This is a genomic window from Nitrosomonas marina (assembly GCF_900110145.1).
Taxonomy (GTDB): Bacteria; Pseudomonadota; Gammaproteobacteria; order Burkholderiales; family Nitrosomonadaceae; genus Nitrosomonas; species Nitrosomonas marina.
Genome location: NZ_FOCP01000018.1, coordinates 1 through 52,069, shown reverse-complemented (window position 1 = coordinate 52,069; position 52,069 = coordinate 1). Strand labels below are relative to the sequence as shown.

General features: G+C 48.0%; 77 protein-coding genes and 2 tRNA genes (1 of these 79 cut by a window edge). 47 read left to right on the top strand and 32 right to left on the bottom strand.

From position 1 onward, the window contains the following. From secF to queA, 5 genes are all read right to left on the bottom strand, one after another. Nucleotides 1-849: the 5' portion of a protein translocase subunit SecF gene (gene secF / locus BMX44_RS12160; protein WP_090633437.1), read on the bottom strand. The gene continues 90 nt to the left of window position 1, outside the view; only the first 849 of its 939 coding nucleotides appear in the window; the start codon lies at nt 847-849; the stop codon falls past the left edge of the window. A 43-nt stretch (nt 850-892) separates the two neighbouring features. After that, nucleotides 893-3,034, bottom strand: coding sequence for a protein translocase subunit SecD (gene secD / locus BMX44_RS12155; RefSeq protein ID WP_342708041.1), 2,142 nt, complete (start codon nt 3,032-3,034; stop codon nt 893-895). 95 nt (nt 3,035-3,129) lie between these two features. Further along, nucleotides 3,130-3,612 carry a preprotein translocase subunit YajC gene (yajC, locus tag BMX44_RS12150; RefSeq protein ID WP_090633433.1) on the bottom strand — a complete coding sequence of 161 codons (483 nt, stop codon included), beginning with the start codon at nt 3,610-3,612 and terminating at the stop codon, nt 3,130-3,132. A 61-nt stretch (nt 3,613-3,673) separates the two neighbouring features. After that, entirely contained in the window at nt 3,674-4,768 is a 1,095-nt protein-coding gene (gene tgt / locus BMX44_RS12145; RefSeq protein WP_090633429.1) for a tRNA guanosine(34) transglycosylase Tgt, read from the bottom strand. Next, a complete protein-coding gene (gene queA / locus BMX44_RS12140) occupies nt 4,765-5,799 on the bottom strand; it encodes a tRNA preQ1(34) S-adenosylmethionine ribosyltransferase-isomerase QueA (RefSeq protein WP_090633427.1) in 1,035 nt (344 codons plus the stop codon). Before queA ends, tgt begins: the two co-directional genes overlap by 4 nt. Nucleotides 5,800-6,030: 231 nt before the next feature. Here queA and BMX44_RS12135 point away from each other — a divergent pair. Next, nucleotides 6,031-6,117, top strand: a tRNA-Leu gene (locus BMX44_RS12135). A 72-nt stretch (nt 6,118-6,189) separates the two neighbouring features. On the opposite strand, the gene BMX44_RS12130 is transcribed toward BMX44_RS12135, so the two are convergent. From BMX44_RS12130 to BMX44_RS12025, 24 genes are all read right to left on the bottom strand, one after another. Continuing rightward, nucleotides 6,190-7,215 (bottom strand): site-specific integrase, encoded by a 1,026-nt coding sequence (locus BMX44_RS12130; RefSeq protein ID WP_090633425.1) that lies wholly within the window; start codon nt 7,213-7,215, stop codon nt 6,190-6,192. 4 nt (nt 7,216-7,219) lie between these two features. Continuing rightward, nucleotides 7,220-7,420: a DUF4224 domain-containing protein gene (locus BMX44_RS12125; RefSeq protein WP_090633423.1), complete on the bottom strand. Its 201-nt coding sequence runs from the start codon at nt 7,418-7,420 to the stop codon at nt 7,220-7,222. 65 nt (nt 7,421-7,485) lie between these two features. Beyond that, nucleotides 7,486-7,758, bottom strand: a complete 273-nt coding sequence (locus BMX44_RS12120) for a hypothetical protein (RefSeq protein WP_090633421.1) — start codon at nt 7,756-7,758, stop codon at nt 7,486-7,488. 5 nt (nt 7,759-7,763) lie between these two features. Further along, nucleotides 7,764-8,123 (bottom strand): hypothetical protein, encoded by a 360-nt coding sequence (locus BMX44_RS12115; protein WP_090633419.1) that lies wholly within the window; start codon nt 8,121-8,123, stop codon nt 7,764-7,766. 52 nt (nt 8,124-8,175) lie between these two features. Continuing rightward, nucleotides 8,176-8,334: a hypothetical protein gene (locus BMX44_RS16870; protein ID WP_177167750.1), complete on the bottom strand. Its 159-nt coding sequence runs from the start codon at nt 8,332-8,334 to the stop codon at nt 8,176-8,178. Next, nucleotides 8,331-8,681: a hypothetical protein gene (locus tag BMX44_RS12110; protein ID WP_090633416.1), complete on the bottom strand. Its 351-nt coding sequence runs from the start codon at nt 8,679-8,681 to the stop codon at nt 8,331-8,333. The genes BMX44_RS16870 and BMX44_RS12110 overlap by 4 nt, the downstream gene beginning before the upstream one ends. Before the next feature lie 5 nt (nt 8,682-8,686). Beyond that, the gene (locus BMX44_RS12105; protein WP_090633414.1) at nt 8,687-8,938 is read right to left on the bottom strand and encodes a hypothetical protein; all 252 of its coding nucleotides are present in this window, start codon (nt 8,936-8,938) and stop codon (nt 8,687-8,689) included. Next, nucleotides 8,925-9,530, bottom strand: coding sequence for an HNH endonuclease signature motif containing protein (locus tag BMX44_RS12100; RefSeq protein ID WP_090633412.1), 606 nt, complete (start codon nt 9,528-9,530; stop codon nt 8,925-8,927). Before BMX44_RS12100 ends, BMX44_RS12105 begins: the two co-directional genes overlap by 14 nt. 2 nt (nt 9,531-9,532) lie before the next feature. Further along, nucleotides 9,533-9,760 (bottom strand): hypothetical protein, encoded by a 228-nt coding sequence (locus BMX44_RS12095; RefSeq protein WP_090633410.1) that lies wholly within the window; start codon nt 9,758-9,760, stop codon nt 9,533-9,535. After that, entirely contained in the window at nt 9,757-10,122 is a 366-nt protein-coding gene (locus tag BMX44_RS12090) for a MazG nucleotide pyrophosphohydrolase domain-containing protein (RefSeq protein ID WP_090633408.1), read from the bottom strand. The genes BMX44_RS12095 and BMX44_RS12090 overlap by 4 nt, the downstream gene beginning before the upstream one ends. A 13-nt stretch (nt 10,123-10,135) precedes the next feature. Further along, on the bottom strand, nt 10,136-10,651 hold the full coding sequence (locus BMX44_RS12085) for a D-Ala-D-Ala carboxypeptidase family metallohydrolase (RefSeq protein WP_090633406.1): 516 nt from the start codon (nt 10,649-10,651) through the stop codon (nt 10,136-10,138). A gap of 4 nt (nt 10,652-10,655) precedes the next feature. Next, on the bottom strand, nt 10,656-11,222 hold the full coding sequence (locus BMX44_RS12080) for a hypothetical protein (protein ID WP_090633403.1): 567 nt from the start codon (nt 11,220-11,222) through the stop codon (nt 10,656-10,658). Nucleotides 11,223-11,230: 8 nt separating this feature from the next. Continuing rightward, a complete protein-coding gene (locus BMX44_RS12075; RefSeq protein ID WP_090633401.1) occupies nt 11,231-11,659 on the bottom strand; it encodes a single-stranded DNA-binding protein in 429 nt (142 codons plus the stop codon). Between the two features lie 2 nt (nt 11,660-11,661). After that, entirely contained in the window at nt 11,662-11,877 is a 216-nt protein-coding gene (locus BMX44_RS12070; protein WP_143056942.1) for a hypothetical protein, read from the bottom strand. 18 nt (nt 11,878-11,895) lie between these two features. Beyond that, a tRNA-OTHER gene (locus tag BMX44_RS16865) sits at nt 11,896-12,030 on the bottom strand. Between the two features lie 52 nt (nt 12,031-12,082). After that, on the bottom strand, nt 12,083-12,535 hold the full coding sequence (locus BMX44_RS12065) for a hypothetical protein (RefSeq protein ID WP_090633397.1): 453 nt from the start codon (nt 12,533-12,535) through the stop codon (nt 12,083-12,085). Between the two features lie 39 nt (nt 12,536-12,574). Then, nucleotides 12,575-13,003 carry a nucleoside triphosphate pyrophosphohydrolase family protein gene (locus BMX44_RS12060; protein WP_218143963.1) on the bottom strand — a complete coding sequence of 143 codons (429 nt, stop codon included), beginning with the start codon at nt 13,001-13,003 and terminating at the stop codon, nt 12,575-12,577. Next, a complete protein-coding gene (locus tag BMX44_RS12055) occupies nt 12,964-13,401 on the bottom strand; it encodes a hypothetical protein (RefSeq protein ID WP_090633393.1) in 438 nt (145 codons plus the stop codon). The genes BMX44_RS12060 and BMX44_RS12055 overlap by 40 nt, the downstream gene beginning before the upstream one ends. After that, entirely contained in the window at nt 13,402-14,259 is an 858-nt protein-coding gene (locus BMX44_RS12050) for a DUF2303 family protein (protein WP_090633389.1), read from the bottom strand. Between the two features lie 2 nt (nt 14,260-14,261). Then, on the bottom strand, nt 14,262-14,603 hold the full coding sequence (locus BMX44_RS12045) for a hypothetical protein (RefSeq protein WP_090633387.1): 342 nt from the start codon (nt 14,601-14,603) through the stop codon (nt 14,262-14,264). After that, nucleotides 14,600-14,836, bottom strand: coding sequence for a hypothetical protein (locus tag BMX44_RS12040; RefSeq protein WP_090633385.1), 237 nt, complete (start codon nt 14,834-14,836; stop codon nt 14,600-14,602). Before BMX44_RS12040 ends, BMX44_RS12045 begins: the two co-directional genes overlap by 4 nt. Further along, nucleotides 14,833-15,384 (bottom strand): deoxynucleotide monophosphate kinase family protein, encoded by a 552-nt coding sequence (locus BMX44_RS12035; protein WP_090633383.1) that lies wholly within the window; start codon nt 15,382-15,384, stop codon nt 14,833-14,835. Before BMX44_RS12035 ends, BMX44_RS12040 begins: the two co-directional genes overlap by 4 nt. Before the next feature lie 2 nt (nt 15,385-15,386). Further along, a complete protein-coding gene (locus BMX44_RS12030) occupies nt 15,387-15,596 on the bottom strand; it encodes a hypothetical protein (protein ID WP_090633381.1) in 210 nt (69 codons plus the stop codon). Next, nucleotides 15,593-16,168: a hypothetical protein gene (locus BMX44_RS12025; protein ID WP_090633379.1), complete on the bottom strand. Its 576-nt coding sequence runs from the start codon at nt 16,166-16,168 to the stop codon at nt 15,593-15,595. The genes BMX44_RS12030 and BMX44_RS12025 overlap by 4 nt, the downstream gene beginning before the upstream one ends. Before the next feature lie 152 nt (nt 16,169-16,320). On the opposite strand from BMX44_RS12025, the gene BMX44_RS12020 reads away from it, so the two are divergent. After that, entirely contained in the window at nt 16,321-16,581 is a 261-nt protein-coding gene (locus BMX44_RS12020) for a hypothetical protein (protein ID WP_090633376.1), read from the top strand. 52 nt (nt 16,582-16,633) lie between these two features. Then, a complete protein-coding gene (locus BMX44_RS12015) occupies nt 16,634-17,137 on the top strand; it encodes a hypothetical protein (protein WP_090633375.1) in 504 nt (167 codons plus the stop codon). A gap of 77 nt (nt 17,138-17,214) precedes the next feature. On the opposite strand, the gene BMX44_RS12010 is transcribed toward BMX44_RS12015, so the two are convergent. Both BMX44_RS12010 and BMX44_RS12005 read right to left on the bottom strand, forming a co-directional pair. Further along, nucleotides 17,215-17,847, bottom strand: a complete 633-nt coding sequence (locus BMX44_RS12010) for an HIRAN domain-containing protein (RefSeq protein ID WP_090633372.1) — start codon at nt 17,845-17,847, stop codon at nt 17,215-17,217. 74 nt (nt 17,848-17,921) lie between these two features. Next, nucleotides 17,922-18,332, bottom strand: coding sequence for a helix-turn-helix domain-containing protein (locus tag BMX44_RS12005; RefSeq protein ID WP_090633368.1), 411 nt, complete (start codon nt 18,330-18,332; stop codon nt 17,922-17,924). Nucleotides 18,333-18,394: 62 nt separating this feature from the next. Between BMX44_RS12005 and BMX44_RS12000 the strand changes: the two genes are divergently transcribed. From BMX44_RS12000 to BMX44_RS11975, 8 genes are all read left to right on the top strand, one after another. Next, nucleotides 18,395-18,661, top strand: coding sequence for a Cro/CI family transcriptional regulator (locus BMX44_RS12000; RefSeq protein WP_090633366.1), 267 nt, complete (start codon nt 18,395-18,397; stop codon nt 18,659-18,661). A gap of 162 nt (nt 18,662-18,823) precedes the next feature. After that, the gene (locus BMX44_RS11995) at nt 18,824-19,303 is read left to right on the top strand and encodes a phage regulatory CII family protein (RefSeq protein WP_090633364.1); all 480 of its coding nucleotides are present in this window, start codon (nt 18,824-18,826) and stop codon (nt 19,301-19,303) included. Nucleotides 19,304-19,313: 10 nt separating this feature from the next. Continuing rightward, the gene (locus BMX44_RS17445; protein ID WP_281246252.1) at nt 19,314-19,442 is read left to right on the top strand and encodes a hypothetical protein; all 129 of its coding nucleotides are present in this window, start codon (nt 19,314-19,316) and stop codon (nt 19,440-19,442) included. Then, nucleotides 19,426-21,756, top strand: a complete 2,331-nt coding sequence (locus BMX44_RS11990) for a VapE domain-containing protein (protein WP_090633362.1) — start codon at nt 19,426-19,428, stop codon at nt 21,754-21,756. Before BMX44_RS17445 ends, BMX44_RS11990 begins: the two co-directional genes overlap by 17 nt. Before the next feature lies 1 nt (nt 21,757). Next, nucleotides 21,758-22,027 carry a hypothetical protein gene (locus BMX44_RS16610; RefSeq protein ID WP_177167749.1) on the top strand — a complete coding sequence of 90 codons (270 nt, stop codon included), beginning with the start codon at nt 21,758-21,760 and terminating at the stop codon, nt 22,025-22,027. Continuing rightward, the gene (locus BMX44_RS11985; protein ID WP_090633360.1) at nt 22,024-22,230 is read left to right on the top strand and encodes a hypothetical protein; all 207 of its coding nucleotides are present in this window, start codon (nt 22,024-22,026) and stop codon (nt 22,228-22,230) included. The genes BMX44_RS16610 and BMX44_RS11985 overlap by 4 nt, the downstream gene beginning before the upstream one ends. Continuing rightward, a complete protein-coding gene (locus BMX44_RS11980; protein WP_090633358.1) occupies nt 22,227-22,436 on the top strand; it encodes a hypothetical protein in 210 nt (69 codons plus the stop codon). The genes BMX44_RS11985 and BMX44_RS11980 overlap by 4 nt, the downstream gene beginning before the upstream one ends. Next, nucleotides 22,437-22,823 carry a hypothetical protein gene (locus BMX44_RS11975; RefSeq protein ID WP_090633356.1) on the top strand — a complete coding sequence of 129 codons (387 nt, stop codon included), beginning with the start codon at nt 22,437-22,439 and terminating at the stop codon, nt 22,821-22,823. Here the strand turns inward: BMX44_RS11975 and BMX44_RS16860 are convergent. Then, on the bottom strand, nt 22,820-22,972 hold the full coding sequence (locus BMX44_RS16860) for a hypothetical protein (RefSeq protein WP_177167748.1): 153 nt from the start codon (nt 22,970-22,972) through the stop codon (nt 22,820-22,822). The two genes, BMX44_RS11975 and BMX44_RS16860, sit on opposite strands and share 4 nt — an antisense overlap. Nucleotides 22,973-23,407: 435 nt before the next feature. On the opposite strand from BMX44_RS16860, the gene BMX44_RS11965 reads away from it, so the two are divergent. From BMX44_RS11965 to BMX44_RS16600, 36 genes are all read left to right on the top strand, one after another. After that, nucleotides 23,408-23,884 (top strand): phage terminase small subunit P27 family, encoded by a 477-nt coding sequence (locus BMX44_RS11965; RefSeq protein ID WP_090633352.1) that lies wholly within the window; start codon nt 23,408-23,410, stop codon nt 23,882-23,884. Next, on the top strand, nt 23,869-25,608 hold the full coding sequence (locus BMX44_RS11960) for a terminase large subunit (protein ID WP_090633350.1): 1,740 nt from the start codon (nt 23,869-23,871) through the stop codon (nt 25,606-25,608). Before BMX44_RS11965 ends, BMX44_RS11960 begins: the two co-directional genes overlap by 16 nt. After that, entirely contained in the window at nt 25,605-26,846 is a 1,242-nt protein-coding gene (locus BMX44_RS11955) for a phage portal protein (RefSeq protein ID WP_090633348.1), read from the top strand. The genes BMX44_RS11960 and BMX44_RS11955 overlap by 4 nt, the downstream gene beginning before the upstream one ends. Further along, nucleotides 26,818-27,516 carry an HK97 family phage prohead protease gene (locus tag BMX44_RS11950; protein WP_090633346.1) on the top strand — a complete coding sequence of 233 codons (699 nt, stop codon included), beginning with the start codon at nt 26,818-26,820 and terminating at the stop codon, nt 27,514-27,516. The genes BMX44_RS11955 and BMX44_RS11950 overlap by 29 nt, the downstream gene beginning before the upstream one ends. Nucleotides 27,517-27,518: 2 nt before the next feature. After that, a complete protein-coding gene (locus tag BMX44_RS11945) occupies nt 27,519-28,697 on the top strand; it encodes a phage major capsid protein (RefSeq protein ID WP_090633343.1) in 1,179 nt (392 codons plus the stop codon). A 63-nt stretch (nt 28,698-28,760) separates the two neighbouring features. Then, nucleotides 28,761-28,982, top strand: coding sequence for a hypothetical protein (locus BMX44_RS11940; protein WP_090633341.1), 222 nt, complete (start codon nt 28,761-28,763; stop codon nt 28,980-28,982). Then, on the top strand, nt 28,972-29,541 hold the full coding sequence (locus tag BMX44_RS11935) for a head-tail connector protein (protein ID WP_090633338.1): 570 nt from the start codon (nt 28,972-28,974) through the stop codon (nt 29,539-29,541). The genes BMX44_RS11940 and BMX44_RS11935 overlap by 11 nt, the downstream gene beginning before the upstream one ends. Continuing rightward, nucleotides 29,541-29,888, top strand: coding sequence for a phage head closure protein (locus tag BMX44_RS11930; RefSeq protein WP_090633336.1), 348 nt, complete (start codon nt 29,541-29,543; stop codon nt 29,886-29,888). The genes BMX44_RS11935 and BMX44_RS11930 overlap by 1 nt, the downstream gene beginning before the upstream one ends. A 13-nt stretch (nt 29,889-29,901) precedes the next feature. Next, nucleotides 29,902-30,342 (top strand): hypothetical protein, encoded by a 441-nt coding sequence (locus BMX44_RS11925; RefSeq protein ID WP_090633334.1) that lies wholly within the window; start codon nt 29,902-29,904, stop codon nt 30,340-30,342. A 49-nt stretch (nt 30,343-30,391) separates the two neighbouring features. Further along, nucleotides 30,392-30,754, top strand: a complete 363-nt coding sequence (locus BMX44_RS11920) for a hypothetical protein (protein ID WP_090633333.1) — start codon at nt 30,392-30,394, stop codon at nt 30,752-30,754. 12 nt (nt 30,755-30,766) lie between these two features. After that, a complete protein-coding gene (locus BMX44_RS11915; protein ID WP_090633331.1) occupies nt 30,767-31,201 on the top strand; it encodes a hypothetical protein in 435 nt (144 codons plus the stop codon). Beyond that, entirely contained in the window at nt 31,201-31,641 is a 441-nt protein-coding gene (locus tag BMX44_RS11910) for a hypothetical protein (protein ID WP_090633328.1), read from the top strand. Before BMX44_RS11915 ends, BMX44_RS11910 begins: the two co-directional genes overlap by 1 nt. Then, a complete protein-coding gene (locus tag BMX44_RS11905) occupies nt 31,641-33,413 on the top strand; it encodes a hypothetical protein (RefSeq protein WP_090633326.1) in 1,773 nt (590 codons plus the stop codon). The genes BMX44_RS11910 and BMX44_RS11905 overlap by 1 nt, the downstream gene beginning before the upstream one ends. Then, nucleotides 33,413-33,895, top strand: a complete 483-nt coding sequence (locus BMX44_RS11900) for an HK97-gp10 family putative phage morphogenesis protein (protein ID WP_090633324.1) — start codon at nt 33,413-33,415, stop codon at nt 33,893-33,895. The genes BMX44_RS11905 and BMX44_RS11900 overlap by 1 nt, the downstream gene beginning before the upstream one ends. A 9-nt stretch (nt 33,896-33,904) precedes the next feature. Continuing rightward, nucleotides 33,905-34,252, top strand: coding sequence for a hypothetical protein (locus BMX44_RS11895; protein WP_090633322.1), 348 nt, complete (start codon nt 33,905-33,907; stop codon nt 34,250-34,252). A gap of 12 nt (nt 34,253-34,264) precedes the next feature. After that, entirely contained in the window at nt 34,265-35,200 is a 936-nt protein-coding gene (locus BMX44_RS11890; RefSeq protein WP_090633319.1) for a phage tail tube protein, read from the top strand. A 71-nt stretch (nt 35,201-35,271) separates the two neighbouring features. Then, entirely contained in the window at nt 35,272-35,598 is a 327-nt protein-coding gene (locus tag BMX44_RS11885) for a hypothetical protein (RefSeq protein ID WP_090633317.1), read from the top strand. Nucleotides 35,599-35,618: 20 nt separating this feature from the next. Then, nucleotides 35,619-35,972 carry a DUF1799 domain-containing protein gene (locus BMX44_RS11880; protein ID WP_090633315.1) on the top strand — a complete coding sequence of 118 codons (354 nt, stop codon included), beginning with the start codon at nt 35,619-35,621 and terminating at the stop codon, nt 35,970-35,972. Beyond that, nucleotides 35,969-40,177 (top strand): phage tail tape measure protein, encoded by a 4,209-nt coding sequence (locus BMX44_RS11875; RefSeq protein ID WP_090633312.1) that lies wholly within the window; start codon nt 35,969-35,971, stop codon nt 40,175-40,177. The genes BMX44_RS11880 and BMX44_RS11875 overlap by 4 nt, the downstream gene beginning before the upstream one ends. Beyond that, complete coding sequence (locus BMX44_RS11870) at nt 40,178-41,101, top strand: hypothetical protein (RefSeq protein WP_090633309.1); 924 nt, start codon at nt 40,178-40,180, stop codon at nt 41,099-41,101. Nucleotides 41,102-41,104: 3 nt separating this feature from the next. Next, nucleotides 41,105-41,977, top strand: a complete 873-nt coding sequence (locus BMX44_RS11865) for a hypothetical protein (protein ID WP_143056940.1) — start codon at nt 41,105-41,107, stop codon at nt 41,975-41,977. Next, a complete protein-coding gene (locus BMX44_RS11860; protein ID WP_143056939.1) occupies nt 41,970-42,293 on the top strand; it encodes a hypothetical protein in 324 nt (107 codons plus the stop codon). The genes BMX44_RS11865 and BMX44_RS11860 overlap by 8 nt, the downstream gene beginning before the upstream one ends. A 109-nt stretch (nt 42,294-42,402) precedes the next feature. Further along, on the top strand, nt 42,403-42,696 hold the full coding sequence (locus tag BMX44_RS11855; protein WP_090633301.1) for a hypothetical protein: 294 nt from the start codon (nt 42,403-42,405) through the stop codon (nt 42,694-42,696). A gap of 3 nt (nt 42,697-42,699) precedes the next feature. After that, entirely contained in the window at nt 42,700-43,296 is a 597-nt protein-coding gene (locus BMX44_RS11850; RefSeq protein ID WP_090633299.1) for a sigma-70 family RNA polymerase sigma factor, read from the top strand. Beyond that, nucleotides 43,293-43,538 (top strand): hypothetical protein, encoded by a 246-nt coding sequence (locus tag BMX44_RS11845; protein WP_090633297.1) that lies wholly within the window; start codon nt 43,293-43,295, stop codon nt 43,536-43,538. Before BMX44_RS11850 ends, BMX44_RS11845 begins: the two co-directional genes overlap by 4 nt. Then, nucleotides 43,535-44,137 (top strand): lysis system i-spanin subunit Rz, encoded by a 603-nt coding sequence (locus BMX44_RS11840; RefSeq protein WP_090633294.1) that lies wholly within the window; start codon nt 43,535-43,537, stop codon nt 44,135-44,137. Before BMX44_RS11845 ends, BMX44_RS11840 begins: the two co-directional genes overlap by 4 nt. Before the next feature lie 369 nt (nt 44,138-44,506). Next, nucleotides 44,507-45,712 carry a tyrosine-type recombinase/integrase gene (locus tag BMX44_RS11835; protein ID WP_090633291.1) on the top strand — a complete coding sequence of 402 codons (1,206 nt, stop codon included), beginning with the start codon at nt 44,507-44,509 and terminating at the stop codon, nt 45,710-45,712. Nucleotides 45,713-45,806: 94 nt separating this feature from the next. Continuing rightward, nucleotides 45,807-46,529 (top strand): hypothetical protein, encoded by a 723-nt coding sequence (locus BMX44_RS11830; RefSeq protein WP_090633289.1) that lies wholly within the window; start codon nt 45,807-45,809, stop codon nt 46,527-46,529. 109 nt (nt 46,530-46,638) lie between these two features. Then, complete coding sequence (locus BMX44_RS11825; RefSeq protein ID WP_090633285.1) at nt 46,639-46,872, top strand: helix-turn-helix transcriptional regulator; 234 nt, start codon at nt 46,639-46,641, stop codon at nt 46,870-46,872. 1 nt (nt 46,873) lies between these two features. After that, nucleotides 46,874-47,173, top strand: a complete 300-nt coding sequence (locus BMX44_RS11820; RefSeq protein WP_090633282.1) for a helix-turn-helix domain-containing protein — start codon at nt 46,874-46,876, stop codon at nt 47,171-47,173. After that, the gene (locus BMX44_RS16855; RefSeq protein WP_177167747.1) at nt 47,163-47,306 is read left to right on the top strand and encodes a hypothetical protein; all 144 of its coding nucleotides are present in this window, start codon (nt 47,163-47,165) and stop codon (nt 47,304-47,306) included. The genes BMX44_RS11820 and BMX44_RS16855 overlap by 11 nt, the downstream gene beginning before the upstream one ends. A 3-nt stretch (nt 47,307-47,309) precedes the next feature. Beyond that, a complete protein-coding gene (locus BMX44_RS11815; RefSeq protein WP_090633280.1) occupies nt 47,310-48,080 on the top strand; it encodes a plasmid recombination protein in 771 nt (256 codons plus the stop codon). Between the two features lie 217 nt (nt 48,081-48,297). After that, the gene (locus BMX44_RS11810) at nt 48,298-49,518 is read left to right on the top strand and encodes a PDDEXK family nuclease (RefSeq protein ID WP_090633278.1); all 1,221 of its coding nucleotides are present in this window, start codon (nt 48,298-48,300) and stop codon (nt 49,516-49,518) included. A 305-nt stretch (nt 49,519-49,823) separates the two neighbouring features. Beyond that, nucleotides 49,824-50,183 carry a helix-turn-helix domain-containing protein gene (locus BMX44_RS11805; protein ID WP_090633276.1) on the top strand — a complete coding sequence of 120 codons (360 nt, stop codon included), beginning with the start codon at nt 49,824-49,826 and terminating at the stop codon, nt 50,181-50,183. Nucleotides 50,184-50,314: 131 nt separating this feature from the next. Next, entirely contained in the window at nt 50,315-51,109 is a 795-nt protein-coding gene (locus tag BMX44_RS11800) for a DUF3800 domain-containing protein (RefSeq protein WP_177167746.1), read from the top strand. Nucleotides 51,110-51,882: 773 nt separating this feature from the next. Further along, a complete protein-coding gene (locus BMX44_RS16600; protein WP_218143962.1) occupies nt 51,883-52,023 on the top strand; it encodes an Arm DNA-binding domain-containing protein in 141 nt (46 codons plus the stop codon). Nucleotides 52,024-52,069 lie beyond the last annotated feature (46 nt).

Genomic DNA, 52,069 nt, shown 5'->3' with positions numbered 1-52,069 from the left:
GGCAACCATGATAGAGGAATAGATGCCAAACCAAATACCTATGGTTAACGCCAGTGCGAAATAATACAAAACTTCGCCACCGAATAACAGCATGGAGATGATCACCATTTGCGTGCTGCCGTGCGTCATGATTGTGCGTGCCATGGTTCGCGTAATGGCATTGTTGATGACATCTTTGACTGGTACTTTCCGCAGTTTGCGGAAGTTTTCACGTATGCGGTCAAAAATGACTACGGATTCATTGACGGAATAACCCAGTACCGCGAGTACCGCTGCCAGTACGGTCAGTGAAAATTCCCACTGGAAGAATGCAAAGAAACCCAGAATGATGATGACATCGTGCAGGTTGGCGATAATTCCTGCAATACCGAATTTCCATTCAAAACGAACTGCGAGATAGGCCACGATGCCGAGCGAAACAAATAACAGGGCCAGCGCTCCATTCTCCAGCAGTTCCTGACCGACTTGCGGTCCGACAAATTCAACGCGGCGCATTTCAACCGTACTGTCAGCCTCGCGCAATGCATCCAGCACTGTTTCCGACAGTTGCGCACTGGAGTATTCTGGAATCACCGGTAGACGAATCATTACATCACGAGAAGTACCGAAATTCTGCACAGTCACGTCCGTCATATCCATGCCCGCAAGTATTTCTCTGATTCTATTCAAATCGGCTGTCTGTTCGTAACTGACTTCAAGTACCGTTCCACCTGTAAAATCAACGCCAAAATTTAATCCTCTGGTCGCGATAAAAAATACGGACAGAATGAATGTCGTGATAGAGATCACCGCCGCAACGCGCCGCCAGCTCATAAATGGGATGTCGCGGCTGAATCTGAAAAATTCCATTGATTATTCCTTTAAAAAACCTGTTTGAATCACGTTTTGCGGGTTATTTTTTCTTGCCTTTGCGGGTTGTCTGCTTTCGTTTTCCCCGTACCCGCGTCGATTTTTGGGGCTGGTTATCGGTTGCTTCCGGTTTGTTTTCACTTGCTGCAGACGATTGAGATTCCTCCGGTATCGCTTCGGTTTCAGATGAGGAGCCCGTTTCAGTGTCTTTTCCTGCCCTATTTCCTGTCACCGGTTCAGCTTTGGCAGCAGCTGATTTGTTGTTTTGTGCCTGTGGCGAGGCTGTGGATTCAGTTGCTGCAACAACAGATTCTTGCGGAAAAGCGTATTTGAACTGCTTCCTGGTGTTATCAGTTTTGGGAATCCAGATCTTGCCGATGGGGACAACTTCCAGTTTGCGGCGGCTGCCGTACATATAGTTGACCATGCCACGCGATACAAAGATTGCAGTAAACACGGATGTCAGGATGCCGAGACAAAGCACTACCGCGAATCCTTTTACCGGTCCGGAACCGAAAGCAAACAGTGCGATGCCGGCTATCAACGTTGTGATATTCGAGTCGAGAATCGTTCCGGTGGCACGTTCGTATCCGGCACTTATCGCAAGCTGCGGCGAGACACCGGCACGCAACTCATCGCGTATTCGTTCATTAATCAGTACATTGGCATCGATAGCCATACCAACGGTCAACGCCAGCGCGGCCATACCGGGAAGTGTCAGGGTGGCCTGCAGAATGGACAACAGGCCGACCAGTAACAGCAGATTAAGACTCAGCGCCAGTACAGAAATGACACCGAATGCCATGTAATACACCATAATGAAGATAGCAACTGCCACAAAGCCGTAAAGCGTTGAATTAAATCCTCTGGCAATATTGTCTGCTCCGAGGCTCGGACCGACGGTACGTTCCTCAATAATATCCATGGGAGCGGCCAATGCACCGGCGCGCAGCAGCAGCGAGACATCGCGCGCTTCCATCGTTGTCATACGGCCGCTGATCTGTACCCGTCCGCCACCGATTTCTTCGCGAATAACGGGAGCGGTGACGACTTCAGCCTGGTTGCGTTCGATTAACAGGATCGCCATACGTCTGCCGACATTTTCTCGCGTCAGTTTTTTGAAGATCTGCGCTCCGTTGTTATCCAGCCGAATATGGACGGCTGGCTGATTGTCCTCATTGAAGCCGGGCTGTGCATCGGTAATGCGGTCACCGGTCAGCAATACCTGTTTTTTGACCAATATGGGGCCACTGCCGCGCTCTTCGTAAAGTTCGGTACCAAATGGAATACGTCCCTGTAACGCTGCATCGAGATCGCGTTCCTCATCGACCATGCGTATTTCCAGTGTGGCTGTTCGACCCAGGATTTCTTTCGCCTTGGCGGTATCCTGAACACCCGGCAACTGCACAATGACGCGGTCAGCGCCTGCTTTCTGAATAATCGGTTCGGCAACACCCAGTTCATTGACACGATTTCGAAGCGTCGTAATATTCTGCTGTACAGTAGAGTCCTGCATCTGGATCATCGCTTCCGGCCTGATAGAGGCAGTCAGATTAAAACGATTGTTCGTCTGTTCCTCTTTAAATAGCAAGTCTTCGTAGGTCGTTCGCAATTCATCAAGTGCCTGTGATCGCGATTCGGCGTCGCGAAACTTGACTGTTAATGTGTCGCCCAGTCTTTCAACGCCGGCATAAGAAATTCTTTTTTCGCGTAAAGTCGAACGGATATCGTTGCTGTGCCGGTCAAGCGTTTTGCTGACAGCGCCTTCCATATCGACCTCGAGCATGAAATGAACGCCGCCGCGCAGGTCGAGACCGAGATACATTGGCAGTGCCCCCAGTTCGGTCAGCCACTGGGGTGAATTGGGCAGCAGATTGAGCGCGATCATATAGTCGTCACCCAGCGTCGATTGGAGTAGATCCTTGGCTTTGATTTGTGTGTCGGTATCTTCAAAGCGTACCTTGATACTGCCTTCTTCCAGAAAAAGTCCGTTGCTATCAATGCCGGCATTGGCCAGGGTGGTCTCAACCCGTTGCAGCAGACCAGTGTCTGCCTGGGTTGCCATTCTCAATGGTGAAATTTGTACAGCGGGAGATTCGCCAAAGAAATTTGGCAGGGTATAGAGCAGTCCGAGCAACAAGGAAACCGCAATAATCAGGTATTTCCAAAGCGGGTAGCGGTTCATGAGTATTCAGTTTGTGTGTGTTGTTATATATCGAAAGAGGCTGTTCAGCAGGCCATGACCTGTTGGTCAGATAGCCCGGTCAGATTGAAAAAAGGTTAATTTTTGTCGCCCGGCTTGGATGTATCCTCGTTACTGCCCTCAGGCGCGTTATCCGGTGAATCGGTGGCATCGTCCGTTTTTTTGGTTTCCGCATTTGTCGCTGCGGGTGAGGCCTTAACTGATTTTTTTGCTGGTTTGCCGCCTTTGGAGGGTTCGATACTCTTTAACGTACCTTTTGGCAATAGCGTCTGGATGGAGGATTTCAGCACAATGACTTCAAGACTGGGCGCTATTTCAACGACGACATAGCTTTCACTGACATTAAGTATTAAACCCAATATGCCGCCATTGGTGATAACTTCATCGCCTCTTTGCAGGTTTTCAACCATCTGCTTGTGTTCTTTGGCGCGTTTCGCCTGTGGACGAATAAGCAGCAGCCAGAAAATAACAAAAATACCTATCAACAAAATGAGGTTTGCCCAGCCTGCTTCTGTCTGTCCGGATTCGGCCGCCTGCGCGTATGCTTCACTAATCAGCATGATATTTCTCCAGGTTAACGGTTAATCAAAAAAGTGCACATATTAGCATGATGCAGGCTTATCACTGAAATTCCCGAGCAAATTTTTCTACAAATTCACCGAATTGCGCCTGCTCGATCGCGGTGCGTATTTCTGTCATGAGATGCTGATAATAAAACAGATTATGAACCGTGTTCAGGTGGGCGCCGAGCATTTCGTTGATACGCTGAAGATGGTGCAGATAGGCGCGGGTGAAATTACGGCAGGTATAACATGCGCACTGGTCGTCCGGAGGCGCGGTGTCCAGCCGGTAACGGCTGTTGCGCAGCTTGATAATGCCATTACGGGTATATAACCAGCCGTTACGCGCGTTGCGCGTGGGCAGCACGCAATCGAACATGTCGATGCCTTGCGCAACCGCATGCACGATATCGGCTGGTGTGCCAACGCCCATCAGGTAACGTGGTTTATCTGCAGGTAAGAGTGGCGCGGTATGTTCCAGAATACGCCGCATATCGGCTTTGGGCTCGCCAACCGATAAACCGCCAACGGCGTAGCCGTCGAAACCGATCGATACCAGACCCGCCAGTGAACGATCGCGCAGACTTTCGTACATGCCGCCCTGCACGATGCCGAATAAAGCATTGGTATTGCCTTCGTGCGCCCGTCTGGAACGTTCGGCCCAGCGCAGACTGAGTTCCATTGAATCTTTTGTGGCGGTTTCATCTGCCGGATACGGCGTACATTCATCGAATATCATCACAATATCCGAATTAAGAATACGTTGAATACGCATGGATTCCTCAGGTGTTAAAAAACAGCGGTCACCGTTTACCGGCGAGCTGAACTTTACGCCTTGCTCGGTGATTTTGCGCAAATCTCCAAGACTGTAGACCTGGAATCCACCGGAATCCGTCAGAATCGGCCCGTTCCAGTGCATAAAACCGTGCAATCCGCCATGTGCAGCAATGACTTCCAGTCCCGGACGCAGCCACAGATGAAATGTGTTACCCAGAATGATTTGGGCATGAATGTTTTGCAGCATTTCGGGAGATATGCCCTTGACCGCACCATAAGTGCCTACGGGCATAAATGCTGGCGTTTCAACCTGTCCATGCGCTAGTGTCAGCGTTCCCCGGCGTGCTGCCTGATCAGTTCCTTTCAGATTGAATTTCATGGTTTTCTCTCGATCAGCATTGCGTCGCCGTAACTGAAAAAACGATATTGTTGTTTAATCGCATGCTGGTAGGCGTTGCGTATGTTGCTCATACCGCCGAATGCGCTGACCAGCATAATCAGGGTGGATCGCGGCAAATGAAAATTGGTCAACAAACGATCTGCTACCTGAAAACGATAACCTGGTGTAATAAAAATATCGGTTTCGCCAGAGCCTGCAGTCACCTGACCGTGATATTGTGCAGCAGAAGCTTCGAGCGCCCGTAATGATGTCGTGCCGACTGCCAGAATACGACCGCCATTTTTTTTTGCATGACCGATTGCATCAGCCGTTTGTTGAGGAATATGAAACAGTTCGCTGTGCATGGTATGGTCGGTAATCGTTTCAACGCGCACCGGTTGAAACGTGCCAGCACCAACATGCAGGGTTACATACGTGATCATGACGCCTTTTGCCCGCAGCAGGTTCAGTATATTTTCGTCAAAATGCAGGCCGGCGGTCGGTGCTGCGACTGCACCTGCATTTTTGGCATATACTGTCTGATAACGTGATTCATCTGCAGAGGAAGCCGAACGGCTGATATAGGGTGGTAACGGTAGTTGGCCGAAGCGTTCCAGCAATTCATAAATGGATTGCGGGTGATCGAAACGTAACGTATAGAACGCATTTTCCCGATCTAAAACCGTGACAGGAATCTCGTCGGCCAGAAACAGCTGACTATTTGGTCTGGGTGCATGGCTGGCCCGTATTGCAGCTTGCACATGATGCTCGTCGAGCACACGTTCCACCAGAATCTCGATTTTACCGCCGCTACTTTTTCTTCCAAACAATCTGGCCTTGATGACACGTGTGTCGTTGAACACGGCGACATCTCCTGATCGCAGATATTCGGGCAGGCAGGAAAACTGTAAATCGCGTATTTGGCCGCTGGTGCTGTCCAGATGCAACAATCGGCTGCTGGCACGTTGTTGGGCTGGATGCTGAGCGATAAGTTCTGGCGGCAGATCGAAATCAAACTCCCGTATATTCATTTAATTGGCAGATCAGCGCCGATAAAAAATCGTCGGGGTATGTTGCTTATTGAACGTACTGAAAATGTGTGATTCTGCATTCTATACATTGAGGCGAAGACAGGGCTCGAATTTATCGGAAATGCGCAATTATATACTGAAGGTCGTATTTTTACCGGCGCGGCTTGCTGAAGCGGGTAATTTCAGTAATAATTGCCATCTTTTGCTGCTGCAAAAAAATAGCTGGCACATGCCGAGGTGGCGGAATTGGTAGACGCACTGGATTCAAAATCCAGCGATGGTGACATCATGGGGGTTCGATTCCCCCCTTCGGCACCAGTAAATATAAGGGTTTCATAATTTATTGGTTTTTCATTTGCTCCGCAAAAACTGATTTGATCCGCAAAAATATTATTTTGTTGGCTCGACGATATCACCTTTTCTGTTCCTGACGTAGTGCTCGGTCATGCTGATTGTCGTATGCCCAAGCAGCTTTTGCGCTTGTCTTATGTCACCGCTTTTTTCTGTTTTGTCGGTTCCGGCCTTGCTGCGCAGGTCTCTTAGTTGAAATTCGTTATTCTCTATTCCAGCGGCTTTTCTGGCGCGGTAAAAGTGTCCTTGTAGCGTTCTTAGCGTCATAGGCTGGCCGGTCTCGTCTATGATCAACGAGAAGCACCTGATTTTGTAGGTTGACTTGCGGGCCAGTATTCTCTGTATGAGCAGGTGCAGCTCGCCTTTAATTCTGATCCTGAGTTTTTTTCCTGTTTTGTTCTGTTTTATTTCAATACATCCGTCAGTAATATCTGTTTCTCTCATTTTTAAAACATCGGATGGTCGTTGTCCGGTTAAGTACGCGAGATCCATTGCATCTTTGAGCGGTATGCTTGCGGATTGATATACTGCTGAAAATGTTTTGTCATCTATATAGATGCTCTTGCGGCCAGTCTCTTTGAACCCCTTTATTCCTGCGCATGGGTTTTCCCTGTTGGTGTATCCCCATTCACGGGCCTTGTTCCAGATATGACTGAATAGAGCCTTTTCGCGATTCGCATGCAGAACGTTACGCCAATCAAGGTACTGCCTTATGTGTATCGGTTCTATTTTTTCAAGTGGAGCAGGGGGGTTGTCAAAGAATTTGAACAGGTGTGACAGTTCCAGCATGTTGCCTTTTTGTGTTGCTGGTGCTTTTGTGGGAATAACTTCTTTTATATAGCGCTCTGCTACATATCGGAATGTAATAATTTTCGGGTGCTGCGGGGTTACATTTACTTTTAACTCAGACCATTTCTTTACGGCCAGAGCATAGTCACTTCCAAGAGGTATTTCTTTGCGTGGCTTGCCGCCAGTGTCGAAATAGTAGTAAATCTTTCCGCTACTGCTTTTTCTGGCGCGAAGATGTGGCGGCAAATTAAAATTAACGCTTGGTTTCCTGCCCATGATTTTATTTTAAAGCGTTAGATTGCCACGGCTTTTCTATTTGATCAACTTTCCCGCCTTCTACCGCTTTTATCGCAACAATCGGTTCGCCTGATGGGTTGATGAAAAATGGTATTCCCATAGATCGCAACGCGGCAATCTGACAGGATTTTCTTTTCTTTTTCGTCAGTCTTGCAACGGCTTTGTAATCAAGGAAAATATCCATAATGTTGCAGATTTATTATCGGGGATCGATGAAGGATATGGCTAAGAAGCTGTGAGATTATCTGATCAACGGCGCGGCAAGTGTAGGCCGACAGCCTCAGCTCCTTTCTGGGTGCAGTGATAATAATCAAATTGATAAGAAGGGTTTGACCTGTCTATATAGTGCTTGCCTTTGCGCATCAAGCCCTTTTTGACAAGTGCTTTTAACGTCTCGATGTTATGATGGTTTTCGTCTGCGGCGTAATAATTTCTGTATACCTGGTCTTCAGATTGTGATCCAGTTAGTGTGTGCGTCAGTGTTTTTATTTCTTCTTCGGTCAGATCGGCATTGTTCGTCATATCAACTATCTCCTATTTTCGGTCATATTTCTTAAAGCGTCTTCTGTTTTTTTCTCAGATTCCTTTTCAAATATCTCATGGATAGATTTAAACGCGAAACCAGCAGAAAATGCTGCTAGCGAATCAAGAAAGAGACCGTCGTTATTGACGATGCTTTTACCGTGTTTTGTTGCAGACAACCATATATCATAGTATTTTGTGATGTAATCAAATGATTCGTCTACTGACACTTGACTCAATGATTCTATTCCATGCCTTCCCCGTAGTTCTTCTACAGCCTTCTTGGATATCTCTCGAGATTCTTTTAATAGATTCAGGTTATGATCGGTAATGATCTTGAATCCGTTTGCTGGTTCTTTGTTCATTTTTCTCCTGATATTTATTCGATGTCCATGCTTTTCTCAATAGCGTTTAGCGTCAGTCAGTTATTCCCGTTACAACACTAAGTATTACTCCGAAAACAACGCCGTACAGTGCCCAAAATGCAGGCTCAGTAATAATATTAAATTCTTCCAGAAACCAGCCGCCAGAACCGAATACGATTGCAAGCATGCCCGTTATTCCAATGCTTTTCATTGTCTCTCTTCGCACTCCATATTTTCATAGTCAATAAACTCATAAATGATTGCGGATAGAAATAAGGCAACACCGGTTGCCACATAGCCATAACTTGCAATTATTAATGCTGCGATAACTTCGGGAGCAATGCCGAGATTTATTCGTATAGTGATAGGGCTATCTGATTTCCGATATTCACCGCATATTAATCCATCGCACAAAAAGAAAAGAGAGCCTATTAGATACATCCATACATATATTTGAAAAACCTTTTGTATGTCTTCTGATCCATTTGAGAACGCATACACACCCGCAATTAATAAAGAAATTTGAGCTGCTTCTAATTTGCTTCTGACAAGTAACATGCCAATTAACCTCTTAGTTTATGAACGTAACCTGATCCAGTCGGCAGCTTGCCGGTCGGTTTTTCTTCGGTTATGAATGATGAACTGGATGATCCGGTGATTTTGGCGTGATCGATTTCTATTTTTGCCGTGTTGATGATCGTCTGAGCCACATCAGAAACCGCTTTAGCGCGGTCGATGTCCATCGGCCTTTCTTCATTGCGCAGGTCTTTGAGTGTGTCGAAAAGAATTTCTCTCAAATCGTTAACGTCGTTCATTGATCTTCCTTTTTAATTGCCCGTTGAGTTGTATCAGTTCCGCCAGGTATTTCGGCAGGTTGTGTACCGTGTTTCTTTGCATCAGTTCCGCTCTGGTGATCAGTTGCAAATTGTTGATGTCGCAGTTTTGTTTGTTGCCGTCGATAAATACGATTGCATGACCTTTTGGCGGATAGCTGCCGTGATGTTTTTTCCAGACTTCTCGATGTAGCAGTCGCCACTTAAACCGGCCTTCAGCGACTTTGATCTCGATGTATCCATCTTTTGACAGCCTGGTGCTGCCGACCGGCCTGTGGTTGGCCGGCTTCATTCCTCGCCTGAACCAGTGTTTACTCGAGTTCCCGACAGATGGATGCGCCTTGCCCTTGTTAAATGGGACGATTCCTTCCGTGAATCTTCCTTCGCTGTTTATTCCATGTCTTTGGCGATACTCGTCGCTTTTGTGTATCTTCAATCTTTTGCGCCTGCCGCGTATCTGCTTGACCGTATAGCGTCCACCAAACAATTCAACCAGCTCGGCTTCGGTGCTGTCCGGGTAGTGCTTGATGAACAGCGCCGTATCTTCGGCTGTCCAGGTGGCGCGTTTTGTCATCGCTAGACAGTACCGGTCATTGTTGTCAGCAATCTGCCGTCGCTGCCGCGCAGCTCGATCTCGATTGATCGCGCTTTCAGTGCTATGATCGGGTCGCCGACCATTATAAGCAGCGGTGATTTGCCTTTGCCGTCGTGCGGTTCTGCGTAGATGTATCCTTCAATATTTCCGCGCAGTCTGGATATTGCCGATGTTATTTCTCTATCTACATCCATTTTCCCGATAATCATTTTTTACCTTCTTTATATTCGTCGATCGCAAGCTCAACCAGGTTAAGCAATGATTCTTTTTGGTGGTGCGTGTATTCCTTTATTTTCTGGGCTTTCTTTGTCGACCAGTGATTTATGCTGTCTATAGACACGTCGCCAGCAGCCGACATTAGTAAAAGTGTATACAGCACGTCTCCTAGTTCTTTCTGCAGTAATTCACGGTTCGTTGAGCTCATGTCTTTTGGATGGCATGATTCATATCCGTGCCTCAGTATCTTTCCTATTGCTTGCAAGCATTCGCCCATTTCCTCTGCCAGAATAGACAGCCTCTCGGTTTCGGCTGGCGGTAAGTTGTTATAGTTATGGTCGTTATGGGTTGTCATCACTCCTCCTTGTTCAGCGTTTCCGTGTTTCGTTTTGTTTGATCTGGTATGGCGTCTCGATCAGCCCGTTCAGGTAGCCGTGTTTCCGGCTGTATGTCAGGCATTCGTTGCGGTTGTGGTCGCGGCTGTAGCTGGCGTGTACCCAGCCTGAATGTGGGTCTCTTGGGTCGAAGTGCTCTAGTATCAGTTGATCGAATTGCAGGTAGTCTCTGATCCATCGCGCAAGGCATAAGTTACTGATGCCGGGTACCTCGATGTCTGCCGCCTGTCCGGTCATGTGCTGGCTTTTGCTGCTGCCGCCTATCGTTGCGTTCAGGCCGGGCGATCTGTAGCCGCTGCTTGGGCTGAACGGCTGGTTGAATCTGGCGCGTACCGGCTCGAGTATGTTTGCGCACAGACAGCGCAGGTTTTCGACCGCTCCGGCGTCTGGCGTGTTATCCAGTCCCAGCCGGGTAGCGGTCTGGGATTTGATCAGCTCGCCCAGGGTGAAGTGTTGGGTTAGTCTGGTGTTGGTGTTGATGGGTTTCATGTGGTTACCTCATCCCTAAGACCGTGCCGCTAATTTCTCCAATACGGAAAAACAGTTGATTATCAATCGTATTGTATGAGTCAGCATTGTTGATCAAAAAAATGTAGCAAGGATTCACGCGCACCTGATCGACGCAAACATGACCCCAGATTGGGATCGTTGGATGATCGCCTGTTCCGTCGCAGGACAAGCATTCGATTTCGTACTCATTGAATGATGTGGACAGGTATACATATCCGTTACCATCGCATTCGTAGCACTCGCCATGCGTTACTTTTGCATCCATGAAACTAACGATCTCATCGTCATCTATATCGATCTTCTGCCAAGGCTTGATACACTCTGTCTGTTTAATTCTGTTTATTATTTTTTCTGTGTTTTCAGATAATGAGTCCGCCGATTCTTCCAGACCCGAGGTATCGTATTTATTTTTGTCGGCTATAATTATCATGCTCATATCTGTGGATACCACGTGGTTGCCGCAAATATATGGTTTCTGCATGATTGGTCTCGCCTTCTGGTGCTGGTTGCAGACGTTGTAGAAAATATCTGGCAATGATGGCTTTTTCATATTTCCTCCTAGAAAGGGATATCGTCTTCCATATCATCAAACCCGTTACCGGCTGGCGGTTGGGGTTGGGTTGCGTTGCTAGTCTGGGCTGGTTGGGCTGACTGGTTCCGGGTATCGAGCATTTTCATTTTGTCGACGATGATCTCGGTCGTGTACCGGTCGATGCCGTCTTTGTCGGTCCACTTCCTTGTTTCGAGTCGGCCTTCAAAATATGCCTGGCTGCCTTTCTTGAGATATTCGCCGATGATTTCGGCCAGCTTTCGGTACGCAGTTAAACGGTGCCATTCGGTTTTTTCCTGCTTCTCGCCGTTGCGGTCTTTCCATTTTTCCGACGTTGCCAGTGATACGTTCGCAACGGCTGTGCCGTCGTACATGTAGTTGATGTTCGGGTCTTTGCCGAGGCGTCCGATTAATATGACTTTGTTGACTGATGACATGGTTATCCTTCCCAACCGTCTTTTGTTTGTTTTGTCACTTCGCGGGACACTGTAACTACGTTTGATGTGCCGCCGTTGACTACCTTTGCATACTCCATGATCATGTAATGCAATGAATCTGCTGCCGGCATTGGATTGCCGTCGTCGTCGAGTACGGCGCCGTCAAAACATGCCCGGCCAGCGTTATTCAATATCATGCCGATAAGATTTATCTTCATTGTTCTGTCCTTGTTGGGCGGAATCGGAAGGATTTGAACCTTCGCACCAGAGTTCCCAATTCTGATTCGTACTGTCAATATTCGATGGGATGTCAAATATTCGTACCGGCCGCAGGCGTTCAGCCTGCCGCTCTGCCACTGAGCTACGATTCCCGCTAATCAATGCCGGGCTTTCACCGGCTCCGCCTTGTGGCTGTGGAGGAATTTATAAACCTGTTAAGTCGGTACACCCGGCCATGATTCCCAGTTCTGGCGGGGTAAAGTGCGGGTTGATGCTGGCCAGTAGTGAATCGATCTCGCCGCATTGCGCTGGCGATCCCAGGTATAGGACTTCTGTTTCATAGGTCTGGGAACCGAAGCCGTTGTTCTGGTACACCACGCCAATTATGTAGATCGCTTGTGCTTCCTCTGGCTTGACGGTCTGGACGCATGTGGAAGTCTGGTTGTCATTGAAACCGTGTGCTCTGGTGTTATTCAGCTTGAGTTTCATCTCATAGCCTTTGTTTTCGTATGTATCCAGACGAGCGTTATGCGTGCGCCCGATGTGTTTTTCACACTGCGCAAGGGTTGGGTGTTCTGCGATTGTCAGCGCAGCCGCGCCTCGATCGATGTCGCCGCCTAATGCTGCGAGTATTGATAAAACTATGCTTTTAAACATTGCTTGGTTCTCCTTGGTGGTTAAAAAATCGTTGGTTGGTTAGTAGGATTTGCCGCCAGCGGCGCGACGGTTTTCGGGTTTGTGATCCGGACGGTTGGCGTTGTATTCCAGTTTTTCCGCCATGGCTCCGGCTAGGTCGAGGTTCATGCCGTGGGATAAATCAAGGATTCTGATCATTGCATCGGCCAGCTCGACTTCAATCATTTTTCTGTGCGGCAGCTTGTCATCCATCATGCTTTTGCGATGGCCTTCCATGGCCTCGCTGATCTCGCTGTGCACAAGGCAGAGCATTTCACCTACATTACGTTTGCCGCGCATGTCTTCGCCGGTTGCCAGGTCGCGCCACCAACCGTTATTTAATGCCTGTGTATGGCATACGGTCTGCAGGAACCGGAGCGACTCGACGATGTTTTCTTTATCTAGTGTGTTCATGATTGCTTCCTTTTTGCTTTCAGTTCGTTGATCCATTTGCGGGACAATCCTGTTTTGGCCATGATCTGCATCACGGTTTTGCCTTCGCTGATCATTTCCTTAGCCGTTCGCGTTGGCGTGACTGCCTCACCGTTTCGCATGATGTCGCTGTACAGCTTCTTGAAAACGACTATGCTGATCTGGTCGCCCTTGCCGTTGTCCAGCGATCCGCTCTCAATCATGCGGTCGTATAGCTGGTCGGCGGTTATGCGCTTCATGCGCTGGCTGTTAATGTGATCGATGATCGCCTGCTTAAGCCGCGCCTTGTCCGCCTTGCTGGTTTTGGGTGACTTGGTAAACCGTCTCGGCGCTTTCCTAATCACCGGCTCATCAATCGCGCAGGGACTACGCATGATGCCTAGATCGATGAGCCAGTGCTGTTGCGCGGTTAGCATTTACTTTGCCCAGCTACCGAAAAAGAAAGGCAGTCCGGTTTCTGTTTTAACGCGGTCGATGATGGTTTTGCATGCCGCTTCATAAACCTTCTCAGGCCGGATCAGCTCGTACCAGAACACGGCCTTGCCTTCTCGCACTCGATAGCGCAGCCGTGCGTCTATCTGGTAGTGCTCACCGTTCCAGAAAACGGGAATGCCGATTGCAAGCCGGTCGAACATGGTCATTCTGGCGATGGTTGCCTCGTCATCGTCTTGGACGAATTGCATCTGGACGCCGCCGCTTTGCAGTCTTATGTGTGATTTCAGGCGCATGTCCTGGCTTTGCTCGAACTGCACAGCCATTTCCAGCAGCTGGCTGCCGGTCGGCATGCCGTCAACATTGGCAATGTCGTCAAGGTTGCGTTCGATGAACAAGGCGAAGTCGACCTGTGGCATGGCTTTGCCGTCATTCTCAATCCAGTTTCCGTACTCAATTGATTGTTTTGGTTTGAACCTTACCGTGTGGTCACACCATGACGGATCGTCTTTGGCGTGGTCGTCCAGTACGGATATAATGGTCAGGTTGTTGTTCGCGTAATCAGCGCCGCAATAGATTGTTGATGTTGATCCGATAGCATGCCTTGCAACATAAGCGATAAAGCTGTCAACATCTTGCGCGACTGCCTCGCCTTTTATTCTTATGGGTCTATCCAGCAGCTTTTCGTCATCGAACGATTCAGCCTTCCAGCCGGGCGGCAGGGCAATGCGCTTGATGTGCTTCTCGCTGCCGAGTTCAAACGGTTTTTTGGTTTCCCTGGCGACCGTCTGCGCTATGTTTTCAGTTCCACTTTCTGCGTCTTTGTATTCCGGGTATGACATGATTATTTGGCCTCGTTTACGTTTTTGATTTCACCCTTTTCAGCCTTGATCACGTTCAGATCGAGTTTCTGCTGTTTGGGGTTCTCGGTACTCAAGCCGCCGTCTTCGGTAGCGAACATGAGCGTTTCATGGTGCTCGGTATCAGGCGCGCTCAATTTGGCCGCGCCCTTGATGGTCATCGCGTTGCCCTTGGTTGCCTTGGCTACGTTGATGGTGACGACCAATTTGCCAGATTTTCCGGTCTCTTCTACTGCCTGCACGAGTGTTTGCAGTTTGTTTTCTACGCTGGTCACCAGACTGCCATTGCCGATCTGGCGCAGCGTTGTGATTACTGACTGATTCATAGTTCAATGTCTCCGTGGGTTGGTTGATGAAAAATTTGCAGGATGGTGTATTCAAGCTGCTCGATGCACAGATCGCGCTCTACGATCTCCTGCTGTGCTGCTCTGGCGATCTCGCTGCGGTTGGTGTGATCGCTCCAGGTGACTGCAATCATGCCGATGATTGCCAGTGCGGCGATGATCGTTTGCGCGTCCAGCTTGCGGGTTTTGTAGTGGCGCATATCGGTGTTTTTCATGCCGTTTCCTCCTCGATCAGCAGCGCGTCGACTGCGTTTTTCAGTTCGTCTATGCTTGCTGTGTTCATGATTAGGGTTTCGTCTGGCAGTGGCTCGATCAGGTTTTCGCTTTTGTGCTTGCTGACCTTGTGCGGGTTGCTCGGACGGGTGATGTGCCATATCTCGCCGCCTTGAGATCTGATGCGTCTGGCTTCGTTTTCGAACCGCACGTCGCTAATGACGATTGACTGCTGAGGCGCGAGTTGCATGTTGAAATCGATTTTGCGCTGCAGCAGCATTCCCCACAGGTCGGGATTCACAATTTCACGTCCCCATTCAGTGCCCAGCGTTTGCATGAGCTGTCTAGGTGATTTGCCGATACCGATTAATGGGGTATCTTTGTATTGCCGGTTTTCCAGCCGGTCGATTGACACGCCCAGCATTGCGGCCAGTGCTTCTTTGATCGGCATGGCAAAGGACAGGTGATAGAAGCCGTGTTTATCGTGCAGGTAGTCGGCTACTGTTGTTTTTCCGCATCCTGCCGGGCCGGTAAGTCCGATTAGTTTCATGATTAAAATACCCGGTAGATGAATGTCAGTCCGGACAAAACCATGATGAGCAGCGCAATTGATTCGATTGCAAGAGCGACTTTCGCAATCATGTATTTGCGGCGCAATTTTTCAACGTATATTTGTGGATATAGTGTTGAGTGTTTTTTGCTGTTCATGGTCAGTAGTCCTGTTGATCCTTTGGTGTAGTAGTCGAGCGGTCTGGCGGTCATGTCGTTGGTTCCTCCTGCTGGCTGCGCTGGTCGTGGAATTTGCCGAGAGCTGTATCTACACTTATCTTGAGAATTTCATCTTTCAAGATAATCAGTTTTCTTGCGCAAAAAATCCTGTGATCATCCGGTACGGCTGTCTCAATTTCTTTTGCAAATTCATTTGTTGCTTTTATTACCGCCGAGATAACGCGCAAACCTGACTTTTCGTGCTGCGGTATCGATTCGCTTGATAGCGAGTGGTCAATGGTTAATTTCGCCAGCATCAGGCATTGCTGCAACGTGATTGGGTCATCTCTGGCGAATGCTTCGTTGCCATGGGTTATTACATCGCTCATGGATACATCGCTTTGCAGTAGTTCCATGGCTTCGTCGATGTGGATCAGGTCTTCCTCGGCGATGTCGAGCTGGTCTGCAATCTCTTTGCTGATCGGGGTGATAACCAGTTTTTCCGACAAATCTTCGCCCGGTTGCCACTCTGTGGTGGCTTCTGATTCGTGATACATGTTCGCCAGTCTGGTTATGCTTTGCGGGCTTAGGTCGCCCGCGTCACAGTCATAAATTACGGTTGTCATGTTTCCTCCACTGTTTCGTTTTGTGTTTTGTTGCGTTGTTTTGAGGTATGTTAGGCATTCCTAATTAACATGTCAATAGGTATTCCTAATTTTTATGATAAAATTTTCATTCCGTGATTAGCGGATTGATTAATTTTTTATTGGGAGGTGTTATGGCAGGTAAGGATGAAGCGATAGATGTTGATCAAATCAACGAAGTATTTGACGAAACAAAAAGGTCTCTAAGGCGGGTAAGTGATAGCCAAAGAGATTTGAACGAAAGAATCATAGAATTGCTTGAATCTCAGCGCCGGGATATTCTGGACGGCGTAACGAAAGGTTCATGGCGCAGAGGCATTCAGCCGCATGTGGCTTGGATTGGTATGGGCGCGCTATTCATCGCAGGGATGGTTTGCGGGTATATGCTGGGGTGATTTTGATAGCTGTCAAGGATTCCTTGACAGCTCGTTTGATAAGGAGGTTTTTATGTGGCCGTGGGAAATGAAATGGTTGTTTGACTATACCGACTCTGAAGCGCAGGCGAATGCAGATTTCCAGATAGAGTGCATCAATTCACTGGAAAGAGCTGCAAACAATCTGCTGATATTACTGCTGACCGGCGCTGGCGGCGCGCTTGCCCTGTTTGTTTCGATCAGAAATGATGGCGCGCCTTTGTGGTTGCAGGGCGGGATGCTGGCCTCTTCTGTTTATCTGTTCGCCATTGCCTGCGTTCTGGTTTTGAAGTGCATGCAGGCTTCTGATATAGCTCCGCCGACAAATGACCCAAAAAATTTGTATAACTCAAAAACGGCGATGATGAATTGCCTGGTATTAAAAAAAGAGATACTGGAAAGCAAACAGCGCTGCATCGAGTCGAACAGGGATTGCGCCAACATCAAGGGAAAGTGGCTCAATATAGTAAGTATCATGGCAACCGCGACACCGGTCGTTTTCGGGATAGGCGCGGCTGCTTTCCGGCTGATCTGGTGATTACCGGGCGTCTTTCGGTTTTCTCTTTTCTTGGTCTGACGGCCAGCGTTTTTTTGTTTTCTTTGGATCTTCGATTTTCATATTGATTCAAACGGTTTTATATCCAGCGCGACGCCGTAGCTTGCGGTGTCGCCGTTCTTCAGCTCATGACCGCCGGTAATGGTGGCTTTGCACTTCGTGATCTGTCCGGTCAGTTTCTTGGCTCCAAGCCTCCGCCTGAAACTTCTAGCATCGTCGCGGCTTAGGTGGCCTACGGTGTAGTTATCAATATCCACCCTGACGGCCTTGTCATCATACGGGTTGTTGTCGTCCGGGATCAGGAAGGCGTCAAGCGGGTCGACCATGTCGCCTTCTTTGTAGTTACTGACCCATGATTGGTATATTCTCGATATGGCCGGCTGATAATACGACTCGCCGACAATATCAAAATCAAATTCATTTAGCTGCGGCCATTCGTGTATTTGTTCTGGTATTGTGTACCGGTTTTTTGCGGGCTGCTGCTGTTGCGCTGTTCGGTTTGACGCTGGCTTTGTTTTCGTCGCCGGTCGGTTCTGTTTGTTTTTCTGCGGCTGGCTTGGGAAAAGCCATTTTGACAGGATCATCAAGCCAACTATGGCTGATGTGTAGATGATGGTATTTGCAATAGACGTGCTGTTTATCAATATCATCACCGATGCGAACGCAATAAATGCTGTTAGGTAGTAATACATTGATTATGTTTTATTTATCTATTCCCTTGCACCTGCATAAATCTTTATGACAGAAATTATTTATTTCCAGGACCCTAGTGTTTTTCGTTTCCGTTTTTATCGTTTCCGTATTTAACTTTTGGTTGACAGACCGCATGAACATTGCGTTCAAGCTGTCCTAGGTATTCCTCGGGCGCGTTTTTTATTATATCTATCAGTGCGTCTCTCTTTTTGTCGCCAGTGTATTCTGGAGGCGCGTACATCTCGCCTTTGCCTGTACCTAGCCACACTTGGTTGACGCCAAGGAATTCAGCGGCAAGTTTTAACTTTATGCCGATGATGTTTTTTGTTTCCCCATTAAACCAATCTGTAACGGATGGCTGAGCGACGCCACAATACTCCGCGAGGTCTTTTTGTTTCGCTCCCGGTTTATTGTTCAAGGCAAGCCTTAGTCGTTCTGCAAGCGTAGTTGTTCCCATAGTAGGGAAGTCTAATACTAAAAACATAAGGAGTGCCTATTGACAATTAAATTAGGAATGCCTAATATTGACAAGAAACAGGAGACTTTGTGGAAGCAAGAGAAATTATTGAACTGTTCGGCGGCGTATCCAAGGTTGCCAATCTTTTCAAAATTGCCAATTCGTCTGTATCCGAATGGAAAGTAAAAAACCGGATACCGGATGACAAGATGATCATCCTTGCGGCACGCATCGAGAAGAAAACGCAGGATGCAAACAAGCCGTTTGGACGCAAGGAAATACGCCCGAATGATTGGCATGAAGTCTGGCCTGAACTCGCAAATGATCATAGTAATAAACACGCAGTAAACGAATAAATCAGTTCCTCCCGGTGCCGCGTCCGTTATCGCGGCAGTGTGCAGTTGTTGCAGCGCCCGGCCATGTCCTTCTCTGCTCTATCTCCATGGCCGGGCATTGCGCAGCTTAATACTAGCGGCGGGAGGGTTTTTTGGAAACGGTCTTTTTCGGGAGGAGCGACCATGAACATACTTGACCATGTCCACAGCAAGGCGTTGAGTTACCCGGGCGGCATTGCGGCGCTGGCTGTGAGAATGGGTATTCCGTACTCAACACTCAAGAGCAAACTCAATCCTAATTGCGCGACGCATCATTTATACGTTCAGGAATATGAGCGGCTTATTGCGATTCTTGATACAGATGATTTTGCGCGATTCCATGCGGCTGAGAGAGACGGGGTGTTTGTCAAATCTCACAAACTTGACGCTGTTTCAGATATGGAATTGCTTGACCTGTTTCTGGAACGCGAATCCAGGTATGGCAAATTTGCCGCCCGCGTACGCACTTCACTTGAAGACGGAGGCATAGACAAGCGCGAATACGACGACCTGATGCGGTTGTTTGATGAGGTGTCCGAGACGCGCGAACAGATCAAGGCAAGAATCAAGTCGATCCACGATCAAACGATGGAACGCGAATCAAGACTGAAAGCGATCAAGTGAGGCGGTCGTGATGTGGATTGATTTATTTGTACATATCGTTGGTATTTTTGCCGGTCTTAGCTTGGTATTCGGCGCTTATATAACCGGGCTGATGATATTTGATATGTTGTTTAAGGGGCGCGATGAATCGAAAGATTGATTTCCCGCGCATTGCGCAGGCCGCTCTGTCGCGATGGAATACGCTGCTGCCGTCATGGATACCTGGCGGCAAGGTCTCGGGGCATGAGTATTTTGGGCTGAACCCGACGCGATCAGACAGGCACAAGGGATCGTTCGCGGTCAATATCAATACCGGCCAGTGGGGCGATTTCTCGACCGGCGAAAAGGGCGGGGATTTTATCAGCCTGTATGCGTATCTGCATTCGGTAAGACAGAAAGATGCGGCAATTGCGCTGGCTGAGATTGTCGGTATTTCCGACGATGTGCCGGCAAACAATAACCATGCGCCAGCTGAACCAGAGGGTAAGCCGGATTCGCGCAAAAAGTCGCCATGGACACCTGTTTTACCCGTTCCGCAGGATGCGCCGAAACCACCAAGGGCGCATGTCAAGCGCGGTATTCCTGATTATGTTTATCGGTATCTTGATGCTGACGGGCTGCTGATCGGCTATATCTACCGCTTTAAAACTTCGACCGGCGGCAAAGAGACGATACCGCTTTCTTTCTGCAGGAATGCGGATACCGGCGATCTGCAATGGCGCTGGGTTTCGTTTTCTGAACCCAGGCCGATTTATAAGCTGGATCGTCTGGCAAAGTATCCAGACAGACCGGTTTTGCTGGTTGAAGGCGAGAAGTGCGTTGACTTTGCTGAGCCAGTTATTGAGGGTAATTTTGTTGTTGTCAGTTGGCCGGGTGGGTCGAAGGCAATCGGCAAGGTTGACTGGTCGCCACTGGCTGGCAGGTCGATTTATGCCTGGGCGGATTGCGATTCAAAACGCGAGCCGTTATCGAAAGATGACAAGGCGAATGGGGTTGATCCACTCACAAAGCCATTGCTGCCTGAATCGAAACAGCCGGGCATGCGTGCAATGCGCGATATTTGCCGGATGCTGAAGGACATTGACCCGGATACTGATTTCAAGTTTGTGAATATCCCGAAACCGGGCGATAAACCGGACGGTTGGGACGTTGCCGACGCTATTGATGATGGCGCGCAGATGAATGATCTGATCGCCATGATTAATGATGTCCGCACCGATAAGCAGCAGCCGAAGCAGCAAAAGCAGGATGGCGGGCTGCTGATGAGCAACGGGCGCATTGTGCCTTGTTTGTCGAATATTTACGACATTATCAGCGCTGATATTAACTGGCGGGGCGTGCTGGCGTTCAATGAGTTTTCGTATGTGATATGCAAGCGCAACAAGCCGCCGTTCACGTCGAGCGATTCTGAAGAATGGGACGCGAATGACGACGTGCAGACGGCCATGTGGCTTACCCGCAATTATGCTTTTGCGCCGTCTCCTGCGCAGGTTGCCGAGGCTGTTGAGGCATTGGCCAGGGCTAATACTTTTCATCCCGTCAGGGACTATCTGAATTCGCTTGAGTGGGACGGCCAGTCGCGTGTTGATGACTGGATAACGGATTATATCGGCGCGCCGAAGAATGATTACATCATGCGTGTGTCACGCTGGTTTTTGATGGGCATGGTTGCGCGCGTGATGGAACCGGGCGTGAAGTTTGACTGCTGCCTGGTACTGGAAGGCGCGCAGGGGCGGAGGAAGTCGTCCATGTTGCGCGCTCTTGCCGGTGAATGGTTCGGTGATACCGATCTGGACCTGCACAACAAAGACTCTATGAATTCAATACGCGGCAAGTGGTTGTATGAATTTGCCGAGCTGGATTCGCTGGCACGGGCTGAAGCCGCCCGGCAAAAGTCGTTTTTATCCAGGCAGGTTGATGAATTCAGACCGCCATACGGCAGGCGTGACATACGCAGCCCGCGCCAGCTTGTATTCGGGGGGTCGACTAATGAATGGTCATGGAACAAGGATACAACCGGTGGGCGCCGGTTCTGGCCGGTCGTGTGCGATCAGGAGATTGATTGCGAGGGGCTGGCCGCTGTGCGCGATCAGCTGTTTGCTGAAGCATATCACTTGTACAAGAAAGGCAAGCGGTTCTGGCCGACGTCTGAAGAACAGCGCACGATATTCGATCCCGAACAAGTCAAACGTCATCAGCATGATTCGTTTATCGACATGCTGGAGAAGTATGTCGAGGAGCAGTACGACCTGTTCTCGATGGCGGATGCTGCGTATTACCTGAAGATTGATCCGGCGCGTTTGTCTCGTGATGTGCAGACGCGTATCGGCAAGGCGCTGCAGGCGCTTGGTTGCACCAAGAAAGAAAAGAAAACGAATGCTGTCAGCCGGTTTTGGTACAAGCCACCGGAAAGAAGTGAGGCAGGGTCGAGTACCGGCGACAGTAATGGGGGTGAACGTGATATACCTTTCTAAAATGTTCCATACCTTCCATACCTGCTTGCTGAGGTATGGAACCCTGAAAGCCGCATGGATAGGGCTGTTTCCATACCTTCCATACCTTCCATACCTGAATCCCGCGCGCATACGTAGGCGCACGCACGCACACACACGCGCGCGCGTATATGCGCGTAAAAACAAGTATGGAACGTATGGAAGGTATGGAAGAAGTACGCCAGCAAAGGGTTTCAATATTCCACACCTTGGTTTTGAAGTGTGGAAGGTATGGAAACTGGAGACTGAATGAGCAAGATTGATGCGAAGTATGTCAGGGAAAACATGCCCGAGTGCGTAGCATTTGCCGATCATTGCCGTGAATTGTTCGGCGATGATGTTCGGATGACCTGGGCGAAAGAGAACGGCATTGAACTCGGCCAGCAGTTGACTGGTGATGTTGTCAAGTTGAGCGAGATTGATTTGACGCCCATGGATGGAGGCAAGCGCAGATGAAGGGAAGCCGCGCATTGCCGCATTTTTATTACGGTGATCCGGCGGATGTTGTCGAGCGCAGGCAGCTTGACTCGCTTGGTTGCCGGTTGTGTGTCAGTCATAAAGTTGTGCTTGACCGTGTTGTCTGCACGGATGGCAGGAACGAACGTCAGGTCGGCGTTCCGGGTATTGGGTATCGTTGCAAACTGTTTAAGGAGGCTGTTTAGATGATTGATGAGAATTGCGTTGAATCACGCCTGACGCGCTGGGCAAGAATAAAGATGCAAACGGGCGTTAAGCTCGGTTTCCCGGAGCGGTCCGCGTTCATGAACATGACGCCAGCAGGTAGCGATCCTGTTATTGATCCAGGCGTCGACCTGGAATTCCAGCAAACCGATCTGGCTTACAATCAATTACCGGAGATACCGAAGCTGGTTATCAGAAAAGAATTTCTATCAACCTGCAAGAATGAAGCCAGCAAAGCCTATCAGCTGGGGATTGCGATCAGGACTTTCCGCCAGTACAAACACAATGCATACAAGCTGATGGCAAATTTATTGAACGCACACTTGACACATGATGCCGAAAAAGTGTATAAATCTGCTAATCTTTAAATAAATGCGTCCAGAATAAATCTGGAAACAGCCAGACAAGCCGGAATCTTGCGATTTCGGCTTTTTTTATGCCCGTATCTGCCAAAAAGCCGTGTGGTTATCCAGGGTGCAATGTCTTGGTTAGATGCGGCAATAGATGCGATCATCATAAGAAAGTACAAAAAGAACTGCACGACAAGCACAGAGGCAGTTCCTCAGAACGCGGTTACGGGGCGAAGTGGCGCAAAGAGAGAGACAAGTATTTAGTTTCTCACCCTTATTGTTGCGAACATTTAAAGCAAAACAAATATGTGATTGCCACTGTTGTCGATCACAAGATTCCGCATAGGCTTTACGAGGCAAAGCAAACCGGCGACCGGAACCTTATATTAGCAGCGATGCGCTTATTCTGGGATAGGAAAAACTGGCAGCCGATGTGCAAACCTTGTCATGACAGAAAAACATTCATCGAAGACGGAGCTTTCAGCAGACCGAGGGGCGGGTCGAAAGTCTGAGACGCAGAGCCAAAAGACCGACCGCCTAGTCAATTTTTTACGGGATGTAATTTTTAGGGGGGGGGTACATCTCTACCAACGGGTATTTTTATGGGTAATGTTCTTGAATATCGGCGCAATAACCAGGGAAAACAACAGCAGCGCGAGACAATACTCGACGATGCCGCGCCGGAAGTAGCAATACCAGATTGCCCGCCTCACTTAAAAGACGAAGCACTCAGCGAATATAAGCGTATTTGCGAGGAACTTAAAAAGCTCGGGCTTATTTCCCGTATTGATAGAGCAGCCATTTCAGCGTATTGCAAGGCATGGTCAGAAGTCGTTTATTGCGAGATAAAAATTGATGAAGAAAACGCTAATGACCCAAGAGGTCAGGCTGGCTTTATAGCGTACACGCCGAACGGATACCAGCAGATGTCAGTGTGGGTACAGGTTAGGAATCGGGCAAGCGAGAGAATGATGTCGTTTCTAAAAGAGTTCGGCATGACACCAAGGTCAAGGCGCAAATCATCACAGTTTGATAACACACCTTCATTACCATTTGGCGATGGATGGGAAAATCTCTAGGGTATTACACAGATACAGCAATCAGTTACGCAAAATCAGTTTTATCTGGAAAGACACCAGCGTGCAAGTGGGTGAAGGCAGCATGCAGGCGACAGCTTGATGATCTTGATTTCTGGTTGAAAGATTCTGGATACAGGTTTGAGTATGCGCCCGATCAGGCAGAGCATGTCTGCAAGTTTATCGAACTTCTGCCGCACATAAAGGGCAAGTGGGCTGGAACAAGAATAAAGTTGGAAGCGTGGCAGATATTTATTCTGACCACAGTATTCGGCTGGTATCACAAAGACGGATACAGGAGATACCGTACAGTCTATATTGAGGTGCCAAGGAAGAACGCAAAGAGCACATTGACCAGCGGTGTTTCGCTGTACATGCTGACAGCAGACGCAGAACCTGGCGCTGAAATATTCTCTGCGGCCACTACTGCAAAGCAGGCGCGAATTGTTTTTGATGTCGCTAAAAAGATGGTCGAGCGCACACCAGGATTGCGCCGCAGATACAAAGTAAAACCGCTCGAGCACAGCATAAAAGAAAATGAAAACGGCGGCGAGTACGTCCCGCTGTCTGCCGAAGGTTCGACGCTTGACGGCCTGAATATACACTTTGCGTCAGTCGATGAGCTCCACGCTCATAAGACAAGAGCAGTCTATGACGTGCTTGACACAGCAATGGGCGCGCGCAGTCAGCCCATGCTATGGAGTATTACCACGGCAGGAAGCGACCAGAGCGGAATATGCTACGAGCAGAGGGATTACGTAACAAGTTTGCTAAACGGTACATTGATAAAGCACGACGGTCTGGGATACCCAATCAAGGGGAGCGTCGCCAACGACGACAGTTACTTCGGAATCATATACACCATTGATGATGATGATAACTGGAGCGATCCTTCGTGCTGGGAAAAAGCAAACCCAAATTACGGCGTATCGGTTTACGAGGATGATCTACAAAAGGGTGCGCTTCATGCGGAGCGCATGCCTGGCACACGTAACAATTTCAAAACCAAGCGACTTAATGTTTGGGTTAATGCGTCAATAGATTGGATGGATATGCGCAAATGGGAACATTGCGTTGACAATGAAATTGACATCAGCGATTTTGCGGGCGAGAAGTGCTGGACGGGTATGGACCTGGCGGAAAAGAGCGACTTCGCGGCGCTCGTCACAGTGTTCTGGCGGAATGGTCACCTATACGTTTTCCCAAGGTTGTATCTCAATGACGAAGCCATTGAAACATCAAAAAACAGCCAGATGATTGTGTGGCGCGACGAGGGTCATATTATCGGTAATGAAGGCGATATAACTGATTTTGACAATGTCAGAGACGACCTGGTCAAACTAAAAAACAATCATGATCTTCAGGAAGTTCCATTTGATCCGGCAATGGGAATGTACTTTGTCACCAAACTGACCAACGATTACGAATTGCCAATGGTCCAGGTAGCACAAAAATCCACCGTGTTTTCCCCGGCCGCGACAGAGTTGGAGAACCTGGTACTCGAAAGGAAGATACATTTTAAATCTAACCCGGCATTTTCTTGGATGATCAGCAACGTAGTAATGTCTGAGCCGTCAAAATTTTCAGGACTCAGAAGTCCGCACAAGACAAATTCAGCGAACAAAATTGACGGAGCAATCGCGTTGCTTCTGGCAATATCCCGCGCGATGCTGGCTGAAGACAAGGGCAGTATCGACGAATTCATAAACGAACCAATCTACGGATGAACTTTATTACATCAATTTTCAGATGGTTCGGTTTCGGTGGTCGGGCTTTATCAAACATACCTGGCAAGCAGGACAGCAGACCGTCAAACAGCCTGATAGAGGACACGCCAGCTGTCAGCGTTGACGCCGCCCTGCAGATTTCAACAGTCTGGGGATGCGTTTCGTTACTGGCGAGGGTTATCAGTACGCTGCCGATAATGGTTTACGCGCAGAAAGACGGTATGCGCGATCTGGCGAGAGATTCTTCTCTGTGGCAATTGCTGCATGAATCGCCCAATGCGCGCATGACGCCTGTCGAGTTCTGGACGGCGATGATACTGAATCTATTGTTTCGCGGTAATGCTTATGCACGAATAGACAGATCATCGAACGGCGAGCCTTATTCGCTATGGCCAATGCCAGCCGATCAGATAGAAATGGACATCCTTAAGGACGGAACAGCTGTTTACTATTATTCGATAGGCGGCGATGTTGCCGCACTGGCTGAGGATAGCGTGTTGCATATCAAGGAAATGGGGAACGGCATCACCGGGCTTTCAAGACTTGACTACATGAAGGCAACAACAGCAGAGGTAAAAAGCAGCCAGTCTGCAGCAAACAAGATGTTTGCAAGCGGAGGGAAGCCGACCGGCGTATTGATGGTTGATAATCTGTTGAGCAAAGAGCAGCGCGAAAAACTGAAACAGAACTTTGCGGAGATGGCTGAAGGCAACACATCGCGCCTGTATATCCTTGAGGCAAGCATGAAGTACCAGCAAATAAACATATCACCAGAGGATATGCAGCTGCTTGAAACGCGCAATTTTGGTGTTGAAGAAATATGCCGATGGTTCGGCGTTCCGTCCGTGCTTGTTAATCAGAACAGCGCAACAACCTGGGGATCTGGTGTTAAAGAAATTATCGACGGATTTTTTAAAACAACAGTCGGTCCAGCGCTTGTCAATTTCCAGCAGGCTATCAGAAAACGCGTAATGACCAGCTCGCAAAGGGTCAGATTTACAGCTGAGTTTAACGCCGACGCACTGCTGAGAGCAAACATCAAAGACCGCATGGAAGTTTACGCTAAAGCCGTTCAGAACGGATTAAAAACACGAAACGAGTGCAGGCAGCTGGAAAACGATCCGCCCAAAGACGGCGGCGACGAATTAACGGCGCAAACAAATCTCGCGCCACTGAATATGCTAGGAAAGATAAAACCCGGAGGCGGAAATGCTACAGAAAACACTATCGCTCAGTGAGTGCAAGATAAAAGCGGACAGCAACGGAAAGGGCAGTTTCAGCGGTTACGCGTCCGTATTCAATCAGGTTGACTCCTACGGTGACACCATATTGCCGGGCGCATACAAAGACACGCTGGAAGTAAACGGCCTCCCGAAAATGTTTCTGCAGCATGAATCATGGGAACTGCCAATCGGTAAATGGTTAAAGGCAGAGGAAGACGACCACGGACTGCTTGTAGAGGGCGAGCTTACACTAGGAATGACAAGGGCTAACGATACTTATGCAGCACTGAAACATGGCACGCTTGACGGCCTGTCGATAGGCTACAAACTAGCCGCCAGCGATTACAAATATCAGGAAGACACCGACGGACTGCTTATTGAAAAAGTAAGTTTTCTCGGCGAGATCAGCCCAGTTGTTTATCCGGCCGACAGGTCGGCAAGGATCGATCTAGGTTCAGTCAAAAGCGAACTGGATGACATCAGGACAATACGAGACTTTGAGCTTTTCCTGCGGGATGCAGGCAATCTCAGCAAAGGGTTGGCAGGTGCGATAGTCAACCGCGCAAAAATCGTATTCGGTCAGCGGGATGCTGACGATGGGATTGAGGCGAAGGCATCGCAAGAACTGGAAGAAGTGATCAAACGCATCAACCAGAAAGTTTCTAACTTAACAATTAAAGGATAGAAATGTCTGACCAATTAGAAAAACTCATCAAATCGATGGAAGGCATCGAAGCGAAAATAAACGACTTCGACGCCAAGGCATCCGAGGAAATTAAAAACATCGGCAAGGTATCGTATGACACCGCCGAAGCGCTAAAGAACTTCGGCATCAAGCAACAGGAACTGGCCGACGAAGTTATGCAGCTCAAACAGCGCGGCGTTGTAACCGGTGACACAGAAGCGGCATCCGAAGGATGGGGCGATCAGTTCGTGAAGTCAGAGGAATACCAGGCTAAGTTGCATTTGCTCAAAGGTCGCCGTCAGGTCGGGTCGGTTGGTTTTGAGGTTAAAAACACGCTGACCGGATCGGACACCAATGTCGCGCCTGATCGCAAACCCGGAATTGTTCCGGGATCGTTCGCGCCGTTGACGCTCGAATCATTCCTGCCAAGTTTGCCGACCACAAGCAATGCTATTGAGTTTACCAAGGAAAACGTATTTACTAATAGCGCAGCGGAAGCGGCAGAGGGTGCTGAAAAAGGCGAATCAGCACTGACATGGACGCTGGAAAGCATGCACGTCTCAACAGTGGCGCACTGGATCAAGATTAGCCGCCAACTCGCCGCCGACAACGTAGCGCTGGCAGCCTATGTCGATACCCGCATGCGTTATGGCGTAAACCGGAAAATTGAGACGCAGCTTGTTTCAGGCAACGGCACTGCGCCAAACATTAGCGGGATATTGGACACAGGAAATTTTACGGCTCACGGGTATGCTGATGCTGCACTTGGCAGCACGTTGAAAAAACTTGTGCTTATCCGCAAGGTTATTGGCGATCTTGAAGCTGCTGGCGATTATCCTGATGGCATCATTTTGAACCCGGCAGATTGGGCGACGATTGATATTGATCTGTTTACAACTGCAGCGGGCCAAAGTCTGCGTACAGTAAACGAGGCCGGTCAGCGCGTGTTGTTCGGCGTACCTGTCATAACATCGGTTGGGATGACTGCTGATAATTTTGCTGTTGGCAACTTCTCAATGGCCTGTACGGTACACAACCGAGAGGGCGTTATTGTTGAAATGTCAGACAGCGATGACGACAACTTCACCAAGAACCTTATCACGATTCGGGCTGAACGACGCCTGGCATTAGTGACAGAACGTCCGGCAGCGATTCGAGCGGGCGATCTGACGCCAGCATAAACTAAGTAATTATTCCAACAGAGAAGCCGCGTACATGCGCGGCTTTTTTATTGCGAGGTATATATGGCAGAACAGGTAAGGGTAAAGATCAGGGGAATAGTTGTCACGTCCAGATACGGGACACTCACGACCGGACAAATACTCAGAACAGACGCTGAGTATGCGCGCCACCTGGTAGAGCAGTGCCACGCTGGCGACTATATGGATACAGCCAAATCTGACGATCACCAGATCGAGAACAAGCAAGCAAAACAGGTAAAGAGAACAAAGCGCAATGGCGACTAACATTATCACACCGCCTGCAGAATACCCGGTAACAGTAGCCGAGATGCGTGACTGGCTGCATGAAACCGTGTCGACCAGTCAGGATGATGTGATAACCAGCAATATCGCCTCAGCGGTCGATCTCTTTGAAGGAGAGACAGGACGCAAGTTAATAACGCAGACGTTAGAACAAACCGAAGATAACTTCCCGGAAGCGATTAATTTCGATTTTCTGCCGGTGATAAGCATCACCAGTATCAAATATGACGACGATGACGGTACAGAGCAGACGTTATCGTCACTTGATTACAAGCTGGACAACAGCAGTCCGAATAAAGGCTGGATCGTTCCAGCTGTCGGCAAGATATGGCCTAGTACATACGCGACCGCAATTAATACTGTACGCGTTCAATATGTGGCCGGGTACGGAGCAGCAGCTGCAGTGCCGGAAGACATAAAGAACTGGATCAAGGCGCACGCTGCAGACCTGTACCACAGGCGCGGAGAGATCAGCCACGAAAGCGCTGTCAATCATCCGTATTTTCAGCGTATAGCCGCCAAGTACAGGACTTATCGATAATGTCAGAACCAACAATAGGCGAACTGAACCGCAAGATCACTATCGAGCGGGTGACCCAAATAAAGGATTCCGAGGGAGGATTGACCGACGATCCGTCCGTATTTGTATCGGACGTTTGGGCTAGCGTTGACAATTATTCGGGCAATGAACCATCGATCACAAAACACGGCGGACAGCCCGGCGTATCTCGCGTTTTATTCAAGATGCGCTACGTGTCCGGCGTCGATAGCACGATGCGCGTCGTTTATGACGGCAAATACTATGCAATAAAACACGTAAGCAATTACAAAGAAAAAAACAGGTGGCTGTATCTGGACTGCGAGACAGGGAAAAACTCGGGACATTAATTAAGGAGGAAACATGGCGGACGGTGTTTTTAATATTTCAAAGGGCGCATTTGCTGAAAAGATCAGAGATGCTGCGGCTAATGTCGGGATTCTGTTATTGAAAGCGAACGAGGCCGAATCGACGCTAGTCGACCGGGATACTGTTGCATTGTTGCTGGCTGAAGCTGGTACGACAGAGGCGGACTTCACAAACTACGCACGCAAGACAGGTCTGACCGGGACTGTGACCGTGGACGACACGAATGATCGCGTTGATTGCGACGTACCAGACCAGACATGGAGCAGCGCTGGCGGCGCATCAAATAACACGCTCACAAAGGCAATCGTGTTTTATGAAGAATCAGCCGCAGATTCCGGGCGCATTCCGCTGACGCATCACGACTTTGCTGAGACAACGACAGGCAGCGATATTACGCTGCAGGTCAATGCGTCAGGGTTTGCGCGCGCAGCTTAACTGTTTACATGTAAACATTAGTCACTTGTTATTACACATAGGATCGCAAATGAAAACAGCACAATTACCAGCATGGGCGAAAGCGCTCGCACCCGGAAAGATCGAGATTCAGGCCAGTGTATTTTATCCTGAATGGCTTGCATTGCTTGGCGTCGCAGAAAAAGACATCAATCAATACTGGCTGGAATGCGCATTCCAATGTGCAAAGATGGATATCCAGTTTGCAGTTGCAGGAACGGAATTAATGCCGTCACCTGGAGGCGCACTGGTCATACTCGTCAAAGACGACGATAAGGTCACTGGTCGATGGGCGCAGAAAAACTACCCTGAAGGCAAGGGCGTCGACGCGGCAACAAGGGGCAAGGAAGCACGCGAGCATTACCGCCGGATTCGTCAGGTTCCGTCAATTTAGGGATTAATTGCAATGCCTTCGATTAACTATTCTGCAATTGCGGATCGGGCTGTAGAAATAATTGGTATCGCGGACCCTGCTCAATATCAGGTCGCATACGACGCCATGGTGGCCGAAACCGACACCATTCCAGTTTCTCGTGAATTACGGATAACGGAAGGCGAGATATTGTCAGGTATGGGACTTTCAAACGGGGCGGCATTCATCGACAAGCTCGTCGCTTCAATTCATGCATCAGCTTTGCGGCTGCTTCAGGCTAAAGGGATAAACGTTATTGACGCGGAAAGCAAAGCTGTGATGACGAATTTACTTAACGGCGGGACCATTAATCAGGATGAGTATGACTGGGTTGCGTCTTATTACAGCGAGACGATTGCAAGATGGCCGGGTCTTAAGCCTGGGCACGTGCAAAACGCACTCGAGAAAAGGATCGGAGGACAAATCTAATGGCATCAGGTGACGTTGAATATTCACCCGGATCGCAGACGACAGTTATAACCGGCGCAGCGACACGGGCAAGCGGCGCGTTTTCCACTTCAGGCGAACAGACAAACACGCTTTCTGGCAACAAATACCCGTTTGCGAATGCGTCGCTGAGCTGCTCGTTTTCAGTTGCGCCGTCAGAAGGCGATCTGGTTCATTTGTATGTCAGGGGACTTAATATTGACGGAACGAGCGACGCAACCGAGCCGGAGGACGGATACGAGCATATTCACATCGGATCATTCCCGGTAAAAGATGTGACGAGTCAGCAATACATTCTGTTGCCGAATGTCCCCCTGTTATACGGCGATCAGTCGTTTTATATTGAAAACGACGCGGATCAGACCATGGATTCCGATTACGTCGTCAAGATCACGCCGCTAACATTTAACCAGGCCGCGTAATGTCAGACTTGCTTATACCTGATTCACGGTTAGAAATACCGCAGATACTATTCCCGCGCCGCAAGCCGGTCGGTGTATCTGTCGCGGTTGATCGTGCGCACTGGTTCAGCAAGTATCTTGATCATGCTTATTTGCCGGATAACTCAGACTTGCTGCGTGATATGTTCGGCAACAATGACCTGGTAACATCCGGCTGTACATTTAAAAACGGCAAACTGATCACATCAGGCAGCGGACATGCCGGCAGCCTGTCATACGCACCAATGGATCGCGGCTTCCTGCTGCTTGATATGGCGTGGCAGGAAACATACGACACCGGACCGCACGACATATTCAGCAGTTTTGTATCAGGCGGTAACGTTCGCATTTATTACAATCAGTTCGGCCCGCCGTATCAGTTTGAAATGCTCACGCGCGGCGGTTTCGGTGCGACTGATACGCTTAATGTAGGCAGTGACGACCCGTCCAGCTCGGACATTGCCGACAAGATCACATATCTGTTTACCTGGGATTTTTCGGGTGATGTTGCCATATACATGAATGGCAGGCAGATCGCCAGTATCACATCGACCACGACAGCAGACTCGCAAACAGCGACATCAAATCTGCTTGAAAACGTGCAGTCCCATGTTTACGCGATTTATGCAGGTGGACGATCTGTTCCGCCAGCAGCAGCCAAGGCGATCACCGCAGACCCGTATCAGATATTTATCCCCGCCCATAAAAGTAAAGCGTCATTGATTTACTTTGGCGCTACTGGCGGGGCGTCAACAGTCACCATCGGCCTGGCGACAGAATCAGACAGCGCATTTGCTGCAAGCAGATTAAAATCCAGACAGATTGCGCAGCCATCAGAATCAGATACAGGTTTTGCTGCATCTTCGTTAAAGTCGTCAGAGATCGGGCAAGCCAGCGAATCAGATAGCGCGTTTTCTATTGGACGCGCTAAACTCAGGTCGATACTTCAATCGACCGAAGCCGACACAGCGTTTGCTGTGACCAGCTCAGGCGGCGTATTTATCGGGCAAGCATCAGAAACAGACTCAGCATTCAGCGCAGCCAGCGCGAAACTACGATCAATCGTTCAGGCTATTGAATCTGATACCGGCAGCCTGTTCACCTGGGTGAAGCTGCGTTATATTGGGTTATCGAATGAGACTGATTCAGCATTTGCAATGTCGACAGTCGGGAATGTGCCGATAGGGCTGGCACTGGAGGCGAACACCGCTCAGATTGTCGACATACTCAAAACGCTCGGCATTGGTCTGGGATCAGAGACCGATTCAGGCTTCACAGTAACCAGTCTCAAGTCAAGGCAGATCGGCCTGTCACTTGAATCTGACGCGGCGTTTGACGTATCAGTCAGCAAACAGAGAACAATCAGCCAATCATCGGAGGCCGACACAGCATTCCCGTTTTCAAGCGACGGTTCAATCACGGTATTGATTGGATTGGCCACGGAAGCGGACAGCGCGCTTGCTGCAGCAAGGAACAAAACGCGGGTGATCAGCATCGGGAACGAAACAGACGCGGCGTTTGATATGGACGCACTGTTCAGTGGCGCGATCGGTCATGCATCAGAGACTGATTCAGCGTTCTTGATCGATAGATCAAAAGCGACATCAATCGGGCTGGCGACTGAAACAGACACAGCATTGATATTTACCAGCGATAGCGTGATCACTGTCCGCGCACCATCAGGCACAGGCTATTCACCTGGGCGCGTGATCAGTGTCAGACCGGCGCAGACATACCCGAAAAGGATTCACTGATGACCGTTATCGTTGAAGGCATCGGCGATCTGCAAAAAGCGTTTGCGGATCATAAGCAGCAGATCAGCACAAAAACCGTCCGGCGCATGGTGGCCAGCGGTGCGGGTGTATTGCGTACCGAGGCGAAAAAGATCGCCCGTCAAAAGGGGCTTAAGAAAACCGGCGCCATGATTCGTAACATAGCGATCAAGCGGGAACGCAGAACACCGCCTGGCGTTACTCAATATAACGTCGGCGTGAGGCATGGGCGTGATCTAGGCAAACGACATACCAAGTTTTTGGCGTTATCCAAAACGGGACGTATTGTCACTCGTCGGGAAAACGATCCTTTCTATTGGCGTTTCCTTGAAGCCGGGACAAAGTACATTCAGGCAAACCATTTCATCAAGCAATCGCTTGAAAACAAGCGCGCTGAAGCAATCGCCAGAATGGGCGAAAAGCTGCAGCAGGAATTAGCAAAAGCAAACCGCGCAGCAAGGTAGAAGCATTTTATGAATTTACGTGCAGACATTAATAGCGCGTTATCCCCGCTGGCAGAGGTGTACCCGGTAAGACTCCCTGATTCGCCGGTATTCCCAGCTGTTGTGTACAGGATAGACACAGAGCCAGAGACGGGATGGACCCCGCCAGACGTGTACAGTCAACATGACGTTGAGATGTTTATCTACAGCTCGTCCTTATCTCAACTCATGACTATTAGAGATCAAATAAAAACACTTATGTCCACATTGAGTGATGGCAATGGTGCGGAAAGTGAAGGGGACGCGGACTATGAAGACGACGCGCGCGTGTATGCGTATTACATGGATTTCAGGATCAGGACCAGAGAATTAACCTAACGGAGGGAACAAATGGCAGACAAGCTGATGCGCAATGTTGCGCTATTGATTAAACAAGAGGTTACGTACGGCACCGATCCGACGCCCGCCGCTGGCACTAATGCAATTCTGGCGCAGGTATCGAACCCGCAGCCGGTGCAGACTCAATTCGAGGAACGCAACACAGTGAAGGCGTATCTAGGCTCAAGCGGCAGTGTGCAGGTCGCGGCATGGTCAACGATCACCGTTCAGTTCGAGCTGGCCGGATCATCAGGCACAGGCACCGCGCCACCATGGGGACCGCTGCTTGAAGCGTGCGGATTCTCTGAAGTGGCCACACCGGCGACCGACGTTGTCTATACCCCGGTATCCAGCAGCTTTGAATCAGTCACGATCTACTATTACCTGGACGGACTGCTGCACAAAATGACCGGTGCTTTTGGTAACGCGACATTTACCATTAATTCGCGCGGCATTCCGGTTTGTTCTATTGACTTCACCGGGCTGTATAATGCGACAGCAGACGCGGCGATACCTGGCGGCGTTGATTACTCCGCATTCCAGACTCCGCAGGCGGTGAACAATACCAACACAACCGCATTCAGCCTGCACGGCGCATCGCCGATTCTGGACACACTCAGCATATCAGTTAACAACACAGTGCCGTACCAGAACATGGTCGGGGAAGAACGTGTATCTATCACGGACCGCCGCATGAGCGCGAATGCGTCATTCAAGATGACCAGTGTTGCAACGAAAGCATGGCACAGCCTGATACAGGCAGGCACGACCGGAGCGCTGGCACTCACGCACGGCACCACGGCGGGCAGTATATTTGATTTTGACGCGCCAGCCGCGCAGCTTAAAGAACCGTCCTATTCAGATAAGGACGGCGTTGTCATGCTCAACCTGGGCATGGACTTGTTGCCGAATTCCGGCAATGACGAGCTGGTGATTACCATCACCTAACCCACAGAATAAACAGCCGCAGCAACCTTGTACGCCCGGTTCGCCGGGCGTTTTTTTGAACGGGAGAAACAATGGCATTCAAGATCAGCAAAAAACCGACATTCATGGCACGCGTTGAAGTCGACACACCGAACCATAAAGGCGGGCATGACCGCTCTACATTCATGGCCGAATTTGCTCGCTCCAATACCGAAGAACTGTTAGAGCTGAACGAGTTGAAACCATCAGATCTGATGCGCCGCAAGCTGGTTGGATGGGCTGATTTTCTTGATGACGACAATCAGCCGGTCGAATTCAACCCGGATACATTGGAGTCACTGCTCGCAGTACCGGAGGCATTGGCAGCGCTTCGCATTGCGTTCTGGAAGTCAGTCGTTAAGGGACGCGAAAAAAACTAGAATCGGTCGCCCGTTTCTGGATGGGTGACCGGCAAGAATCAATCAGAATCGACGGCGACGTCATAAAAGGATTAATGCAGGCCAATGCTCCGCCCGAAGTCATTGAAGCCGCCAGACGCAATTCTGAAGGGTCGGATTTTCAGGAGTGCGAAGTCTGGGAGGAAAACTGGGAATCGCTACTGTTTTTTCTGGCGATTGATACGCAATGGATCGTCGCGCCGATGGGTGGCTATATCGGGCTGAACTATTCATCAATCAAAGCAGTGATGTGGATACAGGACATCAGAAAAAAACGCAGAAAAGAAATATTCGCAGACCTGCAGATCATCGAAAAAACAATCTTAAAAATACAAGCGGAAAGACGGAATAAATGAGCGCACTTGGTAGCCTGGTCGTAAAGCTCGCACTCGACCATGCTGAGTACACAAAAGGACTGGACCGAAACAGCCAGGCCGCGCTTAAGTTCGCCCGTGATACGCAGCGCACATTTGACGGCGCAACGAATAACATCAAGGGATTCCTCACGCGGTCAGCCGGGCAGGTTGCCGCGTTGGTCGGGACGGTGGCCGGTGTCAGCGCATCCCTGAATACCGCACTGGATTTTGACAGGTCACTGGCCGAAGTATCAACGCTGCTTGACGGCGCGGCAGACAGTACGCGCGAACTGGAATTTGAAGCGCAGCGGCTTGCCAAGCAATTCGGCACAATGCCGGTCGAGCAGGTCAAGGCGTTTTACCAGGTTATCTCGGCAGGCGCATCCGACGCAGCAGAAGCAACCGACATATTGACCGCAGCTAATAAACTGGCGGTCGGCGGTGTGACACAGGTCGACGTTGCCGTGGACGGTTTGACGTCAATTCTAAACGCATACGGCGATCAGGTTGAATCAGTAACGGCGGTATCAGACACGCTGTTTGTTGGCATGCGCAGCGGCAAAACGACCATCGGCGAACTGTCAACAAATCTCGGTAAAGTTGCGCCCATTGCCGCGTCGCTGAATGTCGGCTTTGATGAACTGGTTGCAACCGTCGCAGCATTAACCAAGGGCGGCATATCGACAACAGAGAGCATCACCGGCGTACGCGCGATTCTCGCAGCCGTAGCGAAACCGACCAAAGAAGCAACAGACTTATCCGAAGGGCTTGGCATTCAGTTCAATTCCGCTGGTCTGCAGGCGAAAGGGTTTGCCGGTTTCCTTGATGAAGTAGTTACCAAAACCGGAGGCAGCACGGATAAGCTCGCGCAATTGTTCGGCGGCGTTGAGGCGCTTGTTCCGGTCATGGCGTTGGCTGGCAATGCCGGTCAGGACTTCAGCGACATCATGGGACAGATGGGCGAGAAGGCCGGAGCTACTGAAGACGCATTTAACAAGATGGCGGACAGTCGCGGCTTTAAAATTGACAAGTTGATGGCTTCCATCAATTCCATTGCATTGACGCTTGGCGCAACATTGGCCGATGTGCTAGCACCTGCTGCAGACTGGGCTGCTCAGGCAATGGATAGATTGTTCGGCAATAGCGGGCAGGTGCCAGCTATCCAGAAACAGGAAGAGGCGCTCGCGAAAATGCGCAATGAGCTCTCCTCGCTGACTGAACCGACGGGCGTTCCTATTCTAGATGATCTCTATAAGGGTGTCTTCTTTGATAAACGTCGCGCTGATGAATTGGCACAACGGATCGAAGACGGAGAAGAGGACCTGAGAAAACTCAGGGAATCCTTGAAAAAGACATCTGACGCAGCCAGCGACCTGAACAAACCGCTGACCGATCTCGACGAACCTTTAAGCAACATACCGCCAAAAGCCAGCTCAGGCTCAAAGTCGCTTGATGCGTTAACCAAATCCATTCAGGAAACGGATCGCGAAGCTGAGGAAATGCAACGCGAAATAAGCCGCCTGACTTCCGCATACGATCCACTGATCAAACGCAATGAAGAGCTGGCGAGAGTAGCAAAACTTGCTGCAGCCGGTTTGCGTCCTGATATTGCCGATCAGGAATATATCAGGATCATCAACGAATACATTGCAGCAACAGACACCGCCGCCGATTCTGTCGCAGAAATCACGACGCAGACAGCACTCTTTGGCGAAAAAACGATTGATGTATTCGGAACGAATGAACAATTCATCATATCCGGTATGCGGCGCATACAGGGATCGGTCGCTGACAGCCTGTTCAATTTCTTCGACGACGGCCTTGACGGCATGGTTCGCAGCGTTAAAAACGCAGTCGGGCGCATCATTGCTGAATTCGCATCGATCAAGCTGCTGCAGGGTAGCGGACTGGGCGCGCTGTTTGGCTTGGGCAGCTCTGCTGCGCTTGCGTCTACGGGTGGTGGCGGTTTCAACTTGGCAAGCGCTGGATCAGGCATTCTCGACTTTGCAAGTTCTGGTTTCGGTGCGTCAAATTTATTCAATTCTTTCGCGACTTCAGGTGTCGGGCAGAATCTTGGCCTGTCCGTCACAGGTCCAGTCCCCAATTTTGGGCAATTGACCAGCCTTGGTTCAGGGTTTAGCGCAGCGTCAGCAGCGCTCGCGGGTGTTGGCATTGGCACCGGTCTCGGGTCAGCTATTGGTGGCGATAGAAAAGTGCTTGGAGTTGGAAGCGCAACTTCCAGCCTGATCGGCTCTATCCTGGGCGGTCCTGTTGGCGGCATCCTTGCTGGAAGCATTAATCGATTGTTTGGCCGAAAAGCATTCAAATTCCAGGACGACACCCTGCTAGGTAATCTGACGGTTGATGGATTTGATGGCGTGCTGTCAGAGCGTCATCAGGCAAAAGGCAGCGTTTTCAAATCATCCCGCGACGACAATATAATTGTTGATACACGCACAGGCGAATTGCTAAACGAATTCGGCAGACTGTCTGAAAGCGGAGTGTCTGGCAGGCTGGATAAGTTTATCGAACCAGCAATCTCTCAAGCCCTGGAGATCGGCAACGTTCTCGACGAGAGCATGCAGCAGATCACTGATTCCGTCACCAGTGCAGCGGAAAAACTCGGCATTGGCACTGAATCGCTGAATGATTTTTCATTTGCTGTTGACCTGGTAACAGAAAAAGGTCAGCAAATCAGCGATGCGGATATTGCCGGAGTGATCGCAGCGGCCAGCAATGAAATGGTCGAGCAATTATTGATACCGTCTATCACCGGAATGTCACGCAGCGGCGAGGCGGCAGTCGATACACTCGTGCGCGTCGGTAACGAATTCCAGACACTTGAAAACGGACTGATACTCGCTGGCGACAGTGCAGCGCATGCACGCGAACAGGTACAGGCGCTGGGGCTTGAGAAGGTCAGCGAGATTGTTGCAGGCTTCGGCGGTTTTGAAGAATTCAGCAAACAGCAAAGCGATTTTTTCAACAATGTGTTGAACGAATCGCAGCAGCTTGAAGTCGTTGAAGAACGCGTGAAAGGCGTCATGAACGAGATCGGCATCAATTTCATACCGACGCTTGACGATCTGTTCAAAGCGTTCCGGTCCGGCAATGCCGAGCTGGTAAAACTTGCGTTTACCTATGATGATCTGATTGTCGATTTTCACAGGCTGAAAGATGCTGCAGACAAAGCAGCAGAATCTATCAGAGAACCCGGTCAGGACTTCACGTCAGACGACTACAAGCACATGATCAATGTCATTGGCAAGGAACGCGCAGCATTCAAGGTAGCCCGCCGCGAACTGCAGACAGGGATAGACAGATCAGCGGAGATACGCGAGGCAGACATACGCGGACTGACCGAACGCGCAGAAAAACAGAAAGACCTGATCCGCGAGCGGTACGAGTTGGAAGAAAGACTGCTCGACCGCGCAAAAGAAAAGGGCGGCGTAATCAGCAGCTTTATCGATTCGCTGCAAAGCGCAGCACGCAACATCCTGCCGGACACGTTTAACGATGCGCTTAACCTGGTGACAGGTTCAATCAATTCTGTACGCGGCGGGGCTGACATTACGTCAGTCATTACCGACAGATTACGAGATTCAATCGGCAACCTGTCGGGGCTGACCAGCGCGAATTTTTCAACGTTTGAAGAATTCAAGATAGCACAGGGTGAAGCAGCCAGCGCAGTCAACGAACTGGCCGCTCTCGGAGAAAACCAGCTGTCTGTTGAGCAGCTGACACTTGACCAGCTTGAGCAGCAGACAGACCTGCTGAAGGAGTTGCTTGACCGCGATCTGAACAGGGTAGATTCAGGATTGCAGTTCGACATCAATGCGCTGGATTCGTTTGGCGGCATCACCACGGCTGGCGACACGTACAAAAAGATCGTTGCGAATCAGTTTGCACGCACAGCGTTTATTCTGGAAAACGACCTGAACCCGAACCCGGCAGCAATAGCAGACGCACGCAGCCGCGCCGGTATTATCGCGGGAACATCAACCGCGCAATTGCACCGGTCATTGCCGACAGGGCACAGCCAGTTCGGCGCAGGGCTGCAGTCGACCGATCACATGAACCGGTTGCTGCTTGAAGAAATAGCAAAACTGAAACAGGCCATTGACGAAGGGACGGATGCCAGCAAAAAAACAGCCAGAATCCTTTCTAACGTTACGCCGAATGGAAACGCAATACAGACATCATAAATGGCGAAAGTATTAATACCAGAGGTCATCACAGACGCGATGATGACGGCCAGCTCTATTGCCGAACCGGCTGCGTCTGGCGAGGATGCGTATAACCCTGCTACACCATATACAGCTGGAGCGACAGTTAGCGTCATCGACACAGATCAGCATGATGTTTTTGTAGCGATACAGGACACCACCGGCAACGCACCAGTACCGTTGCCCGGCGAATCAGCATACTGGCTGCACCTGTACCGCCGCACAAACAGATTTAACATGTGGGAATTGAAGACTAATTACGTTACCAGCGGAACGTCGCCAGTCACCTACACATTAACGCCAGGAGTTCGGTTTGATTCGTTCGCGCTGGGCGGCACCACTGCGGATTTCGCAACGTTACGCGTCAAAGACTTTGCGTCGAACATCATTTTTGAAGAAACCAAGGAAACGCGCAGACGACCGGTTGTCGATTATTACGATTACTTTTACATGCCGTTTTATGACATCCCGATCCTGATATGGGAAGACATACCCGGACCGTCGACGGGAACAATCGAACTGGAGCTGACCGGCAGCGGAGCATTGGATACGCAGTTCGCCTGCTTTGGGACATCCGTTTACCTGGGCGCATTGCAGTATGACGGGCTTGATGACGTCGAGAATTTTTCATTGATCGAGCGGCGCGACACCGGGGAGATTGTTCTGTTACCAAAGAAAAGCGTACCGGTTAATGACATCCAATTATTGGTGGACAGGGAATACCTGCAATCAATCCGCAGCGCGCGAGAGAGGCTGAATGCTGCTGTCGGCATTTGGTACGGCGTTGATCAGGATGTTCCGGATTACCACGAACCATTCCTGATGCGTGGCCTGTACCGTGAATTCAAAATCAATGCAAAGCCCAGAGAGGCGCACATAAAACTGTTATTAAAAGGCGTTTAATATATGTCAGTAGACTTGCCACCAACTCCGAAACCAAGCTCAAGCCAGACAAGACCGGCCTTTATTTCTTCAATGGCTGCGCTTGTTGACTGGTTTTATACCGCCATGGCGCAATTCAATACAGACATCACGGCGCTGAATTTCAATTCAACCAATGGCACCAGCTCGACATCCATTGCAATCGGAACTGGCAGCAAGTCATTTGTTGCCGACACATCCAAAAGCTGGGTTAAGGGCATGACGCTGAAGCTTGCAAAGGATGCAAGCAATTGGATGCTAGGCGAGGTAAATTCGTATAACTCTGGAACCGGCGCGCTTGATATGAATATTCGGCGCGTGCTCGGTTCGGGCACATATAACGATTGGACTATCAGTCTGGCAGCACCGAACCCGGAGGGATCGGTCGTTTTCCTGGGATCGGTTGAAGCGTCAGCATCCGCTCAGATTGACATAGAAAACGATTTCGATGAATACGACTGCTACAGGATTATCGGAACGGGGATACATTACAACGTGACGACCACTGTCGCATTGCGTTGCCGGTTAAAGATCGGCGGCTCATACGATGCCGGCTCGAATTATCTCTATTCAGATAATGGCGCCGCAGGTTCGGCGCAGAGTTATATCCAGCTTGCCAGCGATATTGCGGATACGGGAGGCGTTCATATCGATTTTATCATGGACATTTTCAAGCCGTCGTCAGCGCTTCCGAAAACACTGATATGCAATACTGTGTTGTATAACGGCACAACAATGGGCGCAATGGTTCGAGGTAATAACTCAGGCACCGGCGCATTGACAGGCGTTCGTTTCTATCCGTCGACAGCAAACATCACCGGCGGCAAATTCTCACTCTACGGAATCAAAAATGCCTAGATACCGCATGACGCTCAGCGGACCTGTGCAGTTTACCGAAGCAGAGGAAGCCGCAGCAGACGCCGAAGAACTGGAGTTTTTCAGGCAGAACAAACGCGCGGAACTAAAATCAGCATACGAATCAACGCTGTCTGCAGACATCGACTACAACAGCAAAACATACTCGGCCACAAAAGAACGCCGCGAACTGTTGAGCGAGATTTTATCGGTCGGCAGCGTACCGGAAGGCATGTACCTGATCGATGTAAACGGCGACCAGAACCCGATGACATACGCCGACATACAGGCAATCGGTCAGGCTTTACTGTCGCGTTGATTGACCGCTAATTCAAATTTTAATACCAAGCTCGCAGCGGTTGATGCAGCGACAGACGTTGCCAGCGTTGAAGCGGTGACATGGTGAACATCCAGACAATGGAGACGTAATGTCCGAACAATGCCCGAAAGCCGAGAAGATCGGCATGCTCGAAGCGAAACTGGACAGCGTGCAGTCGTCGCTGGAAAGACTGGAGGTAATGATAAAGGCAAACACAGAGACACGGATTTACCAGGATGCTTTCAAAGCCGGAGAGAAAAGCGGGGCAAAAAAATTCATGTTCTTTATTGATACAGTCTCAAGGGTTATCGGGGTGTGTGTCGTTCTTGGTTTCTTGTATGCAGCAGGCTCTGCGGTCGGCGTTGCAGAATTTTTCACGAAGCTGATCAACAGCTTTAAATAGGTTATGACTCGTTCAGCGCAGTTTCTGGCAGTCCCGCTAAAACTGACAGGTAAACAATCAGGCATCGTGCAAACCACACGGGCAGGAGAAAGCATTGGTGAACGAGTCATATTTGATTATATCGACACAGCCAGGCGCATTGCGTTTGAAGTGTACCGGGATACCGGATACAGGCTCGACCTGTACGAACTGAGGCAGGAGACAGTGCTTGCGCTGGTTGAGGCGTACCGCAAGGGCGGTGATCCGGCAACATTTGAAAAATACGCGGTCATGCGGATGTATGGACGGGCAAGGGATTACGCCCGCAGTCAGCTTGGCTCTCACGGTATAGGCAAGCGCACGCACAAGCTGGCGGAACATGTTGATATAACCGAGTGCTATGACATACCGGACGGAGTCGATCCGGTCAACGTATGCGCCGCCAGGCAGTTACTCGAAATTATCGACCAACTGCCTGATAGAGTCCGGCGGATTATCTGGGCGGTACATGTCGATGACCGCGAATATGGCGACATAGCCGAAAAGCTTGGATACGCAAATGGTTCGGGCGCATGGAAGGCGCAGCGCAAAGCTGTCAACAAGATAAAGGAAATGCTATGAATAGCAGGCTATTTCAGTCGATACCGATCGGCAGCAGGAAGTCGGAAATAACCAGAATATCATTGTACTGCCATGTATTTCTATCTGTTTCGGTTATTGCCGGCATTTGGCTTACCGGCGGAACTGTTACAGCTGAGGTTGCGGGTTGGATTCTCGGCGCTCCTGTCGTTTTATCCGGCAGCATGGCTGTAGCAAATGCTGCAGAACATAAGGCAAAATCAAAAACGGAGACTGAAAAATGATACCGATACCATGGTCGATTGTGGTCAGATTTGCATTCAAAGCCGCGCCGTATGCTATTGGCGTTGTGGTCGTTGGGATGTTGCTATGGTCGGTTTATTCCTGGGATCAGGGGCGACTGAAAGATTCATACAGAGAAGGGTACGCAGCCAGAGAAGCAATCGCAGTCAAAGCCGAGCGCGACCTGTTGAAGCAAAAAGAAAAGATCGTAGCCAAGCGCATGAAGGAAGAAAAGCATCGCAGGGAACTTGATAAACAACATTTAAACGAGGTGCTCAATGCAGAACGCGAACGTAATAAAAAGCTGCTTGATGATATTGCTGATCTTGGTAATAAGCGCATGTACGCCGCTGTCAAAAAAAGAAAACCGGACAACTGTGGTCGAGAAGGAATGCATGCCGGTGGAGTTTCAGGAGTCGATGATAGAGAGACCGAAAGACTCGAACTATCTGCAGAGACTCAACGAGATATTCAGACCTTCGGAATAGATGTTCAGCAGATCGTCAACAAATATTTGACGCTGGTCGATTTCATCGAAAAGAATCAAGGCGAGTGCCTGAAGATTGTCGGCAAGTCTTTATCAGAAACAACTCCCAGATAGCAGGGTGCATTCTCCTGCCTCACGCCTTGCCCTTTTGCTCCGCAAAAAAAATTAGTCCGTATGAATAAAAGGCTGTAGCTGATTAAAAATTAATCTTTTGCGAATCAATAAATGAAATAAACAATTGATATAAAAACAAAATGACCTAGATTCAAAATCCAGCGATGGTGACATCATGGGGGTTCGATTCCCCCCCTCGGCACCAAGTAAGGCTTTCATAAAGTCTCATATCACATAAAATTCCTTGTATCTATTCGGTTTTTTAAAAACTGATTATCTCATAAAATCGCATAACATCTTTTGACATATTAGCAGAATGACGGTATTTTTGACGGTACTTTTTGATATCGTCTTGCGAGATACCGTCAAATGCTCACAGATACCGCAGTACGTCAGGCTAAACCGAAAGACAAGCCCTACAAAATGGGTGACAGCGGCGGATTGTATTTGCTGGTCAAATCCAACGGTAAATACTGGCGTATGGATTACCGCTATGCTGGAAAACGGAAAACCTTGGCCATTGGCGTATACCCTCAAGTTTCGCTGGTTAATGCCCGGAAAAAACGCGATGAAGCGAAAGAGCATCTGTCAAACGATAGCGATCTTTCACTAATCAAAGCCATAAGAAAGCAGCACGCACTTCACGCTGCCGACAACACCTTCAAAACCGTAGCACTTGAATGGCACGCTAAAAATGTCCATACCTGGGCGGCTTCCACAGCACACAGCATCAAACGTTATCTGGAAAAAGATATTTTTCCGTGGCTGGGTAACCGTACCATCAACGATATAACTGCACCGGAACTGCTGGCTGTATTGCGCAGAGTAGAAAGCCGTGGCGCGCACGAGAAAGCGCACCGGTGCCGCGAATATGCTGGTCGGGTATTTCGGTATGCTGTAGCAACCGGACGCGCTGAACGCGATCCCAGCGGCGATTTGAAGGGTGCATTGACGCCGGTTAAATCCAGACATCATGCCAGTATTACTGATCCCAAAGGAGTAGGGGAGTTGCTGCGTTCAATTCAAGGTTTCAGCGGTTCCTTTATTACCAAGTGCGCGTTACAGCTTGCACCACTGGTTTTTGTACGTCCCGGCGAATTGCGTCATGCCGAATGGTTGGAAATCGACTTTGATAAGCAGGAATGGCGCATACCCGGAGAAAAAATGAAAATGAAAGAATTGCATATTGTTCCGTTGTCACAACAGGCTATTGCAATCCTGCAATCCATACATCCACTGACGGGCACCGGAAAATATATTTTTCCAAGCATACGTAGCAATTCGCGGCCAATGTCTGAAAATACGGTTAATGCTGCATTACGGCGCATGGGGTATGAAAAAGACGAAATGACCGGGCACGGTTTTCGCAGCATAGCCAGTACATTGCTACATGAAAACGGATGGCCAGAGCAGGTGATAGAACGACAATTAGCCCATGTAGAACGAAACAAAGTTGCAGCAGCATATAACTTTGCTGAGCACTTGCCAAAACGCAGGGAGATGATGCAATGGTGGTCAAATTATCTGGATGATCTGGCGATGGGTGCCAAGATTGTCAAATTTCCAAAAACTTGATTACGGTCTGACTACGCCTAGCTCGACGGAGCAAAAGTCGGGAAGCCTTACCCGATTGGCGTGGTTCTGAATAAAGGGACGTTAAAGGTGCGTCATGAAGGATTATGAGAGATACGGTATTCCAGATAATCTTTTTTTGGATACTTCAAATATAGATAAATATGGCCATGCAGTCTTTTATGCTGTTACTGATGAATCTCCATTCGACATTGGATCAGCCGATTTAGATGATGCAAGTCGTTCTCTTTGGGGTGCTGCTGAATATTGGACTGCGTTGGAAGCATCTTTATTAATTGCAGGTTTAGACCCTAATCATCCGAACCTTTACGCAGTATGTGAGAAGTGCACACGTGATAGTGATGGTTTATCTATAACAACAGATTATTTCTGGATACATGAATTTAAATTCTTTGCGGCCAATGAAAATTTGTTTTTGTTTAAACGAACTTCTATTTATCCTGAAGCTCCTCCCATTGAATGGATAAAATTTTATAAACAAAAAATATACCAAAAATCTATACAACATGACTTTCATGATATGGATGGAAAAAAATGGTTAGATTACTATAATCTTGAACTTAGTAAAGTTGATCAAAAAAATTTTGTTACTAAACAAGAATCAACCAGAAAAACAGATAATTTATTACGTGCCTTTGTAGCTATAGCGATTGATGACTACGCCTATAACCCTAAGGACGCCAAATCAAATACTCCCCAAGAAATAGCTGATGCATTAAGCCGATACGGAGTTGATTTTGATCCAAAGACAATTCGACGTTGGCTTAAAGAAGGCACAGACTTGTTACCTAAAAAATAACGGTTAAACCTTAATGGAAATTACCGTTTGCAATCAGGATATTTCCGTACAGTCTAAAAAGCTTTTCTTATGATGTTGCCTGTGATTAACAAATACAGGAATCAATCATATGAAACTAAACGAAACTTCAATTCCTGAAGCGCTTAAAAACTTCGATGATCTTCCCGATTCAGCGCAAGTACGATTGCCAGTCTTAACAGGTTTATACGGTTGCTCGCCTGCAACGATTTGGCGCTGTGTAAAAGCTGGAATCATTCCACAACCTGAAAAACTGACGCCCCGAACCAGCAGCTGGAACGTAGGAAAACTGCGCAAAGCTCGAAACAACAATCAGGGGGTGTGATATGGACAAAAAAATACCGCCCCATAAAGAAGCGGCTTTTCAAGTAATTAATCGACAGTTTACAGGCGATAACGCAAAACAGCAATGTGCACGATTATTGCAGGCTTTAAAAGTATTCAGCATCAATACATTTGAGGCCAGCCGTGGGTTAGGCGTGTATCATCCACCGGCACGCGTTTTGCAGCTGCGTAAACAAGGTCACGATATTGTGACAGTCTGGCAGACCATAGAAGCTGAAAACGGCGATAAGCATCGCGTTGGTTGCTATTTACTCCGCAGCGGGGTGAGCCATGAGTCATGAAACCTGGCTGGAACGGCTTGAAATGCTGCTGGTGCGATTTTCTCATTTGGGTATTGGTGCAGATGTGGCCTCACTCGGTTTAATTGAACTATGGTCGTTGTACGTTTATCTATCCCGGCTGACGGATGGTTAAACGATGGCGAGCAGTCACTTTTTCCGAATGGGCAAGGTGAAAGGTAAAAATGGTATTCTGAACGCTGCAAAACACAATAAACGCACATTACAGGCCGAACGTGGTGCAGGTGCGAATATTGATGCGTTCAGATCGCCATTGAACTATTCACTGACTGACCCTGCAACAGCAGAACAGCTCGACCGTGCTGCAAAAGTGCTGATGGTGCAGGCGGGTATAGACAAACCGCGTGCCAATCAGGTGATGGGGCTGGAAATCGTTTTCAGCCTGCCTGCTAATTGGCATGAACAAGATACCCGTCCATTTTTTCAGGATTGTATGACATGGGCTAGAGATAATATGCCGGGTGTATTGTTGTCGTTTGACGTTCATCTTGATGAAAGCGCGCCACATGCACACGCGCTGATTTTGCCTTTAGTCAATGGCAGAATGAAAGGCAACGAAATCATGGGCGGTAAGGGTAAGCTCATGCACTGGATTAATCGATTTTATTCAGATGTCGCCATAAACTACGGTTTCAGCAGAAACCAGAGCAGATACCTTGCTGGGAAGCAAAAGGAAGCGATTGATAAACAGGTTTTATCCCGTCTGGCAGCTGATCCGGTTATCAAGTCAACAATATGGCCATGTGTACGTGATGCGATTCGTAAAGACCCGTTACCCTATGCGCAGATACTCGGTCTTGAGTACCGGCAAAAGACAGGCAACAAACGAAAGTCATTCACGCAGATCATGACATCTAAGGGCAAAGGAAAATCGATAAACACTATATAGTGTTACAGCACTAAGAATCAGTAAACACTATCCTGTGTATAGTGTTTTGTCATCATGATGTTGATTATTGATTAAGCGTTTCATAATGATCAATTGAATTACTATGTGTGTATCAGATTTTTTTATTTCGAGGTGACTCAGTAAACTTTGATACTCTTCAATAGGGAATTTCAATAAGACTACATTATATTCGCACTATACCCTCTGATTCATTTTTATGCTGACTTTACTTTATCCAGACCTAATTCCTATTATTCAAGAGATGCCTGCTGGTATTTTATCAATAAATGTGGAAGATAAAGCATGTCCAATGTTTATAGTTAAAGCACCAAAAGAATATATTCTTGCTGCTAAAATCAATGCAGGATTTAAGATTTACTTGGCACCTGTACAGATTGATAATCAGAGAACGTTTGGATTCGTTACAGCATTTTTCGATGATGAAGATGAACCTTTGGTTATTAGGACGCCTTTATTTGCAGATGATTTTGCAAGAATATTACTTGATTCATTGAGAAATGGACAAATCAATGTCCATTTTTTTGATGAGTTAGCGCGTGAGCAACTGGTTTATCGCGCAGAAGTAACGATTCCTGATGTGACTCAAAAGAAAATCAACAAATTATCTCTATTGAAACCTTCTCGTCCCAATGCCCGCGTGATTATAGATGAGATGAGTGAATGGTTTAGTTTGCGTACTTCTTGTGATGATAATGAGGCTATTAATGTTTTTTTTAGTGAATTAACTTTTGGTGAGACCCTTTTTATACAAGATATGCGACCAGAACGACATGCTTATCATGGTTCGCGTGGGCATAGTCATACTTTTTTAGAAAGAGAAGAGGCGGGAAGGTATCAAGAAGAAGATGTAATCAATTGTTTATTATTAATTTTTGAGGCAGATAAAATCTATCATAGCCCCAAAAGAGTATATGATGGGGAAGAAATATGTGATATTTTGGTGGTTACTGATTCTAAGTTATTAATTATTCAAACAAAGGATAGCCCAAATACTGAACGGATTAGTCGGCAAAGTCTTTCCAGAAAACGCAGTAACGTGTTACGAGCACTTAAAAAAGCTATTAATCAGGTAAAAGGGGCGGTAGGTTACTGTCAACGCATCAAGGACAAATTGGAGTTTGTTATCAATGGCAATCAATATTCCATTGATACTAGTGGGTTAGAGGTTATGGCATTAGTAGTTGTTAAAGAATTGTTCAACAATCAATATATTGAATACAGTGAATTATTGCTTGACCTTTTTGAAGATAAAGCAGTTCCGTGTATAGCATTGGATTATCCTGAGCTTTATTTGTTCTGCGTACACCTTCGGAATGAGGATTCCTTTTTCGCTGCTTTTAACACATTGTTAGCTCATGCCGTTACGCATGGTAGTTATCCTAGGCTTCGATTTGGTTTGGGCGAAAAGATTTTGTGAAGCATTTAACTGTTATATTAATTAACAAAATGCACAATAAGTAACAATTAGCATGTTGCACTTGCTCTAGTTTTTGGTTTGTTATGTTTTTTTGTAAAAAGTCAGCATTTGACAGCAGGTTAATCCGAACAGGCAAGCATGGTTCAATGTTTTGATTTATTTATTTACACCGTGCTACTTCTTTTTTCTCGAGAAATGATCAAAGTAAGCTTAATTATCATATAAAAGCAGCCTGATAGCAGGTGTAAGCAGGTCAACCTGATAAAATGCGCAGTATGTAATGAATTGTTATCATTTGTTAGCATATGAACGAAAAACAGCGACAAGCTATTTTGTTATTGGCATCAGGTAAGACTGGTGTAAAGGTTGCAGAGTCGCTGCAGGTTACACCTAAAACCGTCAGTACATGGCGATCCCAGCCCGAATTTAAAGCGGAACTGAATAAACATTTATTGGACATTCAATCAGCGCATTCTGAACGCTTGCGCAGCTTATGCACGACTGCATTGCAGACTATAGAAAACTGCTTGAATGATGAAAGTATTTCTGCAAAGGACAAACTTAGGGCAAGTTTTAAAGTATTACATTTGGCAAAGGTTCAGCCTTTAGAAATTGGTTCGATTGATGCGGTTGAATTGGAATTCGATGAAAAATTAAGACTATAATTTAAATAAACGTTTCTCTAGACTTAATTTTTAATTTGGTGACAATTTTACTTGAATGTGACTTATAAGGATCGACCAAAAAATTCAACCAATAAGTTGGTACAAAAAATAATTAATAAGAAAGGCTGTTTGTGAAGATTTGTTATTATGATGAATCTGGTGACGATGGTTTTCCCTCTTTTTCATCTCCAATATTTGTATTGAGCGCTTTATATTTTGATTATTCTCACTGGAAAATAATCCATGAACAAATCAGGAATTTTAGGCGAGAACTAAAAGAGCAATTTAACTTTCCCGTAAAGTTAGAGCTTCATTCAAAGTATTTTTTATTAGATAAAGACCCTTACAGAAATATGGGGTTTGATGTCGTTAAGAGAAAACTTGTAATTTCACTATTCTGCAAATTTATTGGTTCACTAGATATACGTATTGTAAATATTCTAATAAATAAACAAGTAATTAGAAGTCCTAACTTTGATGTGCTTAATACTGCACTTACATATTCTATTCAGCGGATTGAGAATGATATAGATTTGGAAAATAATCCGAAAACTAAATTTTTAATAATAACCGATGATGGAAGGGTTGATAAAATGCGGAAAACAACGAGATCTATTCAGAAAATAAACTATGTTCCTTCAAAATTTGGTTATAGCCCATTGCGAAAAGATATAAAGTCTTTAATAGAAGATCCATTGCCCAAAAATTCCAAAGAATCTTATTTTATTCAAATCACAGATTTAGTAGCATATATAGTTTACTTATATGGAATTAAGATGTGTAAAGCAGGGGATTTCCCTAGCAGACTCAAAAAACATTTGACTGATGCTGAAATTAAAGATTGGTTAAATTTATTGAAGCCAAGTTTAAATCTTAATGCAGCTCAAGATAATGAATTTGGAATTAAGATACAGCCAAGAAGCTAAGGGTGGAAAACCACCCTTTCGCTTTGCTTATAAACACCACCTACAACGTATTCACGCTTTTAGTGGTTCGCTTTAATTATGACTACAAAAGATGATGAAATCAAGTCAGATGGTAATTGGTGAGGCAGAGTTGGAATATTTTCCCAAAAAATAATTACCAGTCTTTCTTAGCAATTTCTGCTAGTTAAATAATTACGTGAAATTTATTTTTGATTGAATTGTAGGCATAGCTAGAAGGTTTTTTAATACCCTTTGGCTAATTGATATGAAATAATTTAATTTCATACTTTTTCTTTGTAATTGATATTACGGCATCAATAAAATTATCTTTAGCAGTGTTATGCATACATAAATTTTTAATTCTTTTTTTATTGAGGGTGTGAAGTGCTAAGGGCTGCATTGAAGACTACCTGTAAAAACTCATATTGTGAATAAACGTATATTGTCGAATCAGCCTTAAAATTTGATGGTACTTTTGATGGTATATCTAAGATATATAAATATTTATTTATTTAACTTCATATCATTAAACTAGCTTTTTGGTTTCCCCCCTCACCAAGCAAGGCTTTTATAAAGTCTCATATATCACATAAAATCCCTTGTATTTATTCGGTTTTTTAAAAACTGATTGCCTCATAAAATCGCATAACATCTTTTGATATATCAGCGGAATGACAGTATTTTTGACGGCACTTTTTGATACCGTGTTGCCAGATACCATCAAATGCCCACAGATGCAATGCCGCAATACGTCAGGCTAGACCAAGAATAAAATGGGAGACAGCGGTGGACTGTATTTGCTGATCAAATCCAGTGGCAGATACTGGCGCATGAATTACCGCTTTGCCGGTAAGCAAAAGACATTGAGCTATGATTATTTCTGGTGTATGACAAGGGAAGAGAAAGCGGTGTAACCTGTTGGTATAGATCTCGGCAGATCAACCAATAAAAAGAGGAAAA

Bases quoted from the DNA above. Each gene is read 5' to 3' on its own strand.
- BMX44_RS16610 (WP_177167749.1), top strand. From the start codon at position 21,758: ATGTTCCATACCTTCCATACCTGCTTGCTGAGGTATGGAACCCTGAAA.
- BMX44_RS11865 (WP_143056940.1), top strand. From the start codon at position 41,105: ATGTCAGTAGACTTGCCACCAACTCCGAAACCAAGCTCAAGCCAGACA.
- BMX44_RS12095 (WP_090633410.1), bottom strand. From the start codon at position 9,760: ATGATTATCGGGAAAATGGATGTAGATAGAGAAATAACATCGGCAATA.
- BMX44_RS11955 (WP_090633348.1), top strand. From the start codon at position 25,605: ATGAACTTTATTACATCAATTTTCAGATGGTTCGGTTTCGGTGGTCGG.
- BMX44_RS11945 (WP_090633343.1), top strand. From the start codon at position 27,519: ATGTCTGACCAATTAGAAAAACTCATCAAATCGATGGAAGGCATCGAA.
- BMX44_RS12090 (WP_090633408.1), bottom strand. From the start codon at position 10,122: ATGACAACCCATAACGACCATAACTATAACAACTTACCGCCAGCCGAA.
- BMX44_RS11985 (WP_090633360.1), top strand. From the start codon at position 22,024: ATGAGCAAGATTGATGCGAAGTATGTCAGGGAAAACATGCCCGAGTGC.
- BMX44_RS12100 (WP_090633412.1), bottom strand. From the start codon at position 9,530: ATGACAAAACGCGCCACCTGGACAGCCGAAGATACGGCGCTGTTCATC.
- BMX44_RS11950 (WP_090633346.1), top strand. From the start codon at position 26,818: ATGCTACAGAAAACACTATCGCTCAGTGAGTGCAAGATAAAAGCGGAC.
- BMX44_RS11890 (WP_090633319.1), top strand. From the start codon at position 34,265: ATGGCAGACAAGCTGATGCGCAATGTTGCGCTATTGATTAAACAAGAG.
- BMX44_RS11960 (WP_090633350.1), top strand. From the start codon at position 23,869: ATGGGAAAATCTCTAGGGTATTACACAGATACAGCAATCAGTTACGCA.
- BMX44_RS11915 (WP_090633331.1), top strand. From the start codon at position 30,767: ATGCCTTCGATTAACTATTCTGCAATTGCGGATCGGGCTGTAGAAATA.
- BMX44_RS11845 (WP_090633297.1), top strand. From the start codon at position 43,293: ATGAATAGCAGGCTATTTCAGTCGATACCGATCGGCAGCAGGAAGTCG.
- BMX44_RS12120 (WP_090633421.1), bottom strand. From the start codon at position 7,758: ATGACGAACAATGCCGATCTGACCGAAGAAGAAATAAAAACACTGACG.
- BMX44_RS11900 (WP_090633324.1), top strand. From the start codon at position 33,413: ATGACCGTTATCGTTGAAGGCATCGGCGATCTGCAAAAAGCGTTTGCG.
- BMX44_RS12130 (WP_090633425.1), bottom strand. From the start codon at position 7,215: ATGGGCAGGAAACCAAGCGTTAATTTTAATTTGCCGCCACATCTTCGC.
- BMX44_RS12110 (WP_090633416.1), bottom strand. From the start codon at position 8,681: ATGTTACTTGTCAGAAGCAAATTAGAAGCAGCTCAAATTTCTTTATTA.
- BMX44_RS12020 (WP_090633376.1), top strand. From the start codon at position 16,321: ATGGCAGGTAAGGATGAAGCGATAGATGTTGATCAAATCAACGAAGTA.
- BMX44_RS11975 (WP_090633356.1), top strand. From the start codon at position 22,437: ATGATTGATGAGAATTGCGTTGAATCACGCCTGACGCGCTGGGCAAGA.
- BMX44_RS11925 (WP_090633334.1), top strand. From the start codon at position 29,902: ATGGCGGACGGTGTTTTTAATATTTCAAAGGGCGCATTTGCTGAAAAG.
- BMX44_RS11880 (WP_090633315.1), top strand. From the start codon at position 35,619: ATGGGTGACCGGCAAGAATCAATCAGAATCGACGGCGACGTCATAAAA.
- BMX44_RS12075 (WP_090633401.1), bottom strand. From the start codon at position 11,659: ATGTCATCAGTCAACAAAGTCATATTAATCGGACGCCTCGGCAAAGAC.
- BMX44_RS11965 (WP_090633352.1), top strand. From the start codon at position 23,408: ATGGGTAATGTTCTTGAATATCGGCGCAATAACCAGGGAAAACAACAG.
- BMX44_RS11850 (WP_090633299.1), top strand. From the start codon at position 42,700: ATGACTCGTTCAGCGCAGTTTCTGGCAGTCCCGCTAAAACTGACAGGT.
- BMX44_RS11910 (WP_090633328.1), top strand. From the start codon at position 31,201: ATGGCATCAGGTGACGTTGAATATTCACCCGGATCGCAGACGACAGTT.
- BMX44_RS12025 (WP_090633379.1), bottom strand. From the start codon at position 16,168: ATGACAACCGTAATTTATGACTGTGACGCGGGCGACCTAAGCCCGCAA.
- BMX44_RS16600 (WP_218143962.1), top strand. From the start codon at position 51,883: ATGGGAGACAGCGGTGGACTGTATTTGCTGATCAAATCCAGTGGCAGA.
- BMX44_RS11885 (WP_090633317.1), top strand. From the start codon at position 35,272: ATGGCATTCAAGATCAGCAAAAAACCGACATTCATGGCACGCGTTGAA.
- BMX44_RS11855 (WP_090633301.1), top strand. From the start codon at position 42,403: ATGTCCGAACAATGCCCGAAAGCCGAGAAGATCGGCATGCTCGAAGCG.
- BMX44_RS12005 (WP_090633368.1), bottom strand. From the start codon at position 18,332: ATGTTTTTAGTATTAGACTTCCCTACTATGGGAACAACTACGCTTGCA.
- BMX44_RS11935 (WP_090633338.1), top strand. From the start codon at position 28,972: ATGGCGACTAACATTATCACACCGCCTGCAGAATACCCGGTAACAGTA.
- yajC (WP_090633433.1), bottom strand. From the start codon at position 3,612: ATGCTGATTAGTGAAGCATACGCGCAGGCGGCCGAATCCGGACAGACA.
- BMX44_RS11835 (WP_090633291.1), top strand. From the start codon at position 44,507: ATGCTCACAGATACCGCAGTACGTCAGGCTAAACCGAAAGACAAGCCC.
- queA (WP_090633427.1), bottom strand. From the start codon at position 5,799: ATGAATATACGGGAGTTTGATTTCGATCTGCCGCCAGAACTTATCGCT.
- BMX44_RS12105 (WP_090633414.1), bottom strand. From the start codon at position 8,938: ATGAACGACGTTAACGATTTGAGAGAAATTCTTTTCGACACACTCAAA.
- BMX44_RS12030 (WP_090633381.1), bottom strand. From the start codon at position 15,596: ATGACCGCCAGACCGCTCGACTACTACACCAAAGGATCAACAGGACTA.
- BMX44_RS12080 (WP_090633403.1), bottom strand. From the start codon at position 11,222: ATGAAAAAGCCATCATTGCCAGATATTTTCTACAACGTCTGCAACCAG.
- BMX44_RS12115 (WP_090633419.1), bottom strand. From the start codon at position 8,123: ATGAACAAAGAACCAGCAAACGGATTCAAGATCATTACCGATCATAAC.
- BMX44_RS11870 (WP_090633309.1), top strand. From the start codon at position 40,178: ATGGCGAAAGTATTAATACCAGAGGTCATCACAGACGCGATGATGACG.
- BMX44_RS16870 (WP_177167750.1), bottom strand. From the start codon at position 8,334: ATGAAAAGCATTGGAATAACGGGCATGCTTGCAATCGTATTCGGTTCT.
- BMX44_RS11820 (WP_090633282.1), top strand. From the start codon at position 46,874: ATGGACAAAAAAATACCGCCCCATAAAGAAGCGGCTTTTCAAGTAATT.
- BMX44_RS12055 (WP_090633393.1), bottom strand. From the start codon at position 13,401: ATGCTAACCGCGCAACAGCACTGGCTCATCGATCTAGGCATCATGCGT.
- BMX44_RS12035 (WP_090633383.1), bottom strand. From the start codon at position 15,384: ATGAAACTAATCGGACTTACCGGCCCGGCAGGATGCGGAAAAACAACA.
- BMX44_RS12015 (WP_090633375.1), top strand. From the start codon at position 16,634: ATGTGGCCGTGGGAAATGAAATGGTTGTTTGACTATACCGACTCTGAA.
- BMX44_RS11875 (WP_090633312.1), top strand. From the start codon at position 35,969: ATGAGCGCACTTGGTAGCCTGGTCGTAAAGCTCGCACTCGACCATGCT.
- BMX44_RS11940 (WP_090633341.1), top strand. From the start codon at position 28,761: ATGGCAGAACAGGTAAGGGTAAAGATCAGGGGAATAGTTGTCACGTCC.
- BMX44_RS12050 (WP_090633389.1), bottom strand. From the start codon at position 14,259: ATGTCATACCCGGAATACAAAGACGCAGAAAGTGGAACTGAAAACATA.
- BMX44_RS11990 (WP_090633362.1), top strand. From the start codon at position 19,426: ATGAATCGAAAGATTGATTTCCCGCGCATTGCGCAGGCCGCTCTGTCG.
- BMX44_RS11825 (WP_090633285.1), top strand. From the start codon at position 46,639: ATGAAACTAAACGAAACTTCAATTCCTGAAGCGCTTAAAAACTTCGAT.
- BMX44_RS16860 (WP_177167748.1), bottom strand. From the start codon at position 22,972: ATGATGATCGCATCTATTGCCGCATCTAACCAAGACATTGCACCCTGG.
- BMX44_RS11895 (WP_090633322.1), top strand. From the start codon at position 33,905: ATGAATTTACGTGCAGACATTAATAGCGCGTTATCCCCGCTGGCAGAG.
- secD (WP_342708041.1), bottom strand. From the start codon at position 3,034: ATGAACCGCTACCCGCTTTGGAAATACCTGATTATTGCGGTTTCCTTG.
- BMX44_RS11905 (WP_090633326.1), top strand. From the start codon at position 31,641: ATGTCAGACTTGCTTATACCTGATTCACGGTTAGAAATACCGCAGATA.
- BMX44_RS11920 (WP_090633333.1), top strand. From the start codon at position 30,392: ATGAAAACAGCACAATTACCAGCATGGGCGAAAGCGCTCGCACCCGGA.
- BMX44_RS11840 (WP_090633294.1), top strand. From the start codon at position 43,535: ATGATACCGATACCATGGTCGATTGTGGTCAGATTTGCATTCAAAGCC.
- BMX44_RS11995 (WP_090633364.1), top strand. From the start codon at position 18,824: ATGAACATACTTGACCATGTCCACAGCAAGGCGTTGAGTTACCCGGGC.
- BMX44_RS11810 (WP_090633278.1), top strand. From the start codon at position 48,298: ATGCTGACTTTACTTTATCCAGACCTAATTCCTATTATTCAAGAGATG.
- BMX44_RS11805 (WP_090633276.1), top strand. From the start codon at position 49,824: ATGAACGAAAAACAGCGACAAGCTATTTTGTTATTGGCATCAGGTAAG.
- tgt (WP_090633429.1), bottom strand. From the start codon at position 4,768: ATGAAATTCAATCTGAAAGGAACTGATCAGGCAGCACGCCGGGGAACG.
- BMX44_RS12065 (WP_090633397.1), bottom strand. From the start codon at position 12,535: ATGTTTAAAAGCATAGTTTTATCAATACTCGCAGCATTAGGCGGCGAC.
- BMX44_RS17445 (WP_281246252.1), top strand. From the start codon at position 19,314: ATGTGGATTGATTTATTTGTACATATCGTTGGTATTTTTGCCGGTCTT.
- BMX44_RS11860 (WP_143056939.1), top strand. From the start codon at position 41,970: ATGCCTAGATACCGCATGACGCTCAGCGGACCTGTGCAGTTTACCGAA.
- BMX44_RS11930 (WP_090633336.1), top strand. From the start codon at position 29,541: ATGTCAGAACCAACAATAGGCGAACTGAACCGCAAGATCACTATCGAG.
- BMX44_RS11980 (WP_090633358.1), top strand. From the start codon at position 22,227: ATGAAGGGAAGCCGCGCATTGCCGCATTTTTATTACGGTGATCCGGCG.
- BMX44_RS12070 (WP_143056942.1), bottom strand. From the start codon at position 11,877: ATGAAGATAAATCTTATCGGCATGATATTGAATAACGCTGGCCGGGCA.
- BMX44_RS12040 (WP_090633385.1), bottom strand. From the start codon at position 14,836: ATGAAAAACACCGATATGCGCCACTACAAAACCCGCAAGCTGGACGCG.
- BMX44_RS11815 (WP_090633280.1), top strand. From the start codon at position 47,310: ATGGCGAGCAGTCACTTTTTCCGAATGGGCAAGGTGAAAGGTAAAAAT.
- BMX44_RS12125 (WP_090633423.1), bottom strand. From the start codon at position 7,420: ATGGATATTTTCCTTGATTACAAAGCCGTTGCAAGACTGACGAAAAAG.
- BMX44_RS12045 (WP_090633387.1), bottom strand. From the start codon at position 14,603: ATGAATCAGTCAGTAATCACAACGCTGCGCCAGATCGGCAATGGCAGT.
- BMX44_RS12010 (WP_090633372.1), bottom strand. From the start codon at position 17,847: ATGTATTACTACCTAACAGCATTTATTGCGTTCGCATCGGTGATGATA.
- BMX44_RS12060 (WP_218143963.1), bottom strand. From the start codon at position 13,003: ATGGATCAACGAACTGAAAGCAAAAAGGAAGCAATCATGAACACACTA.
- BMX44_RS11830 (WP_090633289.1), top strand. From the start codon at position 45,807: ATGAAGGATTATGAGAGATACGGTATTCCAGATAATCTTTTTTTGGAT.
- BMX44_RS12085 (WP_090633406.1), bottom strand. From the start codon at position 10,651: ATGAAACCCATCAACACCAACACCAGACTAACCCAACACTTCACCCTG.
- BMX44_RS16855 (WP_177167747.1), top strand. From the start codon at position 47,163: ATGAGTCATGAAACCTGGCTGGAACGGCTTGAAATGCTGCTGGTGCGA.